Here is a 57,316-nt window from a genome sequence, read left to right as displayed (position 1 = left end):
CGTCCTGAAACACGCATATTCAAGTGGCTTGGGTATATATCTTGTAAACGAGTGACTGCCAGCTCAGGTGAAATGCCATGTGAACACTCAGCTTCAGTTATTGCAGTAACTACAGCAATACTTTCTACGCCTGTTTCGATAACTTCTCTTGCCCGTTCTAGATTAATACCACCAATAGCAACCACTGGGATTTTATGCTTATTATCTGGACGTAAAGATAATACCTGTCTCAAGTTATCAATGCCTTGAATTTGTCCGGTCATATCTTTAGTTTTCGTTGGAAAAATTGCGCCAATGGCTAAGTATGACGGCTGTAATCGCTGTGCCGATAAGAATTCATAACAACCATGGGTGCTGATACCTAAACGTATCCCCGATTGCTGAATGGCCGTTAAGTCTGCATCTTGCAAGTCTTCTTGACCAATGTGAACACCATAAGCACCGTGCTTAATAGCCAGTTGCCAATAATCATTAATAAACAAACGCGTATCAAATTCTTTCGCCTGCGCTACTGCTTCAATAATTACGTGTTCTAATTCACTTTCTGCTAAGTTTTTCACGCGTAGTTGAATAATTTCTAAACCTAAGGGTAGTAACCGCTTTAGCCAATATAATGAATCAATGACAGGGTAAAGGCCTAGTTTTTTTCCGGCTAAGTTTAATGAATTAAATGCTGATAAATCTTGGTATTTAACACTTAGTTCATCAACTATTTTAGGGAAAAATTTAGTATGCCATGGCCAACCTTGCTGTTCAAATGCACCGTAATATTGATGACCGAATGATTCACTTACTCGCTCGCTAGCGCTCAATCCTTGACTGATAAATGCCTTTGCTAAGGTAAAAGCATCACGTACTAAATAACCTTGGGCAAAAAAAGCGGATAATGCTGTAGCAAAACTACAACCACCACCGTGGCTATAATGACTTTCAATACGCTGGGCGCTTAACTGATAGCTAATCGCTGTTAGGGTTTTATCTTGATTGTCTTGCTTGCCATGTAGCTGATTTAATTGATGGTAACAGTAATCACTACTGCTTTGTTCATCCCGGCTGTGGCCACCTTTAATGATAATAGAGGTGATGCCAAAATCGTAATGGATTTTTTTAGCCAGTATTTCGACAGCTGTTTCATTGGCATCACTTTTATCACAAAAATCAGCTAATCTGGCTAAGCTTTTCGCTTCCATCGAATTAGGCGTGAGCACATCCACTTGCTGTAATAAGGGGGTAAGCTGCTCTAGCGTGGTCGTACTGAAACTACCACCAACACTGGCTTGACCAACAGGATCATAAACGCTAATTACGTTGGGCATGACTTGTTTAGTGTGCTTAAGTAACTGAGCTAACCACTGTACTTGCGCTACGTTAGCCACTAAACCAATTTTGATGACCGATGGAGGTTTGTCTTCCAATAATATCGCTGCTTGTTGCTGCAATATCTCAACCGAAATAGCATTTACCGAGAGAAGTCGATGCGAGTTCTGTACAGTATTCGCGGTGATCAGGTGACAAACTTCCACCCCTAAACCATGACCCGTTTTAATATCCGCAGCAACACCCGCACCACCAGAGCAATCACTACCAGAAATAGTCCAAATTATCGGCTTTTTCTTATTCATATTCATACCAATCATGTTAGCCATCAATATCACTATTTTCACTGAGTTTAAAATTAAATAATTTAGAACTGAGTTAGACGGCTTGCAGCTGTAGTGTTCAATTACAAGGAAATAGCACGGAGTTGACGTTAGTCAATGAGTACTTTTGACGCCTTAATTGGACACTATAGCAATAAGCCGTTTAACTCACGGTTGGTGCCAAAATGGAGTGTCTAATGTTGGTGTTGATGGGTGGGCGGTCTGTCTTTGAGGCATTATCCCTGCCACATACCCTTGCTCACCTGCTTGTAACGCTTGCCCAAAGGCTTTTGCCATCAATACCGGATTATCTGCCAATGCAACGGCACTATTTAACAAAACACCGTCATAACCCATTTCCATCGCCAAACAAGCATCCGAAGGTTTGCCAATGCCCGCATCTAAAATTAAGGTCGCATCGGGTAAACGTAAACGAATAGTTTCTAAGTTATAAGGGTTCATCAATCCTTTACCCGTACCAATAGGTGATGCCCACGGCATAATCACCTGACAACCTAAATCATAGAGACGCTGGCACAAAACCAGATCATCGGTGCAATACGGTAAGACTTTAAAGCCGTCATTTATTAACTGCTCGGCAGCATTGAGTAACTCAATGGGATCAGGCTGTAAATTGTAATCGTCACCAATAACCTCGAGCTTAATCCAATCGGTTTGAAAAATTTCTCGACTCATTTTCGCCAGCGTAACCGTTTCTTTTGCTGTTTTACAACCCGCGGTATTAGGCAGTAAATGACCGTTCACTTCGGTGACGATTTCTTGTAAGTAACGCCATATTTGTTGACCCGCTTGCTCTGCCGGATTCTGACGTTTCAGCGAGAGAGTTACTACCTGTGAACCACTAGCTAGTATGGCTTGTTTCATTACTTGTGGTGATGGATAAAGTGCGCTGCCAATGAGCAAACGGCTATCAAGCTGCTGTCCGTAGATATTAAGTGACATCATTACCCCCCTTGTATTGGCAGTAGCACATCAAGACTATCGCCATTTTTTACTAGAGTGGTGTCATAATCTGCTTTTCCAACAAAATCACCATTAAGCGCCACCGCAAAAGTACTTTGTTGTGGTTCAATAAAATGTAACGTTAATGCTGAACTGACACTAATGTGTACTTCATGGCCTAACGAATAGGCTTTTCCGTTAATATGAATATTCATTAAATCACCTCTTCTTGTGGTTGCTCTGTACATAAATAATTATTATAGGGCAAATCATCGATGCTATTATTTATCCGATTATTGGCCAGGGCTAACACTTGCTTAAGCACTACTGGGGCAATTAAAAAACCGTGACGAAATAAGCCATTTACCTGTATTAAACTACCCTTTTGAGTGATTTTAGGCTGATTATCACTAAAGGCTGGTCGACACTGACTAACGTGTTGACGAATATTTGCTTCAGCAAACCCTGGATGCACGCTATAAGCCGCACTGAGTAATTCCATCGCTGAGCGAACTGTCATGGGTGAGTCATCGTCGCTTTCAATTTCAGTGGCACCCACCACATAAAAACCTTTGCCTTTAGGGGCTATATAAAGCTGATATCTAGGGTGCATCAATCGTATCGGTCTGGAAATGTTCACTTCAGGGGCAAATAGCTGGAACAGTTCCCCCCTAACAGAACGTAAGTCACTTAATGGTGCGCAAGCACGATGACTATTTTTATTACTCGCGCCAGTACCTCGACAATCAATCACTAAATCAAATGATTGGCTACAATTGATCCCGCACTGTTGATAGCTAACTTTACTGATAAGTTCAGTGTTTTCAATAGCAAGTACCTCACACTCACTTAACCAGTTTAGCGAGTTAACGCCATTGCTGCTCTCTCCTTCTTTTTCAAGCTGTTTTCGTAAGGCAATTAACAAGCGACGATTACCAATCTGCCCTTCTTGTGGCAGGTACAAACCTTGATTAAAACTTCGTCCTATTTCAGGTTCTAGTTCAAGCAATTGCGCACGATCTAGCGTATGTAATTTATGTTCGGGATAGTTATTGTTTAGGTGCCTAACAAAACGCTGATAGTCACCTTTGTCTTGCTCATGACTTACCACGATGGCGCCAGTTTGTTGAAAAAGGGTATATTCATCCAAACTGTCGAGCAAAGCCGGCCATAAACGTAATGACTCAAAACCCATGCTAACAATATTAGGTTCACAGTGAAGTGATTCCCCTAATGGCGTTAATAAACCTGCTGCAGCATAGGCAGCACTGTTATGAGCGAGTTTCTTATCTTTATCAAATAAAGTAATGGTTACGTTTTCTGACTGTTTACCTCGCAGTAAAGACAGGGCGAGTAATCGCCCCATCAATCCTGCGCCAACAATGGCAATATTCATCATTCATCCGCCTAAAATAATACACTTGTCATACCCGAAATATCTGATCGGGGATGACACAATAAAGCTAGTCCGCAAGTTGATAGATTTCACTACCGGTCGCTTTAAATTCTGCAGATTTTTCTTGCATCGCCTGTTCAATAGCTTCGTCAGCCATTCCTTCAGGGAGCAACGTGATAGTTTCATCAAGCAGCTGAATTTTTATCGCATTTTTATCGTTCTTACCTTCGAGATTGGCAGCGTATTCTCGTACTTCTTGTGAGATTTTCATTGAGCAAAATTTCGGTCCACACATAGAACAGAAATGCGCTACTTTGCCCGACTCTTGTGGCAAGGTTTCATCGTGGTAAGTTCGTGCTCTTTCTGGGTCTAAACCAATATTAAATTGATCGTACCAGCGGAACTCAAAACGCGCTTTGCTCATGGCATTATCGCGAATTTGTGCACCTGGATGACCTTTGGCTAAATCACCTGCATGAGCGGCAATTTTATAGGTCATCAAGCCTTCTTTTACGTCTTCTTTATTCGGTAAACCTAAATGCTCTTTTGGCGTTACATAACAAAGCATGGCACAACCGTACCAACCAATATTAGCTGCACCTATACCAGAGGTAATGTGATCATAACCTGGCGCAATATCTGTCGTTAATGGTCCTAAAGTGTAGAAAGGCGCTTCACCACAATGTTCAATTTGCTCTTCCATATTTTCTTTAATCATATGAAGTGGCACGTGACCTGGACCTTCAATGATGGTTTGTACGTCATGTTTCCAAGCGATTTTAGTTAACTCGCCTAAGGTATGTAATTCAGCGAATTGTGCTTCATCGTTAGCATCAGCAACTGAACCCGGACGTAAACCATCACCTAATGAAAATGATACATCGTATTGCTTTAAGATTTCGCAAATGTCTTCAAAATGCGTGTAGAGGAAGTTTTCTTTGTGATGCGCTAAGCACCATTTCGCCATGATTGAACCACCACGTGAAACAATACCCGTGACACGTTTTGCAGTCATTGGTACGTAACGAAGTAACACACCCGCATGAATAGTAAAGTAATCGACCCCCTGCTCTGCTTGTTCAATTAAGGTATCGCGGAAAATTTCCCACGTTAGGTCTTCAGCTACCCCATTTACTTTTTCAAGTGCTTGGTAAATAGGCACGGTACCAATAGGTACTGGTGAGTTACGCATAATCCATTCACGGGTTTCATGAATATTACGGCCAGTCGATAAATCCATTACCGTATCTGCGCCCCATTTTGCTGACCAAACAAGCTTTTCTACTTCTTCTTCTATAGAAGACGTGACTGCTGAATTACCAATATTAGCGTTAACTTTAATTAAAAAGTTACGACCAATAATCATCGGCTCACACTCAGGGTGGTTAATATTTACTGGGATAATAGCGCGACCGCGAGCTACTTCATCACGGACGAATTCAGGGGTGATTTTCTCTGGAATACTGGCACCAAAAGACTGGCCTTTGTGCTGTAGCAGTAACGTTGCATCTTTGACTTCTTCACGCTTCAAGTTTTCACGAATAGCGATGTATTCCATCTCTGGGGTAATAATACCTTGGCGAGCGTAATGCATTTGCGTAACATTTTTACCTTGTTTAGCAATACGCATGGTAGGTAACTGTTCAAAGCGAATATCATCAACACCTTCATCATCAAGACGTTGCTGCGCATACATTGAGCTATTAGATGTTAAAAACTCTACATCACCACGGTTATCAATCCATGACTCCCGTAAACGTGGAATACCTTTGTGCACGTTAATATCAACATTTTCATCGGTATAAAATCCTGAGGTATCATAAACACAAAGTGGTTCGTTTTTTTCGTAAACAGGGGTGTCTTTGCTACCGCTTACTAAGGTATCGGTTAAGGTAATTTCACGCATACCTACTTGGATATCGTGGATTTCACCTTGTACATACACTTTTTTAGAATTAGGAAATGATTGGTCTGAAACATTTTTCAAGAATGCTGCTGCCGCTTCACGTTTTTCACGGCGTGTTTTTGGCTTTTTCTTTACAATATCAGTATTTGTTAAATCGTTCATGGTCGCACCTTGTTTTTGGTTCTTCTTGTTTTATTTACATAAAAGTCAGAAAAGAATAAAAATAGGCGGAGTTTCTTTAACTATTATTTAGTTAAAGAATAGGCAAAAAGAGGTTGGTCAAAATCTAAGCACAAGGGCTTAATCACTCTCTCTTGTTTCCTACGCAGATATTAATCTGATCAGGTTTTACGGATCCCGCTTTCGCGATCTCAGCCTTTGGCACTCCGACAAGTCTTGTGGTAGTTAATGCTTAATTTGAAAGTATTAACTATTCACGCTTTTAATTCTAACGTGAGCGCAGAGCGCATAGCAAGTACTAATACCAAGCGGACTAATAAATCAATCCGTTTGGTCGAATGTAATTATCAAAATAAAGCGACACATAAATAACCTTGCCTATGAAGATAAACTAAGTAATATGGCAAAAAAAATACGCTGAAGGTCATCTATGCTTACTGTATTCACTCCTGAAAATTTTAAAACTATTCCATGGAAAAATGGTTTAGGCCACACTACTGAATTAGCCATTAGCGATGGTGGTAATTTGGATGATTTTGATTGGCGCCTAAGTATTGCCAGTGTGGTAAATGATGGTGACTTCTCAAACTTTGCTGGTTATCAACGTAATTTAGTCTTAATTGAAGGTAATGGCTTAACGTTAGACCATCGAAATGGTGAACTTGATGAATTAACTCAAATACTTGATATTGCTCGCTTTGATGGTGCGAGTAAAACCTATGGTGCTTTAGTCAATGGTAGTATTAAAGACTTCAATATCATGACTAATAAAACCTCATTCACGCCTGCAGTTAGCGGCTATATTGAGCAACAAACTGTCACTATTAAATTGTTAGCTGGTAGCTTATTGTTCGCTTATAGCTTAACTGAAAAAATGGTTGTAAATACGCCTCAAGATGAAGAGTGTACAGTGCCTGTTGGTCACCTTTTCAAATATCAACATCGCAACACTTTATCCGGTCACCACTCTTCAGTTAACAAAATTACAGGTAAAAATATGATTATTATAGAGCTCAAAGTAAAAGCTTGCCTTTAAAGCATAGCTGTATATACTACCAGTAATACTGTGTAAATTTACAGGCTAAAGCTATGATAGATTCAACTACCGAATTACGCCCGCTAACTAAACGACAGCAACAGATTTATGATTTAATCAAAGCAAAGATTCAAGATACAGGCATGCCACCTACGCGTGCCGAAATCGCTAATTTTTTTGGTTTCAAATCAGCTAATGCCGCCGAAGAACACTTAAAAGCTTTAGCAAAAAAAGGCTACATTGAAATGCTTGCAGGCACTTCTCGTGGCATTCGTTTGGTTGAAGAGATGCTTGAACCAGAAGGTTTACCACTTATAGGGCGAGTTGCCGCCGGTGAACCAATTTTGGCGCAAGAACATATTGAAGAACATTATAAAATGGATGGTAATTTATTCCATCCTGCTGCCGATTACCTCTTGCGTGTAAATGGCGAAAGTATGAAAGATATTGGTATTCTAGATGGCGATTTACTTGCTGTGCATCAAACAACTGAAGTACAAAATGGCCAGGTTGTTGTTGCCCGTGTTGAAAATGATGTCACCGTAAAACGCTTTAAACGGGAAGGAAATGTTGTCTATTTGCATGCAGAAAATGAAGATTTCTCTCCTATTAAAGTCGACTTAGCTAATCAAGAGTTTAATATTGAGGGTATCGCCGTCGGTATTATTCGAAGTGGACGTTGGATGTAATCCATCATAGCCACTGTTACAGCATTCGCCATATTTATTACCTAATCACAGCGTAAAAAATATGGCGTTTTTATTTATCTCTAATATTTTTCCCTTCTAAATTTCCACATGATTTTCTGCAATTTTTAAATCTCTTTATTAAATTTAATCAAAGCTAGTCCTAGTAAAGCTCACACTCTCTTTAGAGCTATTACTCCATTGAATTAAATGGTTTTTTTATAATTCCTCAGTTATAAAATGTTTGACCTAGATCAATTTTTAGCGTAATTCTATAAGTAGTAACGCATACAAAACGAACATAAAAAGAATAAAAAGACGTCTGTTTGCTAATTTTGTCACACTAGTTCACTAGTGCTGTGACTGATTACTATTTCACGTCGATAATTAACTTGATCTCTAGATTACGTATATTCGTCATGAACCGTTCTATATAGCGCAACCGTGGCTAAACCGAGCTCTTGTTAGTTGATAAAAATAATAATAACAACAGATATTCAGTTCAGTGAATTATGAAGTACATTGCTGCACATCTGTTCTCTATCATTGAAAAGAGGAGATGCCGTGTGGGGAAACATAAGCTAATTTGGCTAGTGTTGGCCAGCCTATTTGCCAATTCAGCCTGGGCAGAGACGCAGTTAAACCTGACTAAAGGGGTTACTGCTGTTAGTAGAGACGTATATGATTTACATATGCTGGTGCTCTATATTTGTACTGCTATCGGTATTTTAGTTTTTGGCGCTATGTTTTGGTCGATTGCTTTTCACCGAAAATCTAAAGGTGCAAAACCTGCTGATTTTCATGAAAGTACTAAAGTAGAAATTTTATGGACAGCAATACCCATTGTTATTTTAATCGCCATGGCAGTGCCTGCTACACAAACACTGATAGCGATGGAGGACAATGAGAACTCTGATGTTACGATTCAAATCACGGGCTCACAATGGAAATGGCATTACAAATACTTTGATCAAGATATTGAATATTATTCTGTCCTTTCAACCCCTCGCGAACAATACCAAAATCAACAAGAAACTAGCGCCGTCAAAGGTGAAAACTATTTACTTGAGGTTGATAAGCCACTTGTTATTCCTGCCAATAAAAAAGTTAGATTTTTAATAACATCTGATGATGTTATCCATTCATGGTGGGTGCCTGCTTTTGCCGTTAAACAAGATGCTAATCCAGGATTCATCAATGAAGCCTGGACTAGAGTTGATGAACCTGGTGTTTACCGCGGTCAATGTGCCGAGTTATGCGGAAAAGATCATGGTTTTATGCCCATTGTTGTTGAGGTAAAATCAGCTGAAGATTATGACATTTGGCTCAATGAACAACAGCAACGTATCGCCGCCGCAGCAAGAGCCGAACAAGACTCATTAAACGCTTCAATATCAAAAGAAGAGCTTATGCAATTAGGTGAAACAACTTACACAGCCTACTGCTCAGCTTGTCATCAACCAACCGGTTTAGGTTTGCCGCCGGCCTTCCCTGCCTTAAAAGGTAGCCCTGTTGCCACAACGGGTACGATAGAAGATCACCTCAATATTGTCTTTAATGGTAAAGCAGGCACGGGTATGCAAGCTTACGGCAAACAATTGAGTTTAAAAGAGATAGCCGCAGTAGTCACTTACGAGAGAAATGCTTGGGGCAATGATACTGGTGATGTAGTGCAAGCATCTGATGTGAAATCTGCTGTTAATAACACAGCACAAGATGCAACAGGAGCCGTAACAATTGAAACTAACGTTGAAGATGCGGTAGAGACAATGACCGAACAAGCACCAGTAGAGGATTTAGCTAAAGTGTATAGCCAAGATGAATTAATGACTATGGGCGAAAAAGTATATATGACGGCTTGTGTTGCTTGTCATCAACCGACAGGTGCAGGGTTACCTCCAGCATTTCCTGCGCTTAAAGGTAGTGTGATTGCAACGGGGGATATCACTGTGCACTTAGATATGGTGCTTAACGGTAGTAAGAAAAATCCTGCCATGGCTGCTTTCGGTAGTCAATTAACTAAAACCGAAATAGCCGCAGTTGTGACTTATGAGCGTAATGCTTGGGGAAATAATACCGGTGATTTAGTACAACCTGCAGCTGTTGATGCTGCTAGTGCGAACTAGGGGGATATAAAATGACTACAGACGTTATAGAACAAGATTCGCACGACGAACATCATTATGACCATAAAATGACAGGCATAAAACGCTGGCTTTATACCACTAACCATAAAGACATCGGTACCCTATATTTATGGTTCGCTTTTATCATGTTTTTAACTGGTGGCGCTTTAGCTATGGTGATCCGGGCTGAGTTATTTCAGCCAGGTCTGCAAATAGTTGAGCCCGACTTTTTTAACCAATTAACAACCGTCCATGGGTTAGTTATGGTATTTGGTGCCATTATGCCTGCCTTTACCGGCTTCGCTAACTGGATGCTTCCTATGATGTTAGGTGCACCAGATATGGCGCTACCTCGTATGAATAACTGGAGCTTTTGGATTCTTCCATTTGCCTTTGCTATTTTACTTGGCTCTTTCTTTATGGAAAGTGGCGCGCCTAATTTTGGTTGGACCTTCTACGCGCCGTTATCAACGACTTACTCTAATGGCAGTACTGCTTTCTTCGTTTTTGCCGTTCATATTATGGGGATTTCTTCCATAATGGGCGCGATTAATATCGTAGTCACCATCATGAATATGCGTGCTCCTGGCATGACGTATATGAAAATGCCTTTATTTGTTTGGACCTTTTTTATCACGGCCTATTTATTGATTGCCGTCATGCCTGTGCTCGCCGGCGTAGTGACCATGCTACTTACCGATACTTATTTTGGTACCAGTTTCTTTGATGCTGCTGGTGGTGGCGATCCGGTTATGTTCCAGCATATTTTTTGGTTCTTTGGTCACCCTGAGGTTTATATCATGATTTTGCCAGCCTTTGGCATTGTCTCTACCACTATTCCAGCTTTCTCACGCAAACGATTATTTGGTTATAGCTCAATGGTTTATGCCACATCATCCATTGCCTTATTGTCATTTATCGTATGGGCACATCATATGTTCACCACGGGTATGCCATTATTTGGTGAGCTGTTCTTTATGTATTGCACCATGCTAATTGCGGTACCTACTGGGGTTAAAGTATTTAACTGGGTCGCTACTATGTGGCGCGGCTCATTAACCTTTGAAACACCAATGCTGTTTTCAATCGCCTTTGTTATTTTATTCACCATTGGTGGGTTCTCAGGATTGATGTTGGCTATGACACCGGTCGATTTTCAATATCACGACACCTACTTTGTTGTCGCTCACTTTCATTATGTGCTGGTTACTGGCTCGTTATTCTCCCTGTATGCAGGCGCTTATTTCTGGCTACCTAAATGGACCGGTCACATGTACAACGATACGTTGAGCAAATGGCATTTTTGGTGTTCATTAATCTCAGTGAACTTACTGTTTTTCCCTATGCACTTTTTAGGTTTAGCAGGCATGCCACGCAGAATTCCAGATTACGCACTACAGTTTGCCGACTTTAATAAGTGGGTCAGCATTGGTGGCTTTGCATTTGGCTTATCGCAACTTATTTTCTTAGCGGTAGTCATAAAATGTATTCGCGGTGGCGAGAAAGCACCCGCTAAACCTTGGGATGGTGCGATAGGCTTAGAGTGGACGGTAGCGAGCCCTGCTCCATATCATACGTTTAGTACTCCACCATCGCAGCAAGATATTGATAATGCTGACCAACACGAGCACTAACTTGTATGAGCACTGATGATGACAAAGCCAATATAAATACCAGTACAGGTATTAGTAATAACAATAAAACAGTAAGAAAATTACTGCTTGTCGTTGTTGCTATGTTTGGCTTTGGTTTTGCTCTGGTACCTTTATACGATGTGTTTTGTGATATTACCGGCCTAAATGGCAAAACAAATGATACTGCGGCGACTTATGAGGCTGGCGGCATAGATAAACTACGTACCGTTAAGGTGCAGTTTATTACCCGAAATGCTAAAGGTATTCCATGGGAGTTTGAGCCGGTAATTAATGAGATTAGTGTCCACCCTGGTGAAATGAAATTAGTTTCATTTTATGCAAAAAATAATGCTTCTCATGACATTATCGGTCAAGCAGTACCTTCAGTGTCACCCGGTTTGGCAGCAAACTATTTTCATAAAATTGAATGTTTTTGCTTTACTCAACAACCGCTAGCAGCGGGAAAAGATGTTGAGATGAGTTTACAGTTTTATGTCGATTTAGAACTGCCCGCAGATATAAATACTTTAACTTTATCTTATACCTTGTATGACATAACCGAGAAGTCGTCATAGGGTTCTACTCGAAAAAAGGGATAGAAAATGACTAACAAAGAATACGAAAGTTATTACGTACCCAGCCAAAGCCACTGGCCGATTGTCGGCGCAGTAGCACTATTTATGATTGCCTTTGGTGCAGCTAACTATGTAACTGACTTATCAAATGAAACAAGTGGTTACGGTGGATATTTACTTCTGGCTGGTATTGCACTTGTGATCTATATGCTTGTGGGTTGGTTTAGTGATGTAATTAGTGAATCGCTAACCGGTAAGTACTCACATCAGATGGATAATTCATTCCGTCAAGGTATGAGTTGGTTTATCTTTTCTGAAGTGATGTTCTTTGCCGCTTTTTTTGGCGCTTTACTCTATTTACGGGTATTTTCTGTGCCTTGGTTAGGCGGTGCAGGTAACAACGTATCAACGGGCGCCGTACTTTGGCCTGACTTTGTTGCCCAATGGCCTTTATTAACAACCCCTGATGGCACGACTACCACCGCCATGGGTTGGTTTGGTCTACCGTTAATTAATACCGTTTTATTATTAACGTCTTCAATTACCGCTCACTTTGCTCATAGTGCATTAATTAAAAATAATCGTGGACCACTTAAAGTGTGGCTTGGTCTAACCATAGTACTTGGCTTAGCATTTATGTTCTTTCAAGTACAAGAATACGCTCACGGTTACTCTGAAGAAATGCGACTATTTCTAGATAGCGGAGTCTATGGTAATACTTTTTATTTACTGACTGGCTTTCACGGTATGCATGTTACTTTAGGTTGTATCATGTTGATAGTAATGTGGTTTAGAGTATTAAAAGGTCATTTCACCCCAGAGAATCACTTTGCTTTTCAAGCAGCAAGTTGGTATTGGCATTTTGTCGATGTCGTTTGGGTAATGCTTTTTGTTTTTGTCTATATTTTATAAGGTCTTATTTTTGCAGTATGCCGATAAACTAAAAAAAATATTTCATAATGCCCTTTGGTTAGGGCTAACGATTATTGTGTTTGCTTGTTTAATTAAATTGTCTTTCTGGCAGTATAACCGTGGCTTCGAGAAAGAACAGCGCGCTATCCGTATTACGCAACTTAATCAGCAGTCACCATTAACCCTTGAAGAAATAGTCAAACTCTCAAAGGATGAGCAATTTACCGGTAAAGAAAGTATTAATGATTTTCCGGTCACTATTACCGGTCAATTTAATGGTAATTATGTATTCTTACTCGATAATCAAGTCGAGAATAACTCTCTAGGTTACCGCGTATTACAAGTTGTGCAAACGCCGACTAACTCAGTCTTAATCAATTTAGGTTGGGTACAAGGCTCAATTGATCGAAGCATACTTCCTGATGTTACTCCTTTGCAAGGGCAGCATGATTTTCGAGGCCATGTACGTATTGTTGAGCAAGGAATAATGCTTGCAGCACAAGACTTTACTCAACCAAATTGGCCATTACGAGTACAGCAAATTGAACTCGATAAATTTTCTGCGCTAATATATCCGTCAATAGATAAGCCACTACTACCATTTGTTATCTATGTAGACCAAGAAGAAAACCTTGGTTATAAAAAAAATTGGCACCCTATGGTGATGCCCGCAGAAAAACATTTCGGCTACTCTTTTCAATGGGCAGCTTTAGCTACTGCATGGTTGATATTAATGATTTGCTTGCGGATTAAAACAAAAAACTCTGTTCATATTTCTTCCAAAAACTCACCTGGTGCTCTACAGAATATGTAAGCAAACAACTTAACAATAATAAAAGAAAAATAAGGCGTTAAAATATGGCTAGGTCAATAAATACAGATGATTCAAATAATAGCAGTACTTTAACCAGTACCAATAAATCAGGCCATACTTCAAACCATGCTTCACAAAAGAGAAGCCGCCGTAGTTTACTCTTATTAATTACGGTATTTATATTACCAATATTATTAGCCAAATTAGCCTTAGACAATCAGTGGCTAAACCTAGGTGTAACAAATCAGGGTAAGTTATTAGCGCAGCCATTAACACTACAAGAGTTGGGAATAGATGAGTCAGAACTTGCCAAGCAATGGCTTATTATTTATCGACTACCTAATAAATGTCCTGAGATGTGCTTACATAGCATTGAAACTGTGCATAACAGCTATGTCGCCCTAGGAAAAGATATGCCAAGGGTGTCTGCCGTGTTACTCAAGGAGAACATTTTCTCTGCCCAGCAAAGCAAACAACTTGCCAAAAGCCAGTGGAAAATACTTGCTTTAACCCCACAAATGAACAATTTACTGCATGGTCCTCAAGTACTTATCGCCGATCCTTTAGGTAACGTTATTCTAAGACATCAACTACCCGAACAAGAACAACTTCAAGCGGCTTTTGGTAAAGCTATTGTCGCCGATATGAAGAAACTCTTGAAATATTCTAAGGTTGGTTAACTCAATGACAGAACACAGTAAAAAGACACAGACACTGCGTCGTTTAGTGCTGACCAGTTTACTGTTAGCCATTGTTGTTATTGGCTTAGGTGCTTATACACGTTTAACTCATGCGGGTTTAGGCTGTCCTGATTGGCCAACCTGTTATGGTTTAATCGATGTACCTGAGACGAGCATACAAATTGCTGCTGCTGAGCAGGCTTTTCCTGAACGACATGTTGAACCGGCTAAAGCATGGAATGAGATGATTCATCGCTATTTTGCCGGCAGTCTTGGTTTGCTTATCGCAGTAATAGCGTTCGTTTCAATAAAATTACGTTTTTCAAAAAGCTCAAAAGTTAGGTATCCAATATTTCTGCCCCTATGTATTTTAGGTATTGTTACCTTCCAAGCTGCATTAGGTATGTGGACAGTAACACTGAAATTAATGCCAATAGTGGTGATGGGGCATTTACTCGGCGGCTTTACCACGCTTTGCTTACTATTCTTATTATATTTGCGCATTAATGCTAGAAGAATAAACACTCAGGGAGAAAAATTAGCTGAATCACAGCTTAAAAAATACAGTAGCTATGCATTAATAGGTATTACTATTTTAACCGCACAAATTGCCCTAGGCGGTTGGACCTCATCAAATTATGCAGCCATGAGTTGTGTAGAATTACCCATTTGTCAGGGTGATTGGCTATCCGATTTAAGTTTTGAGCAGTCCTTTGATTTGATTCCCCCAAACCAAGAGAGCTATGAATTTGGTCACTTAGCACATAATGAAAGAGTAACTATTCATGTTAGTCATCGTTTTGGTGCAATCATTACTGGCGCATTTCTCGCTTGGTTAGCCATCACCATTTTTCTCAAAGCAAAAACTCCTTCTATAAAGAACACCGCCACTATTTTACTGAGCTTATTAGTCATTCAAATAAGTTTAGGGGTTAGTAATATCTGGTTTTCGTTGCCACTTAAAGTGGCTGTCGCACACAACTTAGTTGCCGCCGGTTTAATGCTGAGCTTGATCGCCTTAACTTATAAATTACGACAAAATTCCGAGGAGTCTCTCTATGAGTAAAGTATTGAATAAAACGATAACACCTATGCCATCGGCGATTAATACTAGTCACCATCATTTTTCCATTAGTAGCATTTTTGCTAATTGGCGTGCTTATTACGATATTACCAAACCTAAAGTTGTTGCCTTATTGGTATTGACGGCATTAGTTGGTATGAGTTTATCTGTTCCTGGAGCTTTACCGTGGCAACGGCTAATACCTGCAATGCTTGGCATTGCATTATTATCTTCTGCGGCAGCCGCTATCAATCATATTGTCGATGAAAAAATTGATACTGTTATGGGCAGAACCCATAACAGGCCTTTGCCTGCAGGTAAAATTAGTGTTACCAATGCCATTGTATTTGCCACTAGCATAGCCTTGCTCGGTTTTATTATTCTTTATGCTTTAGTGAATCCACTGACGGCTTTTTTGACCTTAGCTGGCTTAGTTGGCTATAGTTTTGTCTATACCATGTATTTAAAGCGTGCTACGCCACAAAATATCACTATCGGCGGTTTAGCTGGTGCTATCCCACCATTATTGGGTTGGACAGCTATGACTAATGAAGTGGTGCCTAACGCTTTATTATTAGTTTTAATTATTTTTACTTGGACACCGCCACACTTTTGGGCATTAGCGATTCACCGTAAAAATGATTATGCCAAAGTAAATATTCCTATGTTACCGGTAACTCACGGCGTGAGCTTCACTAAAACACAGATACTGCTCTATACCGTCTTACTCTTTATAGTTTGTTTACTACCTTATTTAGTTGGTATGAGTAACTGGTTGTATTTAATAGGAGCGTGTAGTTTGAACTTGATCTTTTTTGGCTATGCTTGGCAGCTCAAGTTTAATGCAAAAGAAGGGACCGCAATGGCAACATTTAAGTTCTCTATCGTGCATTTAATGTTACTTTTCATAATTTTACTGCTCGATCATTATTGGCTACCAATGGGCTAGTTTCGACAATTTAGCCACGAAGGTTTATCTGCAATAACTTCGTAACTGTAACTTCGTAACAATGGCACTAAACACAGGATTTCGATGAATAAACATATCTATAGCATTATTGCCTTAATCTCAATCTGTGCCGGCGCGGCTGGCTTTTATCTTATGAATAAAACAAAACAATTACCTCTACCTGAATATGCTTTGCATTATCAACAGGCTCGGCCAATATCACCCTTTACCTTAACGGATGAGTTAGGACAGCCTTTTAATAATGAGCAGTTACGCGACAAATGGTCACTGGTATTCTTCGGTTATACTTATTGTCCTGATGTCTGCCCAACCACCCTGCAAAACCTCAATTTCATTTATGAGGACTTAACCAACATTGCCAGTAATAGCCAAGTGTTATTAGTCTCTGTTGATCCCAAAAGAGACAGCAGAGAAAAACTTGAGCAATATATTGGATATTTTAATCCTAACTTTAAAGCACTCCGCGCAGAGCACGATGTGCTTTTTCCCTTTTCTCGAAATTTAGGGTTGATGTATGCCATCACTAGTAAAGAGGTAAGTAAAGGAGACGTTGTAGTGCCTGCTGGCGATGAAAACTATTGGGTTGATCACAGCGCTTCATTAGTCTTAATCAATCCCGCGGGGAAGATAGCGGCAATATTTAGACCTGAGCAAGTAGTAGGTGAAGTACCTAGTATTGATAATGAGAAGTTATTAAGCGACTATCAAAAAATAGTCGCGCTTTATCAATAATTGAGAATAGATTGGAAACAAAGGTAAACGGCTTACTTTTTTATAAATGGTACCAGCTGCCATCATCTTTTAAGATAAACCATGGCTTAGAATACCAATAATAGCGACCTGGCTTACTAATACTTGCAGCCGTGCAGTTAGCTCGAACTCTACCAATCGGCAGGTCTTTACTAAAATTTATACTAAAACTTTTATCATCATTCCAGGTGATTTTTTGCTTACCTAAACCTGAAATATAACAATTGAGGGCTGATTTATAAAAGTCCCCCGTTTCAATAGCAAAATTGATACTTTTAGCTTCTTTGTGTTTAAAGATAGTTTCAGCTTGTTCGCCTTCTAAACGAATATTAAACGCCAATGAGTTTAACTTATCACGTAAGCCAGAAATTTTATCATAAGGCTTTGAAGCTGGAAAACGCGGTACGCTGGTTAAGTCTGTCGATAAATCAATTGCGCCCGATTGCTGAGAAAAAGCAACGAAGTCATTTTCTTTAGCCCATGCTTGAATAGCGATATCATATTCACCATAAGGGTATGCATAATATCGCCAGCTTTGACCGGTATTTTCTTTAATAACCGCTTCCGCTTTTAATAATAATTCCGTTTGTTTACGTAGCCATTGTGCTTGCGTTAATCCATCTGTAATTCGCGCCATAGAATCATGTTCATAACCATGGTTAGCAATAATCACGCCTTCATCTGAAAGTGCTTTGAGTTGAATCCATGACAAATAATGTGAAGCATCATTTTTTTCATTACGAGCGATAATGCCTGGGTTTACATAAATGGTATACGGAAAGGCAAATTTATCTAAAATGGGCTTAGCTTGCGTTAACACATCAATATAAGCATCATCAAAGGTAATAGCGACGCTTTTATCGGGTAAAGCTTGTTGGTTTTTAATGCCTTCAATTAACTCAGATAAAGGTACCACTTTAAAATTATTATCTTTAAGGTATTGTAAGTGCACTTCAAATTGTTTTGGGGAAATACTGGTGCTTGCTGGGGTGCTATCGCTAACATGATGGTACTGTAAAATTACTGCTGCATGACTGCTGAGCGCAACGCTCAATAATAATGAAACTGAAACTAGTGTCCGCAACATATACTTCATGGTATATACCTTTAAAAATCAGATGAGATAAAATAACGTTTTTTACTTTAAAGCACTAGAACTTTAGGATTTTTTTTGGATTAAAACTAGCCGTTTCGATCAACATAAACGTCTATCTTACCTAGCCTTGCCGCTGATCCTATCAAATATTACCATACCACTGTGCACGGCTTAGTTGATACGGCCGCAATAAGACTGCTTGAACATGCATATTCTTTGAGCGGTAATTCCATTGTTGCCATGCTCATCGCTACAAAAGAAAGTGCTTGATATCATTTTTTATCATCAAATTCTTTCGGGGTCGGCTTTAAGTTTGGAATACTCGTACTACCCATCGCTTGACAGACAACACCAACAGCTACACAAAAAAAGGTAGTTGCGCCAAGCGCTGCTTTAATATCGGCTTCAACATCATTGCCGTAAATAACTGTTACCACTGCGCCAATAGCAGCCAAGCCAAAACTTCCTTTTGCGATGATTGACGATATTTTTTGCCATAATCGCTTTGGAGGATGTGCTACCGGAAGGTGATGAGCAGGAGTTTCTTTCGACATAAGATAATTGGCTTAATGAGGTAACAGTAGAAGAATACTAACATGCCAATAGGTATCAAGCTTGATACCGGTCAACTAATAATTCATCGCCTGTATGTGTTATGTAATCAAGTGTTACTTAGTGTTACCCGCAGTGAAGTACTCAATAATCTGAGCGAGCATAATGCCACACGCTAAACCTGCTACATTGGCGGCCAAATCAAGCCATTCTCCATAGCGATTAACATAAGGCTGAATCAACTCAATAGCGCCACTAAAGCCAGCAAAACCTAAGGTAATCCATAGCCAGTATTGGGGTTTTCGTAATGCTACAGGAAACATTAATGCGCCATAAGAGATGAAATGATGAGTTTTATCACTACCCGGGACTTGAGGTAAATGTTCTGCGGGCCATAAAGACAAGGTCGCAATAGCGGCAAGTAAAAAAACAGAAATGAAAAGCCAATATTTTTTTATTAAATTAGTCATTAATTTCATTTAATTTGTGTTTTTGTTGGTCGGTCGTTTATTCGCGGGTTGAGTGCGATAAAGAATATTTAACCAACGATTGGCAAAAATCCCCAGATATCCCCATGCTGCCAATAAGCAAGCAAGCGCTAGTGTTATGATGCCCACAATCTGCCAAAGATGATGATAAAAATATCCCAAAGCAACAAAGAGCAAACCAATAACAAAAAGGCCAAGCCCACGTAAGAACAGCGTTAAACTGTACTGCGGGTTTTGGCCTATTTTTTCTAGTAACTTAATCATACGAACTAAATTTTAGTAATACGAATGGTCACCACGTTCATGCTCTGTAGCATCTTTAACGCCTTTAATTTCGCCAGCCATTAATTCAATCAATTGCTTTTCAATGCCATCTTTTACCGTGACATCAATTTGTGCACAGCCATTACAGCCACCACCAAATTGCAATACAGCATAACCATCGTCGGTAATTTCGACTAAGGTACATTCGCCGCCATGACCTGCTAACTGAGGGTTAACTTCAGCTTGTAAGAAATAATGAACGCGTTCAAATAGTGGCGCGTCATCAGCAACTTTACGTAATTTAGCATTTGGTGCTTTCAAAGTAAGCTGTGAGCCCATTTGATCAGTCGTAAAATCAATTTCTGCGTCTTCTAAAAAGCCTTTACTGTCAGCATCAACCATCGCTGAAAAGCCTTCAAATGGCAGTTGAATATCATCGGCTTCAACCGCATCAGGCGGACAATATGAAACGCCACATTCAGCTTTCGCTGTGCCAGGATTTACAACAAAAACTCGAATATGGGTACCTTCAGCTTGTTGCGAAAGTAATTTAATAAAATGCTGTTGAGCATTTTCTGAAATAGTGATCATGGTGTTAGCTCTCTTTTCTCTCGGATACTTTTATTACTTTAAAATTACTTTAAAGTAATCAGTTGAAAAAATACCTGACTGTTTTACTCAAGTATGATCATTTTACGCTGCTATTTAGTTATGTGCTAATGATTTTTACGCTTTTGTTTGATACTTTATAGAAGTCAAATACCGAGGTCATCTAGATGTTACTTTTACGAATTCTGATTTTATCCATTACTCTGCTCTGCTCCAGCTGGATTATTGCCATGCCTGCGCAAGATTACTTACCTGCAAGTAGCAAATTTAATAGCAAAATATCCTTACCAAGTAACAGCTTGGGATTTGAAATTGGCCAACGCCATGTTAGACATGATCAACTAAAAAGCTATTTTTATCAGTTGGCGAAGGATTCTGAGCGTGTAAATATTACGTCGATGGGGAAAACACCTCAGCAGCGAGAACAGTTACTGGTTACCATTTCTAGCCCTAAAAACTTAGCAAATTTGTCGAGTATTCTCAGTGAACGTGACATGTTTTCTCAAAATAAAGGTCAGCTTGAAAACCAAAAATCCGACAAAGCCCCCTTAGTTATTTGGTTAGGTTATAGCGTACACGGTGATGAAATAAGTGGTGCTAATGCAGCCATGATAGTCGCTTATTATTTAGCAGCCAGTACCGATGAAAAGATGGTTGAATTACTTGCCAATACCGTGATCGTACTGGAGCCTAGTATTAACCCTGACGGTATGGATAGGTTTGTTAATTGGGTTAGTACTTATCGAAACTCTAGTGACAATAGTGATGCCAACCATATAGAGCACCACCAGAGCTGGGTTACAGGGCGCACCAATCACTTCTGGTTTGACTTGAACCGCGACTGGTTATTACTCTCTCAACAAGAAAGCCAACACCGATTAAAGTACTTCCATCAATACCAACCCCATGTTGTTGGTGATTTTCATGAAATGGGTCATAACAGCAGTTACTTTTTTCAACCTGGCGTCCCAAGTCGGACTCATCCACTGACCCCGAAAAGAAATGTCGACTTAACAACAACATTGTCAAAATTTCATGCTTCAGCATTAGATAAACAAAAACGTCTTTATTATAGCGAAGAGAATTTCGATGATTTTTACTACGGTAAGGGCTCAACCTATCCTGATATTAATGGCAGCATAGGCATATTATTCGAACAAGCTAGTGCTAGAGGCATGCAGCAAGAAACAATTAATGGCTTACTGACTTTAGAGTTTAGTATAGAAAACCATGTGACCACCTCACTTTCTACCATCAATGGTGCTTGGGAAAATAGAAAAAAATTGAAGCAATACCGCAGTGAGTTTTATCAACAAAGTAATAAACTAGCAAAAAAAGAAGATTTCACAGGATATTTACTGCACGAAAGTAGCGATAAATTTCGCCTCAATACTTTGTTGTCCAAACTAGCGCAGCATAAAATTAAAGTTTATCCGTTGATCGCTGACTTTGAATTTGAAGATACTAAATATCAGAAAGATAACAGCTATTACGTACCTCTTGCTCAACCTCAGTTTCGACTAATTCAAGCTTTGTTTAATCAACAAACGAGCTTTAAAGATAATACTTTTTATGATGTTTCTGGTTGGACAATGCCTTTGGCTATGAATATTGAATCTATCCCAGTAAACCGTACTCGTAGACTAAAGCTAGCGAAACAAGTTTGGACCATGCCTGTAACGGCCAAACCAAACAGTAAAAGCATATCCACTTATAGCTATATCTTTGAATGGCATCATTTTTTAGCTCCTAAATTACTCAATAACCTTCTTAACAATAATATCAAAGCAAAAGTGGCAACTAAGCCTTTCACAAGTTTAATCGATGGTGCAACCAAGCACTTTAAAGCGGGTAGCATAGTGATTCCCGCAGGTATTCAACAAACCGAAAATTGGCAAGAGGTCTTAATTTCCGCCAGTAATAGTACTGGTATTAAGTTGAGCAGTATTAGTACCGGCTTGACCATGAAAGGAGTTGATATTGGTAGTAGTTCGTTAAAGCCAATTAGTAAGACTAAAACACTTTTATTAGGGGGGACTGGCATATCGCAATACGAAGCAGGTGAAGTCCGCTTCTATCTCGATGAAACACTTAATATCCCACTATCTATTATCGACCATAGCCAATTAAGACAAGTCGACTTATCAAGCTATAGCCATATCATTCTCGTTGATGGTGATTACCAGCATGTTACAGATCATACGGCTAAGAAAATAAAAACATGGGTTAAACAAGGGGGGGTGATAATTAGTCAAAAGCGTGCGTCTCTTTGGTTAGCAAAACAAGAAATTTTACGTGCTAGGTTTGTTACTAAAGAGCAGATAAACCAATTATTTGATCATGAAAAACTCAACTATCAAGATAAAGAAAGCCTAGCTAGTCGTAAACGCATTGCCGGCGCTATTTTCCAAGTAGAGTTAGATATTAGCCATCCATTAGCTTATGGCTACCAGCAAAGCTTGTTGCCCTTATTTCGTAATAGTAATTTGATAATGGAGCATCCCCAACAGCCGTTTATAACATTAGCAAAATATACGCCAGCACCACTGCTAAGTGGTTATACTGACAAAAACTTAGTTAATCGATTGGCACATAATGCCGCGATTGTTGCTCACAATGTCGGCAAAGGCCGAGTAATAGCAACAACAGAGGTACTAGCATTTAGAGGTTATTGGCATGGCAGTGCAAAATTACTAGCTAACAGTTTATTTTTTAGCAAAGCTTTTTCTGCGCCATATAAATAGGTTTACAATTTACCATGTACGCCTCCGTTCTTCTTCGCGTTAGGCAACGTTAAACAAACCGTTACTAAGGTAACGGTTTCAACACCAGCTTGTTTTAACAGTTTGCTTATCTCACTAGCTGTGGTGCCCGTTGTAACCACATCATCAACAATCAGAACATGTTTGATATGGCTTACTAGCTTTCCCTGTAAAACAAAGGCGTTGGCTAAATTTTTTCGTCGTTCACTGCCCGTTTTTCCCATCTGGCTATCATTATTTTTTACTCTCACCACTAAGTTGGCATCATAGGGTAATGACAATGTCCCAGCAAAGGACTTTGCAATGAGATGCGCTTGGTTATAACCACGAACCTGCCATTTCTTAATATGTAAGGGTACTGATAGCACTAAATCAATAGGGGTAATGGTTTTGTTCATTACTTGCCACTGAGCACAGAGTAAAGCACTAAATAAATTTGCTAACTCAAAACGCCCTAAGTATTTCATTTGAGCTAACCATTTGTTAAAGGGGTAAATATAAGGTGATAATGCGAAAAGATGTTCAAAATGAATATTGGGTAAAGCACGGTGAACCGCAGGCCAATTTAATAAATTACCTGCGATTAGACTTTGATTGAAATAGGGTAAATCATTTACACAAGACTGACAGAGTAGTGCTTGTGATAGCGAATAACCAAGTAGATAACTATTACTGACGTTTGCACCACACAAATCACAACAGCTAATACTCTTGAGTGCATCGGTGTAATACCGCTTAAAGATATCTGAATCTAGCTTCCATGCCATATTGCTTACCTTTTGCTATCATCCAATATGATATAAACTAATACCATGATAATTATAGTGCAGTAATAAGCATGGCAAAAAGCTTAAAATTTTCCACATTTTCTCCTAATAATACACTCAAAAAAAATGTAATTCCTATTGTCCTCCTTCATGGTTGGGGGTTAAATTCAGGTGTTTGGCAACCTCTGTTAGAATTATTCCATGCAAACAACGAGAATAACTACCAACTCATAACCATTGATCTACCAGGCTTTGGTATCAATAGTGCTGTTGATATAAAACCTTACTCACTAGCAAATATTTGCCACCATATCGACCAAGTAATTGACCAACCGGCCATTTACCTTGGTTGGTCATTAGGCGGCTTAATTGCGACGGAAATGTCTCTTAAGTACCCAGGAAAAGTATTAGCATCAATTACTGTTGCCAGTAGTCCGTATTTTGTCGAACAACCGATAGATAACTGGCCGGGTATAAAAGAGAATGTATTAGAGAGCTTTCATAAACAATTGGCGCAAGATACTGCGAAAACAATTAGTGGATTTTTAAAGATTCAAGCAATGGGCAGCCCTCATATCCGACAAGACTTAAAACTAATTACCCAGTTAGTAATGGCGCATACTCTCCCTAGTCAGCAAACTTTAGCTGACTCACTCGCCTTATTAAGTCACTGTGATCTCCGACAACACTTATCAAAAATCAAGCAACCTCTTCTACGGTTATACGGACATAACGATAGCTTAGTACCCAAAGAAGTGATCGAAAAAATTAGTTATTTAGCGCCCAATAGTGACCAACACTTATTTGCTAATGCTTCCCATGCACCATTTATTTCTCACCTTGATGATTTTTATCAGGTATTAGTCGTTTGGCTTGATTCACACTTTAACTAACATCATAAACGAGGTTGCCTTATATATACCCGTTCCACTTGAAGATGCATGATCCAGCTGGCATTAGAAACGCCTTTAGGCAAGGCATTGATTGAAGAGAATAGTTATTCTATTGTCGAAATCAATAACGTAGCATAAAGCGTTTATAAACCAGCCCCTTGGGGAAGGCTGAGCAAACCATACTCTGCGTTACATTTCTTTTTAAGGGAATGACCCTTAATAAAAAAATGCGCCTTGATTATGAGTCGCTCAGACTTCCTGAAACGAGCATCTTTAAGTGGAGCGGGTATACAGGTAATTTCACCTTTACTTTTTTGTTGTTTAGATTAATAATTAACCAATGTAGCTTATTGACAATAGAGGCTTACCTGTGGAAATACCATCTGCAATGAATTCAGGTTTACAAGGTTTACAAAATGCGAGAGCAACAGCTGATCAAGCTGCTGCGGATATTGTCGCCAGTACTACTTTGAGTGATGAGCCGCTAAAGAACCCTGCCAATAATGTTGAGGTTAACACTGAGGTAAGCAATCCAAGTAACAATATAGAATTGCCTGATTTAAACCAAGCGATAGTCAATTTGAAAGTGGCTGAGTATCAAGCGAAAGCTTCAACAGAAGTAATTAAAAGTGCTGATGATTCACTCGGCACCCTACTTGATGTAACCGCCTAATAATATTTCATCATGAATATTACCCCGCATACAGCAAACTTACCCCTAGCCACCGTAGTCAATCCGCCTACGGAAGGCTTACGTCGTGAGAATCATCAACGAGAAATTATCACCCAAGTTGCCGCGACCAATCCATCCGCAGCTGAAAAAGGTGTCGCTTCAGATAAAGATCGAGCTCGTACACCTGCTCAAGCAAACGAACAAGTCGATTTTGCTAATTTAAGAAAACAAGCAGAACATGCTGCTAGCTCTATTTCTGAGCAAGAAAATCAGCAAGGCAATCAACAAGGTAAATCTCAGCAAGACGAACAGAGCTCTCAGCAAAACCAAGAAGACCAACATTCGAACACTAACAGCAGTACATCAGATAATGATATAGCTGACAAAAACAGCAAACAAGTACACGCTGACGAAAAAATTATTACTCAGTTGCAACAAAGAGATAAAGAAGTCAGAACGCATGAGTTAGCTCACGCAACAGCAGGTGGTGCCGCCACAGGCTCACCTTCATATACTTTTGAAATTGGCCCTGACGGAAAAAAATATGTAACGGATGGTGAGGTTGCAGTAGATTTAAGCAACGTAGCAGGTGACCCACAAGCAACTATAATTAAGATGCAAAAAATACACGCTGCAGCATTGGCTCCTACGAATCCATCAACACAAGATACTCGGGTAGCCGCTAGTGCAGCACAAAATATTCTCGCTGCACAATCTGAGCTATTGGCACTCAAAAGTAATAAGACAACTCAATCAGACCCGACAGATAATAATCTGAACATCAAAACTACTCCCACCATACCTTATGATAATCATAATGATAAAAGTAATGAGTTTGATGCATTAATTAATCAAACATTATCGGCACAAGAAGCTATTACCTCTAGTTCATCAAATCAAAAGCTAGCTTCGAATCAAAGTATAGAGTTTGTACAAACGAATGAGGTACAACAGCGAGCACAACGAATCGGAAATTTTTACTTCAATGTCAGCCAAGGTTATGAAAAACCTGATAACTTTCAATTCAAAATAACAGCTTAATAACAACTAAGCTGTTTCTACCTCTTCACGATATCTTTGCTGGTACACATCACGAGCGTGATTCAGTTCACTAATTGCATGTGCTTTAGTATACGGACGTAAGATAACTAATATTTTAAGTACACCCTGGTAGAATACTGAGTCATTAACTTCATTCACTATGGTCTGAGTTTGATGAAAACTAACCCAAAACGTATTAATAAGACGTAAAATACTGACAATATCAGCCAATTCATCATCACTAAAGTCAATATAATCAGCAGCTCTTAATGAAATAAGCAATTGACTAACTCGCTCTGAGATAGACTGTTGCACTTCAACATATTTTTCCCGCAAAATCGGATTTTTATCCAATAGCACAGGTAGATTGCTATAGAAGAAGCGAAATTTCATTGTAGTTTGAAAAACAGAATCCATATACAAAACAAGTGAATCTAATGGTTTTACTTCCGAAGAGACCTTTGGCAAGGTCTCTAATAGCAAGCTACGTGCATACTCTTCGTAAATAGATAAAATAATGTCTTCTTTATTACGGAAATGATAATACAGATTACCAGGGCTAATGGCTAAGTGAGCAGCGATATGATTAGTGGTAACATTACGCTCTCCTTGCTCATTAAATAATTCAATACTGGCTTGGATTATTTTATCACGGGTTTTCATGCAGCTACTTCTTAATTTGATTTGATTAAAACTAGCTCAATAATACTATCAAAATTCAGTATATATAAAGTGTTTTGAGTAAATACTTTAGGTTTTTTTGCTTTTTTTTGTGATTAATTATTCAATTTTGTTGATTATCGATGACTTAGCAGCAAAATTGAAAGCATAAATACTTGTCAGTTCGTTACTTATCCCATTACAATGACAGTTAACAACCGTTAAAAATATAATAAATAATTATGATAAGAGCTATATATCCGGGTACTTTTGATCCAGTAACTAATGGCCATAGTGACCTAATTGTTCGTGCCAGTAAGTTATTTAGTGAGGTAATTATTGGTGTAGCTTCAAGCCCCAGTAAACAGCCTCGTTTTGATTTAGAGCAACGAGTTGCCATGCTTGAGCGAGTTACACAGGATCTAACAAATGTAACTGTTGTTGGTTTTAGTGGTTTATTAGTTGATTTTGCTAAGCAATATCAAGCTAAAGTACTTATTCGTGGTTTACGAGCCGTCTCTGACTTTGAATATGAGTTTCAACTGGCCAACATGAATCGTCGCTTATCCTCAGAACTTGAGAGCGTATTTCTAACACCAGCAGAAGAGAATTCATTTATTTCATCAACCTTAGTAAAAGAAGTTGCCCTTCACAAAGGTGACGTTGGCCAATTTGTTCACCCGGTAGTAAAAGCGGCGCTTGATAAAATCTAAGGATTAATCTTGTTGACAGCTAGGACAAAAAACAGAGCTACGATTAGACTGTCTAATTTCCTGTAATTTTGTTTGGCAAGTCACACAGGCTTCTCCTGCTCGACCGTATACCATAAGTGATTGGGCAAAATAACCAGGCCGACCATCGGCTTGGGTGAAATCCTTAAGCGTAGCGCCGCCTTGTGCAATGGCAGCATTCAGCACTTTTTTTATAATAGTCGTTAAACTGTTCATCCGGCTTTCATCAATATCTTTTGCTTTCGCTGTAGGTAAAATCCCCGCTTGAAACAGTGCTTCGTTAGCATAGATATTACCGACTCCTACCACGACATGGTTATTCATTAAAAAAGTTTTGATAGGTACTTTGCGATTTTTTGCTTTATTAAACAAGTAGCCCTCAGCAAAATCATCACTTAATGGTTCTGGTCCTAATTTCGCTAATAAGCCGAGTTCATCTTCATCATTAGCTAACCATAACACCGCACCGAAGCGCCGAGGATCATTCAATCGCAAACTCTTGCCATGTTTAAAAACTAGATCGAAGTGGTCATGTTTAGCTACAGGGGTATCTTGTTCAATTACCCTAATGGTACCAGACATACCTAAATGCAATAATAAAGTTCCTGTTGAAAAACGTAATAACAGATACTTTGCACGCCGATCAACTTTAAGCACAGGTAAACCAACAACAGAACAGACTTCTTCTGGGATAGGCCATCGTAAGCGTCCATTACGAATAATCACCTCACTGACTTCCTGAGCAATCACATGAGGGCTTATACCTAAGCGGCACACTTCTACTTCTGGTAATTCTGGCATAATCTCTTCTCGTGGATACAATTGTAACTATTATTTCAATTGGTATTACTTTGAATCAGAACGTTACAAACTAACAGGTAATAGTTGTTGGGCTAAGGTTGCAGGTAGTGCTAACCAAATATTATCTTGTTGCTGATAAACTAATAATTGATCGTCTAATGGGTATAATATAAAGGTTCTTACCTGTGATTCACCAGCCAATGCAATTTTTACTGCAACACCTTGAGCACTATCAATCATAATTTCAGCTGCCTGTACTAAGCCGCTACTCTGTTGCCAAGCAAACATCATCTGCTCAATCTGCTGTTCCGTTTTTTCCAGCATTATACCTTTAGCGGTTAATTGCCAACTACGACCAACGCGTTCTAATAACACACGTTGGCTTTCTGAAAAATCAATCGCTAGCGTTAAAATAACACCATGCTGTGGCAAAATTAATCGCTCACCATTGTTACCGCTTTCTTCATTAGGAAAAAGCTTATCGTTGGTCGCGTTGATTAATAAAATTATAGTCATAACTGAAAAAATAATGACGTTGTTCCAGCCGGTCCGAGATAATTTCATACAAATAATTCCAATAAATCGAGTAAAGATATCATACTGAAATTTTCATTGAATAGCGCGAATAACAGCTATGATACAAAGGTATATGTGTTTAATACCTTTTTTCAGACATAAAAAAACCCGGTAAAACCGGGTTTTTTATAAAAATAAAATTAATTACTTAATTTTAGCTTCTTTATAGATTACGTGCTTACGAATGGTTGGATCAAACTTTTTGATTTCCATTTTTTCAGGCATAGTCTTTTTATTCTTATCTGTAGTATAAAAATGACCAGTACCAGCACTAGAAACTAAACGAATTTTATCGCGCATAATAATTTCCTTAAAATAAAGTTATTAAACTTTTTCGCCACGGGCACGGATGTCAGTTAAGACTACATCAATACCTTTTTTATCGATAATACGCATTCCTTTCGGAGTTAAACGTAATTTAACGAAACGATTTTCACTCTCAACCCAAAAACGGTGAGATTGAAGGTTAGGTAAAAAACGACGACGAGTCGCGTTTCTTGCGTGAGAACGGTTGTTTCCAACCATTGGCACTTTGCCTGTTACTTGGCAAATTTTAGACATGTGAGTACTCCAATATTAATTTCAGCTCGAGCTATTTGTTCCCCAAGACCGTCGTCTCGGGATCCTGAAAAAGGTGGCATATTATAGAGAAACTGAATAACGAATACTAGTCTTAATAAGAAAATACTAAAAAAACAGTATTTATCAAATTTTTTCATATAGTTAAGTAGGGAATACAAAGATAAAATTCACTTGAATGGTAAGCTTTCGACTAAATTTTGTCTATTTCAAGAGTAAAAAGCCAACAAAATTTAAACAATCAACCGATTCCTGATTGCAATAATTTCTTCAATTGTTCATTTTGTTCTTTATTACACAATTCATCAATCAGAATACGCAATATATGTGACTTAGCTAAGTCTGAACCTTCAGATAAACCTTGTAACTGTTCTATCGCTTCTTCACTTAGCGTAAATGTTGCTCGCCTAAAAGGTTTAACAACTCTAGCTCTAACACCTGCTTTGACTTCTCCCGCTTGCTGGTGTTCTATTTCAGTCATTTCAACATAACGCTTAGCTTCACTAATCGCTTGTTTGAGATTAAGTTTATGACCCGCGTGTCCATTGTTGGCTAACTCGCTAACAATTTCAGGCGCACCTTTTGCGTAATTTTCAGCATCGGAAATAAACTCATCAATGGTGAAGTTTCTCTTTTTTGCTTTGTTAGCTTTACCTTTCTTTAAATCAGTTAAACTCATGAGAATTATCCGGTTCCATCGCCAGTAATTCCTCGGCAATATTGAACATCTCTTGGGCAGCTTTACCTGTAGGGTCTAATTCAATAACAGAAGAACCCTGTTCTTCACTATCATCATAAATATTACGATTATAGGTTATGGCATCTAAAACATTAATACCATAAGATCTGCAGACCTCTTTTGCCTCAAGTATCCTACCCATTTGGTTTGGTAATGAAGGGCATTGAGTGATAACAAAAGAAGCTATCATTTTCGGGTTCACCATTTTGCAAGTACTGAGCATATCTTCCATATGGGGGACTGTTTTTAAATCTCGTCTTTTGGGTCTTAAGGGGATAATTACATGATCAGCAACTGACATAGCTGCTCGCAAGGCGAGGTTATCTTGCCCACCACAATCGACAATTACATAATCATAGTGTTGCACTAGACTCAGTAAGTCATTACGAATTTTTCCATACAGTTGAATACAATTAATTGCGGGTAGAGATGGATCACCATTTCTTGCTTGTATCCAATCAGACGTTGTTCTTTGAGGATCACAATCAACCATTAAGACAATTGCTTTCTTATTTCGGGCGAAATATACGGCTAGATTCTGTGCCAAACAACTTTTGCCACTGCCACCTTTTTCGCCACCCACTAAAATCATCATACCCTTTTATCCTTTACTACTATCAAATTAACGTGCTGCAGCGCTATAGCTGCAATCTACGATTTACCAAGTTATGGTCAATTTCAATGAACTATAATTTCACTTGATATAAGCATCAGTTCTGTTGGTAACATTAGTCATTGCGATCTAATGTCAATGCAACTTCATACCAGCCATTTTCTTGCTTAATGCATCGCAACACCTTGCCATAAAGTTTTTGACTGCTGGCACTAGCCGATTTAAACACGATTGTTACTGGGGATTGCAAAGGTAAAAGCTGATCACAATCAATCTTTAACCCACCACGAGAAAAATCAAGACAAGCTATTTTCTTACTGTGCTCTTTACCTTGTTCATCTGACCAGATAATATCAACTAACTCTTTTTCCATATCTAAACGAAATGATTGGCGACGATCCGGCTCATCACTACTACTTTCTGTCATCAGATAATCCTTATTTTTCTTAGTTATTACTTTTAATATTATTAACTTGCTCTATTAACAGTAATTGTCTTTAAGCTTTTTAGCAACCTATCTGCCTGTTATCTGCCTGTTTTTATACTTATCACAAAAAACTATATAAGCTCTCCATGCTCAGCAAACGAATAACACTGATGTCCTGCTACAATAATATGATCTAATACACGCACATCAATCAATTGTAGCGCTTGAATTAATTTATCTGTTATTTGCTTGTCGGCGAGACTCGCCTCAGCGACACCAGAGGGATGATTATGAGTTAAAATTACCGCTGCCGCATGATGTTTTAGGACTTGTTCTACCACAATTCGAGGGTACACTGCTGCGGCGTTAAGGGTACCAAAAAACAATCGTTCAAATGTTAAGACTCGATGCTGATTATCTAAAAAAAGCACAGCAAATATTTCACGAGTTTCTAAGCGCAACTCACTGAGTAAGTAATCTCGTGTCGCTTGTGAAGAAGTTAAAGAACAATCTGTCTCTTTAATAGTCTCTGCCAAATAACGTTTAGACATTTCTAAACAGGCTTGTAATTGCACATACTTTGCCGTCCCGAGTCCATGCCTTGCGCAGAAATCTTCTTGGCTTGCCGAAAATATAGCACTCAAACTACCGAAGCTAGTCAATAGTTGCCTCGCTAGATCGACTACATTACACCCTCTTACTCCTGTGCGAAGAAATATGGCCAACAACTCAGCATCACTTAAACTTGACGAACCTAAACTGACTAATTTCTCTCGTGGCCTTTCCATTTCCGGCCAGTTTTTTAAGGAGTTATTTTTAATCGGTGATTCATTTAGTGGGGATTCCTTGAACCTTGATTCTTTTAACATAAGTGCATCCTTGCTTTACATTTTTGTATTTATTATCACTTGGAGATTTTGTTTATTTAGCAACTCTTATTTCTAAATAAAGGCAATAAATGTTATCTTATTGACCATATTGTTTACTTTAATATTAGCAGCTTATGCAAATTCTTCAGGACAAAAAAATAGTACTGGGTATTACAGGTGGTATCGCTGCCTACAAAACACCAGAATTAGTGCGACGACTTAAAGATCATGGCGCAGATGTACGCGTAGTTATGACCGAAGGTGCAAAAGCCTTTATCACGCCATTAACGCTTCAAGCGGTGTCGGGTAACCATGTTTCTGACAGCTTATTAGATAGCCAAGCCGAACTTGCCATGGGCCATATAGAATTGGCTAAATGGGCTGATTTAATAATTATCGCTCCAGCCACTGCGGATATTATTGCTCGTATTACCGCGGGTATGGCTAATGATTTACTCTCAACATTATGCTTAGCAACTAGTGCGCCAATTGCTATTGCCCCTGCAATGAATCAGCAAATGTGGCATGCCAAAGCAACACAAGTTAACATCGGCACATTAAAGCAGTGGGGATTCCATATTTGGGGCCCTGGTGCTGGCGAGCAGGCTTGTGGTGATATCGGTTTAGGTCGCATGTTAGACGTTAATGAATTAGTTACTCTTAGCAGCGATTTTTTTGTCGACAAATATTTGCAAGACCAACATTGGGTGATTACCGCTGGACCAACACGTGAAGCGATAGATCCGGTGCGTTATATATCGAATCATAGTTCAGGAAAAATGGGCTATGCCATTGCTCATGCCGCATTACGTGCTGGCGCTCAGGTGACGTTAATTTCTGGTCCCGTAAATATACCTGCTCCCGCAGGTTGTGAGCTTATCCAAGTGACTAGTGCCGAACAAATGCATCAACAAGCGCTAACTTATGTTCCAAAAGCTACTACCTTTGTAGCCTGCGCAGCAGTAGCTGATTATAGAGTTGCTAATATTGCCGATGAGAAGATCAAAAAAGATAACGAACGCATGCAAATTTCGCTCATCAAGAACCATGATATCGTTGCGGATGTAGCGAATTTAGCCAATAAACCTTTTATCGTTGGCTTTGCGGCAGAAACACAAAACGTTGAACACTATGCACGCGGTAAGTTAATGCGTAAAAACTTAGATTTAATCGCCGCTAATGATGTTGCTAAAGCAGGACAAGGTTTTAATAGTGATGATAATGCTTTAACCCTCTATAGTGCGATTGATAAAATTGAAATTCCTCTAGCTAATAAGCAAATAGTTGCTAAACAGCTAGTTTCATTAATCAATCAACATTATTTAGCTAAAAACACCGAGAAATAAGGTAATTATATTTACCTTTAGAACAAGTTGATTTACAAGCTTGATGGATAGAACAATAACAGTAGAGAATATTTTTATATGGTCGCCACACAAAATAAAAACCTGAAGCCAAACCGTAAACACCAAATATTAGAATCCTTAGCGTTAATGTTACAGAACTGTCCTGGGCAGCGTATCACTACCGCAAAGCTAGCAGCTGAAGTCGGTTTTTCAGAAGCGGCTCTTTATCGTCATTTCCCATCAAAAGCACGTATGTTTGAAGGCTTAATCGACTTTATCGAAGAGTCTATTTTTTCACGTATCAATTTGATTCTTACGGACCATAAAGAAGCGTTAGTACGTTGCCATCACATATTGCATGTTTTAGTGGTTTTTGCTGAGCGCAATCCTGGAATGTGCCGAATATTAGCAGGTGATGCATTAATGGGAGAAAATGAGCGTTTACGCGGCAGAGTTCATCAATTTTTTGAAAAACTAGAGTCTCAATTTAAACAAGTATTAAGAGAACGAAAATTACGTGAAGGTAAAACCTTTACGATTAATGAAGCAGCTTTAGCTAGCCTATTAGTCTCGTTCGCTGAAGGTAAAATCAGTCAATACGTTCGATCCGGCTACAGTAAAAAGCCAAGTACTGACTTTAATGAACAATGGCAGTTTTTAATGGCCAACAAGTAATCACAATAACACTGTCATCATCTAACTATAAGCAGCGATCACCTATACTGCTTATAGTAACAAAAATTACAATTTCTTGAGGAAAACGATGAGTACTCTCTCACAGTTAAAACCTGCCAGCTTATGGCAATTATTTGAAAAAATATGCAGTATTCCACACCCGTCTAAACATGAACAAAAGATATCGCTATGGATCCAAGATTGGGCTAAAGAGCTTGGCTTGACCATTAAAGAAGATACTGTTGGCAATTTAATTATTAAAAAACCAGCAACCGTTGGCATGGAAGACCGTAAAGGCATAATTTTACAAGCACATATGGATATGGTGCCACAGAAGAATAACGACACTGACCATGATTTTATAACCGATCCAATTAAACCTTATGTCATTGATTCTGGGGATTGGGTAACGGCAGAAGGAACAACATTAGGTGCAGATAATGGTGTCGGCTTAGCTTCAGCATTAGCGATTTTAGCCAGTGATGATATTCCACATGGACCGTTAGAGGTACTAGTAACCATTGATGAAGAAGCGGGAATGACTGGCGCTTTTGGCCTAGAAGCTGGATGGCTTGATGGTGATATCTTAATTAACACCGATTCAGAACAAGAAGGTGAGGTTTACATGGGCTGTGCTGGTGGTATTGATGGTAATGCCACTTTCGCGCTAACATTTGAAGATGTTCCTAGCGATATCCAAGCTTTTAACTTATCTATCTCAGGCCTAAAAGGTGGCCATTCTGGTGTCGATATTCATACTGGGCGTGCAAATGCTAACAAGTTATTAGTACGATTTTTATTAAGTGCTAGCATTGATTTTGATATCAGCCTTACTGAGCTAAATGGTGGCAGTTTACGTAATGCTATCCCTCGAGAAGCTAACGCTAGTTTTGTTGTTGCAAAAGATAAAGTCGAGGCATTAAAGATAGCTTTGGCAGATTATCTCTCAACTATTAGTACTAATTTAGGTGCAATTGAAACTGATATCGATATGTTATTAATTTCACCTGAAGACTTTGATCAGTGTTGGACAAAAGCCACGCAAGCTTCAATTCTACGTGCGATAAATGCTTGTCCTAATGGTGTAATTCGAATGAGTGATGATATTGAAGGCATTGTAGAAACATCACTAAACTTAGGCGTAATTCATACTCGTGGCAACAAACTTAATGCCATGGTGTTAATACGTAGCTTGCATGACGATGGTCGTTTAGAAACTCAACGAATGGTGCAGTCTGTTTTTGAACTTGCCGGTGCTAGCGTTGTTTTCTCAGGCGCTTATCCCGGTTGGAAGCCTAATCCCGATTCAGCCATCATGCAGACTGTTCGAGATACTTACCAAAGCATATTTAATAAAGTGCCTGCGGTAATGGTAATTCATGCAGGTTTAGAATGTGGCTTATTCAAAACAGCGTATCCACATTGGGATATGGTGTCTATTGGACCAACGATTAAGTTCCCTCATTCGCCAGACGAAAAAATTGAAATTGCGACTGTTGAGCAATATTGGCAATTATTAATTGCTGTATTAGCGAACATCCCAAGAAAATAAAATACCAATAAATTAGAAACTGTTAGTCTAGGCTATCAGTTTCTAATGTTAAGTTGACTACCTAATTTTTACCTGACAAAGTAATTTCGGGCTCTTTCTAGCGCTATATTTTACTTAGCAGTAATCAATAATCCCTCAAAGTACTATTACTCTTCTCCTAATATAAAAATAGTCATCCAAGTGTTCTAGTGCATCTCTAATATCTTCAATTCACTTCATTAAGCATGCTAAATGAATTTTTCGATACATAGTGTTCCTTTCAATAAAAATTGCCCTATAAGTTCATTTAAAGCGACTTTACCATTTCAATTTAGATTAACGATGCAGCAAGAATTTGGCAGTTACTAATTTCTCTATTAATGCCGCTTTAAATTGAATAAATTTTAATACTTTAAGATCAACAACCCTGAGCATTATCAACGGCACACAAGTTAATAAGAAGTATTACCGTATTATCCTTTAGCACCCTATACTAACTATTCACAACTATGCTTTGTTATTAAAATTTTTTCCGTTAGAATGGATTAATCACTCCTTAGGATACTTGTTATGATTCAGCCAGAAAAAATAATAATAGCTGACGATCATCCCTTATTTAGACAAGCTTTATTATGGACATTAAAAGCTAAGCTAACTTATACAGTATGGCTTGAAGCGCAGACAATTGAAGAGCTTGAGCAACAACTTAGCAATAATAATGATAGTGACTTGCTGTTACTGGATTTAAATATTCCTGGCGCTCATGGCTTTAATACCCTAATCCATGTACGTAATCACTTCCCTCAAATTCCTGTTGTTATCGTATCCGCTCATGAAGATCATGTCACCATAAGCAAAGCAATGTCCTATGGTGCTGCTGGTTTTGTGCCAAAATCAACGCCTGTTGATGACATTTATTCAGCTATTGTTGCTGTGTTATCAGGAGGTACCTGGTTACCTGATTCTTTTGAACAAAAACAAAGAGATAATAGTGACGGCGACATTGCAGAACGTGTTGCCAGTTTAACTCAGCAGCAATATCGTATCTTAATGATGTTCGCTCAAGGCATGCTAAACAAACAAATTGCTTATGATTTAAATGTATCTGAGGCAACAAATAAAGCACATGCTACCGCTATTTTTAGAAAACTAGACGTCCGCAATCGCACACAAGCCGTTATTGCAATCGCCCAGCTAAGTTTAACTGAAGCTGGATTTAAGCAAGGTTAATAAATTTACCTAACTTATTTCAATAGAGTTACTCTTACTAACTCTATATTTTAAATATAAAAAAAGCACATCAATGACAACTCATTGATGTGCTTTTTTATTGACTTTTAATTGTTAAATGAAAGCAAAGGCATCTGCATACATATGCTCTAACAATGCGCCATGTTCAACAAAATCACTACGAATAGCACCAACCATATCAAAACGGCCTGCCAAATAAATATCGTAGGGTTCAAAACTTACAATATCATGCATAGCGGCTTGATGAACTAAGCCCGTTTTACCTTGCCATGAATTCTCACTCCCATCGGTATTTTCAATAACGGGAATAAAGTTGGCATGAGGAAGCTTAGCAATAGTGGCAATAGTTTTTTCGAGCTCATACACCGCGCTTTCTTCACGTAATCCCCAATAGACCATGATATGACGCTGCGATTTTTGCTCTGCTAAATACTCAAACATGGATTTGATATACGAAAACCCAGTTCCACCCGCAAGTAATAATAACGGTCGTTCGCTTTCAGTGCGCAATTGCGCATGGCCTAAAGGAATTTCAATTGTTACCTTCTCACCACTCGCGTGGCTAGCTTTAATACACTCAATAACCTGCATAGGATAACTATCGGCAGCAAAAGCACCAATTTGCAATTCAATTACCTCACTATTTGGTGAGCTAGCAATTGAAAACGGACGTTTATCCTCATCACTCATAACAAAGTTCAAATATTGGCCAGCAATAAAGTCAACTTTTTCATCGGGCTTTAATAATACTTTATACACATGAGGCGTTAACGATGATAACGACTGTATTTGACAACTAACTGTTTTCATTTTTTAACCTTTTCTACATTATTGGTGATTTCTCGTCAGCAAACAAATTCATTGTGCCAAGAGGTAATAAGCTAAAATTGCTAGTGTAATTAATTATATACCCGTTACCAAACAAAATGCAGGATTTCAGTGATATTTGAGATAGCTCGAACACTCTAAAACTTGTATCTTGATGATGACGGGTATTATTAGCAATTTTATAAAATATCTAATTCATCCCACAGTTCATCAACTTGGTTTTTTATTTCCTGCGTCATCTCAATGGGTTCGCCCCACTCTCGATTTGTTTCACCAGGCCATTTATTGGTCGCATCCATGCCCATTTTAGAACCTAAACCAGACACAGGTGATGCAAAATCAAGATAATCAATTGGGGTGTTTTCTATCAAAACAGTATCACGACTCGGATCCATACGTGTGGTCATTGCCCATATGACATCTTCCCAGTCTCTGGCATTAATATCATCATCACATACTATCACAAACTTGGTATACATGAATTGTCGTAAAAATGACCATACGCCCATCATTACTCGCTTGGCATGACCCGCATATTGCTTTTTAATAGTCACGACAGCTAGACGATAAGAACACCCTTCAGGCGGTAAATAGAAGTCTTGAATTTCAGGAAATTGCTTTTGTAAAATAGGTACAAATACTTCGTTAAGGGCAACACCTAAAATTGCTGGTTCATCAGGCGGCCTGCCGGTATAGGTGCTGTGGTAGATAGCATTTTTGCGCATAGTGATATGCGTTACTGTCATAACAGGAAAGTTATCTACCTCATTGTAATAACCCGTATGATCACCATAAGGTCCTTCTGGTGCCATTTCTTCAGGATCTAAATACCCTTCTAAAATGATTTCTGCTGTAGCTGGAACTTCTAAGTCATTACTTATTGATTTAGCTACTTCGGTTTTGGCTCCACGTAATAAACCCGCGAAAGCATATTCAGACAGCGTATCTGGTACCGGTGTTACTGCACCTAAAATTGTGGCCGGATCTGCACCTAAAGCAACGGAGACAGGGTATTTTTCACCTGGATTTTCTTTTTTAAATTCTTGAAAATCAAGGGCTCCACCACGATGTGATAACCAGCGCATAATGACTTTATTTTTACTCAGTACTTGTTGACGATATATACCTAAATTTTGACGTTCTTTGTGTGGTCCTTTAGTAACCGTTAACCCCCAAGTGATCAATGGTGCTACATCGCCAGGCCAACAACTTTGTATCGGCATTTTAGTCAAATCGACGTCATCACCTGAAAGCACGATTTGCTGGCATAACGGTTTTTTAATAACTTTCACCGGCATATTCAACACTTGCTTATATACAGGTATTTTACCTAAAGCATCACGAAAACCTTTTGGCGGCTCAGGCTCTTTTAACATAGCTAATAACTTGCCAACATCGCGTAAAGCACCAACATCTTTTTGTCCCATAGCTAAAGCAACTCTGTCAGGGGTGCCAAAAAGGTTGGTTAGGACTGGCATATCGTATGGTTCGCCACTTTCATTTACTGCATTTTCAAAAAGTAATGCCGGTCCTTTTGCTCTTAATGTTCTATCACTGATTTCTGTCATTGTTAAATGAGTAGATATAGGCTGAGTAATACGTTTAAGTTGGCCTATTTTTTCAAGCTGACTGATAAAGTCTCTTAAATCACTATATTTCATACAAGTTACCAATTGGAGGTAAGATTAAATAAAAAAACCAGTCATTAGACTGGTTTTCATCAATTAAAGTTATGCAATTAATGTCGCGATTATTTACGCTTCATTGAATCAAAAAACTCATCATTGGTTTTGGTCATTGCAAGTTTGTCGATTAGGAATTCAATCGCACCTATTTCATCCATTTCATGAACGATTTTACGTAATATCCACATTTTCTGTAATTCATCTGGCTTAGTAATAAGCTCTTCACGACGCGTGCCACTACGATTAATGTTAATAGCTGGGAAAACACGTTTTTCAGAAATTTTACGAGACAGGTGTAATTCCATATTACCTGTACCTTTAAATTCTTCGTAAATAACTTCATCCATTTTTGAACCAGTTTCCACTAGTGCTGTAGCGATAATAGTTAAACTACCACCCTCTTCAATGTTACGTGCAGCACCAAAGAAACGTTTTGGACGATGTAAAGCATTCGCATCAACACCACCAGTCAAGATTTTACCTGATGATGGGATTACCGTGTTATAAGCACGTGCTAAACGGGTAATTGAATCAAGTAAAATAACCACGTCTTTTTTGTGTTCAACTAAACGTTTCGCTTTTTCGATTACCATTTCAGCTACTTGTACATGACGACTTGCTGGTTCATCGAATGTTGAAGCAATAACTTCACCTTTTACAAGGCGTTGCATTTCTGTAACTTCTTCCGGACGTTCATCGATCAACAATACCATTAACTCTGCGTCAGGATTATTGTGTGCAATACTTTGAGCAATGTTTTGTAATAATAGCGTTTTACCGGCTTTAGGTGGTGCAACGATTAAACCACGTTGCCCTTTACCAATTGGTGATGCTAAATCTAATATTCGTGCCGTTATATCTTCTGTTGAACCATTACCACGCGCCAACGAAAAACGATCGGTTGGGTGAATAGGCGTTAGGTTTTCAAATAAAATCTTATTACGTGTGTTTTCAGGTCGGTCAAAGTTAACTTCAGTCACTTTTAATAAGGCAAAGTAACGTTCACCTTTTTTCGGAGAACGAATTTTACCTTGAATGGTATCACCCGTTCGCATACTAAAGCGGCGAATCTGGCTTGGTGATACATAAATATCATCAGGGCCTGCTAAGTATGAAGAATCTGCAGAGCGTAAGAAGCCAAAACCATCTTGTAAAATCTCTAAAACACCGCCGCCGAAAATATCATTATCGCCTTCAGCATGTGCTTTTAAAATAGCAAAAATTATGTCTTGTTTGCGTGTTCTAGCAAGGTTTTCAAGCTTCATTGTCGCGGCAAGCTCAACCAATTCATTAATGGATTTTTCTTTCAGTTCGGTAAGGTTCATAGGGGGTTTCTTAAACTATTTTAAGTGACAGTGCCTTTGGCGATTGCCGACACTAGTATGTTTTCAATATTATTTATAATGAGAATAGAGATGATAAAGCGATGTTATTTTGTACTCAGGTGGTAAATTTAGCACTAAAATTTGATTAGGTAAAGCCAGAATAAAAATGTAAGTAAATATTCTATCAACTAAAAACAAAAAAGCCTGATAACTTAGGTATCAGTTATCAGGCTTTTAATTATACACTTACAAGTTTTTATCTAAAAACTCTTTTAATTGAGTTTTCGACAGTGCGCCCACTTTAGTGTCAGCAATTTCACCATCTTTAAAAAGTAATAATGTTGGAATACCACGTACACCATATTTAGGTGGTGTCGCTGAGTTTTGATCTATGTTTAATTTACCAACAGTCACTTTGCCATCGTATTCTGTGGCAATATCATCAAGTACTGGGGCAATCATTTTACAAGGACCACACCATTCAGCCCAAAAATCAACTAATACTAAACCCGATGCTTTTAATACATCTGCTTCAAAACTATCATCAGTTAGCTGAACAATTTTATCGCTCATCATATTCTCCGTTTGTTATGGCGAAAACGCCTTTGTGGTAATTATACCGTGATTCACTGCTTTTCCAATACTGTTTTATGTAACATTGGTATTAATTAAGCAGTAATAGCAATTCTAATAAGTTAGTTTCCAGCTCAGAGCTATGTCAGGGAAGTTAGAACAAATAAAGTTAGTGTAGATCTAGTTATTCTAAGTCAAACAAACTTATGTCGTTATCACTTTTCTGACAAGTTCCCAAAATACGAGTTTAAAAGGCTTATATAAAGGGTTATTGATTTTGATAAGGAAGTACCATTATCTTCAATCAAAGCCTTGCTTCTAAAGCTTTTAATTCTCGCTCAGAGGGAAATAACTTAATGGACTTGGTATAAATCTAATTAATTATTTATTAAGCAACTATTTTGTTAACAAAACTGTTAAGCTAGCGCCATGAAAAAAACACACTTAACTGAAACTAAATTCGCTGACCTAAATCTTGCTCCGCAAGTAGTGACCGGATTAGAAGCCATGGGCTTCGATTATTGTACGTCTATTCAGGCGAAATCTTTACCCGTTCTTTTGCAAGGCACAGATTTAGCTGGCCAAGCACAAACTGGTGAAGGTAAAACCATTGCCTTTTTAGCCGCTACTTTCCATCATTTGCTTCAAAAAGAAGCTCCTACACATAATCAACCACGTGCCTTGATCATGGCTCCTACACGTGAATTAGCAATACAAATTCATCGTGATGCAACTGAAATGGCGAAAAGTTCCGGATTACGCCTTGGTGTTGTATATGGGGGCGAAGGTTATGAAAGTCAACGTTTAGAACTAGAAGCTGGTGTTGATATTCTTATTGGTACTTGTGGTCGTTTGATTGATTACATGAAGCAAGGTATTTACAACTTAAAAAATATCGAAGTTATTGTACTTGATGAAGCTGACAGAATGTTTGATTTAGGCTTTATTAAAGATATACGTTATATGTTTGATAAAATGCCTCCTGCTACAGAACGTTTAAGCATGCTGTTCTCTGCAACTTTATCATTCCGTGTTAAAGAGCTTGCCTTTGATCACATGAACGATCCAACCAGCGTAGAAGTAGAGCCAGAGCAAAAAACCAACAGCCGTATCAGTGAAGAATTATTTTATCCATCAAACGAAGATAAAATGACTTTACTGCAAACGTTAATTGAAGAAGATTGGCCAGAAAAGGCTATTGTTTTTGCAAATACTAAACACGTTTGTGAAAAAGTTTTTGACCATCTAAATGCCGATAAAATTCGTGTTGGTTTGCTAACTGGCGATGTGCCACAAAAGAAGCGCCTAAAGATTTTAGAAGAATTTACTGAAGGTACGGTAGATATTCTAGTAGCAACTGATGTTGCTGCACGTGGTTTACATATTCCTAGTGTTACTCATGTGTTTAACTATGATTTGCCTGACGATTGTCAAGATTATGTTCACCGTATTGGTCGTACAGGTCGTGCTGGTGAAACAGGTCATGCAATCAGCTTAGCTTGTGAACAATATGTTTTTAATTTACCAGAAATTGAAACGTATATTGGCCATGAACTGCCAGTAACAAAGTATGATCATGATGCTTTATTGACTGATCTACCAAGACCTAAACCTCGTCAACGCAGCCCTAGAACAGGCGCTAACAGACAAGGCGGTCGTGCAAACCCTAGACAAGGAAACCGTGGTGGTAATCCTAATCGCGGCACTCGTAGCTAACTAATTAGCTGCAGCCTTGGATATAAAGCACATTGACTGATCTAGTGAGCCAAAATCAAGCCACAAAAATGGCAATTCCACAGTATGATAAAAATCATTATGCTGTGGTCGATTTAGGCTCTAATAGTTTCCACCTCCTTATTACCCAATTAGTGACAACACCAACGGGTAAATCTATAAAAACCGTTAACAAAGTTAAGCAAAAAGTTCGCTTAGCTGCGGGTTTAACTAGTAATAATCTACTTACAGATGATGCCATAACACGCGGTCTTGATTGTATTAAAAACTTCGCTTTATATCTCAATAGTATTCCAGTAAATAATATTCTTATTGTCGCAACAGCTGCATTACGCATTGCTAAGAATAATCAGGTGTTTTTTGATGCCGCTAAGAAAATTTTACCCAAAGAAATAAAATTACTGAGCGGAGAACAAGAGGCCAAAACAATTTATGCTGGTGTTGCCCATACCTCTATATCAAATATCCAGCAATCTTCTGCTAAGCAATTAGTCCTCGATATTGGCGGAGCTAGTACCGAAATTATCGTTGGTTTAGGTTGTACTGCGAAAAAAGTGGTTAGTTTAAACATTGGTTGCGTTAGTTTTATTGGCAAGTACTTTACTGATGATCTATTAAAAAAAGAAAATTTTAATCAATGTATTGCCGGTGCTGCCGATATTATCAACACCGTGAAAGCAGAGTTCATTCAACTTGGTTGGCAATCTGCGGTTGGAAGCTCTGGTACTATGCAAGCCATGGCTGAGATACTTATCCAACGTCAGCAAACACCAGTTATCACCTTAGAATTTCTTTATGAGATTCAGCAAATACTGATCGATTGTAAAACTATAGATAATATTGAGATAGCAGGGCTAAGAGCTGATCGTACGGCGGTATTAGCCAGCGGTTTAAGCATTTTAATCGCTTTATTTCAATGTCTGCATATTGAAACACTATGCCTTTCAAGTGGCGCACTGCGTGAAGGTTTACTCTTTGAATTAGTCCCTGACGCTAAGATTATCTAGCCGTAACCCCATATTACCTTTAGCTATTTCTTTTTATTCACCTTTACTTACCAGGGTTATCTTTACATAGTGAAGCTCTGAAATACCAAAGTGCAATAGGTATTTCAATGACACTGTAACTTAACAAGGTAAACCAAAACCAATTTAACTCAAACAATAGAAAAGAAAATTCAACGCCCTTTCCCCAATATTTATTTGCCACAATAACCAATGCTAAACCAGAAGTTACGCAGTCAAATACCGCCACCTTATTGATATTCTTACCTGCCAATTTGGGATACACCCAAGCATAAGCAATAACGATAATCACAGCGTTTAGTAGTATTATGCTCCATTCAGCTGACATCAGTGTCCTCTTCTGTTGATAATGAAATTACCCCTTTTTGACAAGCAGCTAACAGTTCATTGCTAAAGTCTTTATCATCTAGAGCCCTTGATATAGCGAGTCCACCAATCATCAGCACTGCGCTTTGTAGGGCTTTTTCTCGACTGACGGTTAATGATTGAGCTTGCGCTAGAAAGGCTTTCAATGTCTTGGTATAAGTCTCTTTAACTTGATTATCTTGTTGACTAATATCTGAAACCAAAAAAGCTAATGGACATGCCTGTTCATAATTATTATCCCTATGTTCACTACTTAAATAGTATTGAGCAAAGTCTTTCATATTCTGGGGACAATTTACTGGCTTACGTTTGTAGGCTACTTTTGCAGCTTTACTTATTGCTTGCGCGTATAGATCACTTTTCGAACTGAAGTGGCTATAAAATGCTCCTCTGGTGAGTTCGGCATTTTTCATCACTTGGTCTATCGATATCTTTTCAAAACCGTGATGAGTAAAAAGCATCGCAGCACTTTTTAATATCCTATCTTTTGATTGCTCTTTATGAGTTTCTTGCCACGCCATCACAAAACTCCAATGATTTCGGTTGGTATTAAATACTTAATCATCAAACCAGTATTTCAAATTTTTAAAGTATGTTCTTGAACATATTATCAATGAAACTAGATTATTTCCTAATAAAGTTATTTATATAAATAAGGAAGAAATATATGACAGTAAAACCAGTACATATTTACGGACCAAGTTTTTCAAATTTTGTTCGTTCCGTCATGCTTGTATGCGAAGAAAAGCAGGTTGCTTACACTGTGGGTTTTGAAGTAAATGGTAACGATGTTACTTTTAAAGGCGAACAACATCTCAATTGGCACCCTTTTGGCAAAATACCCGTGTTACTTGAAAGTAAGCCACAAGAGGAACTAACTTTACCTGAAACAGCCAGTATTTGCCGCTATCTTGATGCAGACAAGCAGCTAATCACGATTATGCACGGCATGACGCGCTTTGTGCACTTATTTCAATAGACATGGATAAGGTATTAGTTCGAGAATATTTACTAGAATTTGCTTTTCCAAAGGGAGAAAATAATAGTATCCGCTTTGACGTCGTTAAAGAAGTACAACCAAAAGCAGCTGCTACTTTTGGCATTATTGAACAACTGCTAACTGAAAAGACAGCCTTATCTTCTCAAGAATTTACCATAGCAGATGCCTTACTAGCGCCTATGTTGCATTATATCTCCTGCTTACCCGCTGGTTTTAACTTAATAGGTGACTACCCAAAAGTAGAGCAATACTTAGCTGATTTAATGACAAGGCCATCATGTCAAAAAATACTTACCGCTAAGAAATTATAGTGACAAATACAGTAAGTCTTTAAAATAGATTCAATATTTACCCATAAAAAAGCGCGATTAAATCGCGCTTTTTTATTATATTTTCACACTGCTACCTGCAGCTTGTTTATCGTCAAGCGCGCTTAAGCGTCTTCTTTCAGCCAACGCGCAACTTGCTTAGCGAAATAAGTCAAAATGCCATCGGCACCTGCACGTTTAAATGCTAATAAACCCTCCATCACACAAGGTTTTTCAGCTAACCAGCCATTTTGTATTGCCGCCATATGCATGGCATATTCACCGCTGACTTGATAAGCATAAGTCGGTACTTGAAAAGTATCTTTTACGCGACGTACTATATCTAAATAAGGCATGCCTGGCTTAACCATGACCATATCGGCACCTTCAGCGATATCCTGGGCAACTTCATGCATAGCTTCATTACTATTTGCAGGATCCATTTGATAAGTATGTTTATTACCGCCTTTAATATTGCCTGAAGATCCGACAGCGTCACGAAATGGACCATAGTAATTAGAAGCGTATTTGGCTGAATAGGCTAATATTTTAGTATTAACAAAGCCATTTTCTTCTAGCCCTTCTCTGATAGCACCGACACGACCATCCATCATATCTGATGGTGCCACAATATCGGCTCCTGCTTCAGCATGCGATAAAGCCTGTTTAACTAAAATTTCTTTCGTGACATCATTAACAACATAGCCTGTTTTTCCCGCTTTATTTTCATCACTTTCACTTAAAATACCATCTTGGCCATGCGTGGTAAACGGGTCAAGAGCAACATCAGTGATCACGGCAAGCTGTGGGAAATTAGCTTTAAGTGCACGTACTGCACGTTGAGCTAATCCCTCAGGATTATATGATTCTTCAGCCATCAGTGACTTTTTATTACTAGGCGTAACAGGGAAAAGTGCAATGGCCGGAATACCTAAATCAACCAATTCCTGTGCTTCTTCCAAAAGCAGATCTATACTTTTACGTTCGACACCAGGCATTGAAGCTATTGCTTCGCGCTGGTTATCGCCTTCAAGCACAAAAACTGGGTATATTAAATCATTGACCGTTAACTGAGATTCAGCCATTAAACGACGAGTATGATCGTCAGCACGCATACGGCGCATGCGACGAGCAGGATATTGACCAAATGCTGAATTACCATTGTGGGACATAAAAATTCCTAATTATTCTGTGAAAATGTGTTGTTTGGTTTGATTTCGGCCATTGTGCTTAGCTTGATATAAAGCATTGTCTGCACCTGAAAATATTTGCTCGGGACCAATATCAACTTGTTGTTGATAAGTAGAAATACCGCAACTGATTGTCAGTGGAATTTCGACATCTCGAAATTGAAAAGCTTGCTCATGTACCTGTACGCGTAATTGTTCAGCAAAGAGTAACGCTCCTTTGGCATCGGTATTAGGTAAGATTAAGCAGAACTCTTCTCCTCCGTAACGAAATGCTTTATCGGTGCTTCGCTTTAAACTCTGCTTTATATGATTGGCCAACCAAATTAAACATTGATCACCTGCTAGGTGTCCATGAGTATCATTAACTGCTTTGAAAAGGTCTACATCAATTAACACTAAACTTAACGCGGTAAGGTTACGACGACTACGTCGGTATTCGGCTACTATTTTTTGATCATAAAATCGGCGATTATGTAGACCCGTTAGTTCATCTAAAACATTTTTACGTTCAAGTTCTTGATTGGCACTTTCCAACTCTTGCAAGGCAATGTTCAGTTCTAATGTACGCTCTTGTACCCTTTCTTCTAATAAGTCTTGGCTATCTTGTTGTTCATTTGCCAAGGTTTTCATCGTTTGCTCAGCGATTTTAGCATTACTTTTTGCAAGCTGAAGCTGCTGTAACATTTTTTGGTATCTTCTTCGAAAATGTCGAGTTAAATATAAACCTAATAAGATGGTAATTAAGCACCCTAAGAAAACTCCCATGCCCAAACATAGGTGCTCGGCATTTTGTTCAGTCATAGCATTACTTACAGGTGAATATGTCATCAACAAAGAAGTAAAACCTGCAATTTTTGCTCTAACCAATGACTTCATTTATATCATTTCTTTCTTTGAAGGAAAATCAAACACCTTTGCGGCATTACGGCTAGTTTGCCAAGCAATCTCTTCTTGGTCAAGACCTGTAATACTGGCAATTTCTTTGACTATAAATGGTAAGTAACACGGTTCATTGCGGCTACTTTTAGGTTTTGGTCGAATTGTTCGAGGTGTTAGATAAGGAGCATCAGTCTCAATGAGTAATCGATTTATAGGAATTAGACTAACAATATCCCGTAAACTCTGACCTCTACGCTCATCACATAACCAACCTGTGATTCCTATATACATATCCGCTGCTATACACTGAGTGAGTTCAGCTTTAGAGCCGGTAAAACAATGTGCAACCATAGCAGGAACTTTAGAGAAATAGGGTGATAGCGTAGTAAACCATGGGTCAAAAGCATCTCTTTGATGCAAAAATAGTGGCATTTGCAGTTCTGAAGCTAAAGTAACTTGTTCTCTAAATATCTTTTGTTGTTGTGCTGGTGCTGAAAAATTTCGATTGAAATCTAAACCGCACTCACCAATTGCCTTAACATGCTCTTGTTTCGCTAACAACTTGAGTTGATCTAAGTAGTCAGCGCTTACATGATCAGCATCATGGGGGTGCACTCCTGCAGTGCTATATAAAAAGTCAGGAAAACTTGTTTGATAATGCTGGCACAAAGCTAATGCTTTCTGGCTTTCTTCAACACTAGTACCGGTAATCAACAAACCATCTAATTGAGCCATTTGAGCCCGTCGAATAACATCTTCGCGGTCTTTCTCAAAGCGCTTATTGGTTAAGTTAACGCCAATATCTATCAAAGTGCTTTTATTCAAATTAATCTCGATCTATTTAAGCCTTTTTACTTTAATACGTTTCTTAGTATTTTCTTTTTGCAAAAACACAGAGGTAATCGCCCCTTTAGTTAAAACCACGCGTTGGCCTGTTTTTAGACTCAGTTTATAACTATCTTTTTGTTGCCATTTTTGACCATTCTCAAAGGTAATTTTCCATTGCCCGTAAGGTGTTTTGCTTAATTTACTAATCGTTAGGGTAATAGAATTTATTTCGTTAGCTAATTCTTCACTCGTTTTTTTCACCTGCCCTTTAGAAAAGGAATCAACTTGTTCGGCTGTCAAGTCAGTTACTTCAGGCTCCGCACTTATGGTACTGCTTTTAATTGTCAGTTGGTCAAAACAAGTAAGTATTGCCGTATCTTGACTTATTTTTACACAATCTTGAATTCTATCCGAAAGGTTTTCTTCTTTGGCTAACACTGTTGGTGATAATAATAAGCTAGTAATTACGGTAAAATAAGTGAGTTTAATGCTACGTGTCATTTTTCATTTTCCTTTATATTATTCGATTCGTCTTCATCTTCATCTTCTTTATGATAAAACGAAGCAATAATAATACCCACTTCAAATAAAACTAGCATTGGCACGGCCAACATAGTTTGTGAAATAATATCAGGTGGTGTCAACAACATACCAATGACAAATGCACCTACTACAACATAAGGTCGCTTTTCTCTTAAGCTATCAGGTGTCGTTATACCTGTCCAACACATTAAAATAATTGCGATAGGAATTTCAAATGCGGCACCAAAAGCGAAAAATAGTTTTAAGATGAAATCTAGATAACTACTGATATCAGTGGCAATAACAACACCTTCTGGTGCGACCGAAGTAAAAAAGGCAAATACCACAGGAAATACAAGAAAATACGCAAAAGCGATTCCACTATAAAACAACAGTGTAGAACCAAACATTAACGGAGCAATCATACGCTTTTCATTACTGTACAAACCAGGCGCAACAAATGACCACACTTGATATAAAACGAATGGCATCGCAATAAATAGGGATAAAACCAAAGTTAACTTAAAGGGTGCAAAAAATGGAGAAGCGACATCGGTAGCTATCATTTGTGACCCTTCTGGCATGGTAGCTAATAATGGCTGCGCCACGTATTGATATATATCTTGTGCAAAATAGACTAAACAACAAAAAACTATCATTACTCCGAGAATTGCTCGCAATAAACGATTACGCAGTTCTAAAAGATGATCAAACAGGCTGGCAACTTGTGCTGGGGGAGTACTCATGGTTAAAGTTTATCACTTTCTGGATTAACTAGTTTATCTGGTTTTTCTGCATTTTCTGTTGGAGCACTTGATATCTTTGGCTCTTCACTATCTTGCACCGTCTCCGGCTCAACTTTAACATGCGGGGCTGAAGCTAATGAAGAAGCAATCATTGATTCTAATGGTTGTCTGTCGACCTTTTTAAAAGGCTCAGAGACAGAGTCCGCGGCTTCTCGCAACGATTTCAATGACGCGGCAACCTCGGGACTTAAATTTTCTAAGTTACTTTGTTCTGCTTTTTTTAAGTTAGCATGTAATTCATGTATGCGTAATTCTTCTGTAAGCTCAGATTTAACCGTGTCACTAAACTTTCGAGCACCTGTCATCCAGCCACGAAGAGTACGGATTGCAACCGGTAAGCGTTCAGGACCTAAAATAACTAAGCCCATAATTGCTATGAGGATTAATTCCCAAAAGCCAACATCAAACATATATTAGGCCTGATCAGTTTCTTTAGTCTTACTTTCTTTTGTTTTGACCACTTCTTCTGTAGCGCTCTTTGAGCTATCAGCTAAAGTATCTGAAGTTTTTTCTGCACTATTTTTTTGTTCTTTTTCTTCACCTATAGCACTTTTGAAGCCTTTAATCGCTGAACCTAAATCACCACCTATATTACGTAATTTTTTAGTTCCGAATAATAACACTACGATCACGGCAACAATAACTAGCTGCCAAATTCCGATTCCACCCATAATAATTTAACTCCTGATATTTGATGCTCACATCACTAACCTATGTGTTAGTGCATGCTTTATGTAACAACATTATATACCTAAATAATGCAGGGAAACGAGTAAAAACGGTAAATGAATTGGTAAATGATGAGCTAAAACAATATTTATTTTATGGGTAAGCACCTTTCAATAAGATAATGAGATCCAAAAAGACGACTTTGCAGTCGCCTTTAATATGAGGTGCTGTAATTATCTACAATAAAATCAGCAATTATGGCCTGCTAAAACTTATACGAAGTATTTACAAAGAAAGTACGACCAATTACATCATAGATGTTTGGCACTGTATTCATGTCATTGCCATCAGGAACTTCTTCAGGCTCCGTATCAAACAAGTTTTTAATCCCGCCGGTAACCTGCCAGTCATCATTAATATGATATGCAGCAGAAATATTATGATAAATCACATCATCTGTAGTGTATTCGTCACCCCAAGCATTACCTTCCATTCCTTGGATATAATTAGCTGTATAAAGTAAGTTTATATCTTCAGTTAAATCGGCGCTAACGGTTAAGTTAGATTTTAATTGCGAGTAACCACCCATGTTTCCATCAATGGTGCCTTCATAACTTACACCATCTTCTTCAAATTCAAGTAAATAAGTAGTATCAAGCATCACTTTAAATATGCCAGCAGCATAGCTGACATTCCAGTCAATACCTGAAGTATTTTGTTGACCAATATTAGTTAAAGTTGACGTCATATCGGATAAATCACCCTCAGGGGTAATATTAATGGTTTCACAGGCTGCTGGGTTATTACCACTAAAGCACTGATTCATTTCGTTCTGTACATTCACGCGGCTAATAGCGTTGGTAATATCAAACTTCCAGTAATCCATAGTAGTAGAAAGGCCTTTGGTAACTTCCCATACTACACCGGCAGTAAATGACTCACTTTCTTCCGGCTTTAGGTCTGCATCACTGGTATAATTAACTTTAATTTGAGGATCTTCCTCGTTTTTCCATGGGTCAGTTAAATAATCAAAAGAACCAGAGTCACCACCATATAATTCACTAACACTTGGTGCTCTAAAGCCTGTTGCCGCAACGGCTCTGACCATCAAGCTATCAGTAATACTATAGGTTGCACCTAACTTCCACGTAGCTGCGCCACCAAAAGTTGAGTAGTTATCATACCGGGTCGCGGCTTCAATAGTGAAAGAATCGGTTACCGGTAAAGAAATTTCACCATAAAGTGATTGTACCGAGTAGTTACCTTCTGTAGCGAATTGCTGTGCTGCGGTACTTTCACCAGCTTGAGTAATTAAATCTGGTGTGTAATAGCCACTTTCATAACGGGTTTCGACGCCGACAGCGTAACCAATATCGTAATCATTAACGCCACTATAACCCGCGGCTAAAGTAAATTGTTCATTACCACCTTCATTTTGTTCTGTATACATAATGCCTTCACTCGCTAAGAAGTCACTATTCATTGGGTCACCACTAAACCAATCATCTTGATATTGATAAATGCTTTTTTCCATATTGCCCGCATGAATTGAATTAGCCACGCTATCTTTTGAGTCATTACGGCCATAAGTCGCTGACATATCCCACTGTGAATCATTACTTAATAAACCCGTCAAACCGACAGAAGCACGGTAGGTATCGGTCTCTTGTTCATAAATACGAGGACCGGCGTCTGTCATACGACGTTTATAAGTTAAGGTATCGACCGGGTTGCCATCTTTGTCAAACTTATCAAACTTATCGTTATATCCATCATCAAGTTTACTTCGGTCTAACTCAATATCTGCCGGTTGTGGCGCCATTTGTTGGTTTGATTCACGGCGGGTATACATAAAATCAACATTAAGCTCAGTATCATCAGCAATTTCTGTGTTAAAGCTACTAAACAAACTAAATAGCTCGTTTGGTGTTTGTGCGTAGCTGTCATCAGTATAATCATAAGATTCTTCACGGGGAACAAAACCACCCGAGCCATCTGGCACCATACCACCTAAAGAGCCTCCCGGTACAAATGAGGATTCGCCTGGTGGCACAAAATCACGATCTGATTGAATGATCTCACCACGATTCGAATATTGCACGCCAACAACTAAGTTACCACCGGCGACTTCACTGCCATGTAAAATACTAATACCGCCACTTTCGCCATCACCTTTATCGGTAATGCTACCGTCAGCAGATATTTCCGTGCCCACATAGTCTTTTTTGGTAATAATGTTAACTACGCCTGCAATAGCATCTGAGCCATAAACAGCAGAGGCGCCATCTTTTAAGATTTCAATGGATTGGATCATTGATACCGGGATAGTGTTTAAATCTACTGAAGAGTCAGCGCCTGTTCCCGAAGCCACCATTCGGCGACCATTCATTAAGACTAAAGTACGTTGCACGCCCATACCACGTAAGTTTACTGTTGCAGAACCTCCGGAGCCATTGTTGGAGGTTGAACCTAGGCTCATACCTGCAGCTGCCGGTTGCATTGATAATATTTCTTGGACGGAAGTAAAACCACTCTTAGTGATAAAGTCTGAAGAGATAACGGTTATTGGGCTTGCGCTTTCTATATCAGTTCTGTTGATACGTGAACCTGTTACTGCAATACGTTCTACTTCTTCAGCGCCTTCTTCGGCAAATGCTTGTACTGAGGTGACTGATGTTGCGGCAAGTGCAATCATCACTGCACGGTTTACTATGTTCTTTCTGGCTGTTCTTAGGCTCATTACTTCTACCTTTTTATCGTTAGTTTGTTGGTAACTGATGTTTATCAATTGCCATCAATACTGCTGGATTTAATAGAAGAAGTTCGTTTTCAAGTGTTGTAACTTAGTTAAACCTGTAACGATGTAGTTACTTTCATACATAAAGATGTGATTAACTGTATATTTATTGGTTGTTTTTTAGCTTGTTATACCAATCGGACTAACTTATTGATCATTTAGCGAGAGTTAAAAGGTTTAGAGGCAAGGCATTGCTTGAAGAGAATGGTTATTCCCTTCTCAAAATCAATAACGCCGCATATAAGCGTTTAAAAGTTGATGCGTTTTTTACAGGCATAAAAAAACCGACATAGCGTCGGTTTATTTGAACAAGATATATTACTGAACGTTAATCAAAAACCATGGTGTTTTTAAGTTTAGATAAAGCATTTTTTTCTAACTGCCTTACACGTTCCGCTGATATCTGGTATTTATTAGCTAGCTCTTGTAACGTTGTTTTATCTTCGGTTAACCAGCGTGTCTTTATAATATCTTGACTACGCTCATCAAGCGTTACTAATGCTGTTGATAAACGTTTATTAGCATGGTTATCCCAATTATCATTTTCAACTTCAACTGCTAAATCTGATTGTTTATCTTGAAGGTATTGAGCAGGTGAAAAGCTACTGGCGCCAAGATTATCATCATCATCTTTCGATAATTCAAATGATTGGTCATGGCTACTCATACGAGATTCCATTTCCATAACATCTTTTGTTGTTACACCAAGGTTTTCCGCTACCGTATTTACTTCTTCAGTACTGAACCAACCTAAACGTTTTTTATTTTTACGTAGGTTAAAAAATAATTTACGTTGCGCTTTCGTTGTCGCAACTTTTACAATGCGCCAGTTTTTAAGCACAAATTCATGAATTTCTGCTTTGATCCAATGAACAGCAAAAGAAACTAAACGTACACCTACTTCAGGGTTAAAACGTTTAACGGCTTTCATTAAACCCACATTGCCTTCTTGTACTAAATCAGCATGTGGTAAACCATAACCAGAATAACCTTTAGCAACATGAATAACAAAACGTAAGTGCGACATAATTAACTCTTGCGCCGCTTGTAAATCATTTTCATTGTAGAGGCGAGTAGCTAGATCATGCTCTTTTTCTGCGGTTAGCATAGGTATGCTGTACTCAGATTGCATGTATGATTCGATACTACCACTCTTTGGTAAGGTAAGTTGCATTGCTTGACTCATAAAAACCCTCTCCTTCTCTCTTTGAATTCGCCCGCGATAATAACATATATCGACACTATTTGCGATAGCGGGGACATGAACATTAGCTTAATAGATAGGGTGGCACAAGGCGATCTTTCAAATTTTTTGTGAATTAAATGTGACGATTTGTAAGCTTAAGGAATTATCAATAATAAACAGTTGGTTATACATGTTAAATTTCGAGGGGAAAGTTCGGGAACACTGGAGAATTTCACTGCTAAGTGCACCAAAAAAGTCAGGCATTCCCTTAAAAATTGCTGTAAAACCAAGTAATATTATTCTCTGTTCCCTTTCAGATGGGCTTTAAAAGACTTTAATCTGCATTAGGCTCTATCGCTTTAATATGCTGGCTGACCGAGATATAGCTTCCAACTAAAGCAAGCACAACAGCAAACCCGATCAACATCAGTGCTTCGCTGCCGGATAATCCCTGCAATTGAAAGTTACTTTGATAAAGCTCACTTAAATCACTAATAGCGTAACCTAAGTACCAAGCAAGAAGAGTCACAGCAATACAAGAAAGTATGCCACCAAAAATACCGTACCAAATACCAGAATATAAAAATGGTCTCTGGATAAAGCTATCTGTCGCGCCAACCAACTTCATAATAGCGATAGCATCTCTTTCATTTAAAATAGCTAATCGAATAGTATTCCCAACAATGAGTACTACCGATAAACATAATAATAAGGCCACACCTAGCACAATATCTTCAATTAAACGGGCCATAGCTTCTAATCGCGTTAACCACTCTAAATCAAGTTTTCCTTGCTCAACTTCTCGCTCTTTGCTCAATTTTGCTAACAAGGCATTAGCCGCTTGTGCTTGGCTAGCTCTTTGCGTTGGTGTTACCAATAACGTTGCTGGCAATGGGTTTTTATCTAGGTATTCAAGTGACTGACCAAAACCAGATAAAATTTTAAATTCTTTCAATGCTTGTTTAGCAGAAATGTAGCGCACCTCGGCCACATCGTTATAAAGACTAATGCGCTTTATTAAATTTTGTGCGCTCTTCTCACTGGTTGATAATTTTAGAAATAAGGTAATTTGAGAGGCACTATCCCACTGTTCACTGACTTGCTCGGCGTTCTTAACAAAAAGATGCAAGGTTGCTGGCAATGCTAAACTGATGCCTAAAACAAAAATTGTCATCACTGTGGTAAAAGGCGTTCGCCATAAATTACCTAAACTTCCTACCGCTTGCTGAAAATGTCGAATGGGGAGAGTTAAAAGGCGTGCCAATAAACTTGAACGCGCTTTTAAACCACTACTATGAATATTGCTCATCATATCTCCCCTGTGCTTGTAGGCCATCAACAATGCCATCATTAATCATGGTGCCCTCTTTCAGCGTCAGTGTACGGTATTTCATGCGCGCAATTAAACCTAGATCATGAGTTGCAATGAGTACGGTTACGCCAGCGGCATTAAATTCTTCAAACAAACTAATAATATCTAACGATAATTTGGGGTCTAAATTTCCGGTAGGCTCATCAGCAAGGAGAATAGGGGGTTTATTAACTATCGCACGAGCAATACCAACGCGTTGTTGTTCACCGCCAGAGAGCATGTGTGGATAACACTTCAACTTAGCGCTTAAATGCACTTTGTCTAATGCAGTCGCCACACGCTTTTTAATTTCACTGTGACTAACACCCTCAATAATTAGCGGTAAGGCTACATTATCAAAAACAGTACGGTCTTTAAGTAGGTTATGACTTTGAAAGATCATCCCGATACCACGGCGTACATAAGGCACTTGCTTATATTGAATATCGGAGAGTTCGGTGTGATTTACTTGGATACTACCAGAACTGGGTTTTTCCATTAATGAAATTAACTTTAACAAGGTACTTTTACCTGCTCCTGAATGGCCAGTTAAAAATGCCATTTCACCGCTTTCTAGACTAAAACTCACTTGTTTTAATGCCAGAAAACCGCCTGGATAGGTTTTATTTACCTTATTGAAATTAATCATATTACTTTAATATTTGGTACGAATAAGCAGGCTAACTTAGCACAACTACCCTGTGATACTCAAACGACTTCAAAATGCATATTCATGCATTTTGAAGTGGAACGGGTCTATCTAGTCATAAGCTGCTTGAATATTTATTTGCAGCTACTTGCTAAAAAGCGCTTCAATGAAATCATCACTGTTAAAAGGTCTTAAATCATCGATGCCTTCACCGACACCTAAATATCGAATAGGAATACTATGCTTATCTGCAACAGCAAAAATAACACCACCTTTGGCGGTACCATCTAATTTAGTAATAGTTAAACCCGTTAAGCCCAC

General features: G+C 38.6%; 62 protein-coding genes and 1 riboswitch (2 of these 63 only partly in view). Of the genes, 24 read left to right on the top strand and 38 right to left on the bottom strand.

Annotated elements, in window-relative coordinates:
- The 5 genes from thiE to thiC all read right to left on the bottom strand — a co-directional run.
- On the bottom strand, positions 1-1,622 hold the 5' portion of the coding sequence (gene thiE / locus ESZ36_RS15780) for a thiamine phosphate synthase (RefSeq protein ID WP_146789639.1). 16 nt of this gene lie to the left of the window's left edge; 1,622 of the gene's 1,638 nt are visible here — the first part of the coding sequence; the start codon lies at positions 1,620-1,622; its stop codon lies beyond the left edge, outside the window.
- 186 nt (positions 1,623-1,808) lie between these two features.
- A complete protein-coding gene (locus ESZ36_RS15775; protein ID WP_146789637.1) occupies positions 1,809-2,606 on the bottom strand; it encodes a thiazole synthase in 798 nt (265 codons plus the stop codon).
- Entirely contained in the window at positions 2,606-2,818 is a 213-nt protein-coding gene (thiS, locus tag ESZ36_RS15770) for a sulfur carrier protein ThiS (protein WP_146789635.1), read from the bottom strand. The genes ESZ36_RS15775 and thiS overlap by 1 nt, the downstream gene beginning before the upstream one ends.
- Positions 2,818-4,002, bottom strand: coding sequence for an FAD-dependent oxidoreductase (locus ESZ36_RS15765; RefSeq protein ID WP_246129129.1), 1,185 nt, complete (start codon positions 4,000-4,002; stop codon positions 2,818-2,820). Before ESZ36_RS15765 ends, thiS begins: the two co-directional genes overlap by 1 nt.
- 64 nt (positions 4,003-4,066) lie before the next feature.
- Positions 4,067-6,067 carry a phosphomethylpyrimidine synthase ThiC gene (gene thiC, locus ESZ36_RS15760; RefSeq protein WP_146789633.1) on the bottom strand — a complete coding sequence of 667 codons (2,001 nt, stop codon included), beginning with the start codon at positions 6,065-6,067 and terminating at the stop codon, positions 4,067-4,069.
- Between the two features lie 139 nt (positions 6,068-6,206).
- A riboswitch (TPP riboswitch) is annotated at positions 6,207-6,304 on the bottom strand.
- A gap of 211 nt (positions 6,305-6,515) precedes the next feature.
- Between thiC and ESZ36_RS15755 the strand changes: the two genes are divergently transcribed.
- From ESZ36_RS15755 to ESZ36_RS15705, 11 genes are all read left to right on the top strand, one after another.
- Positions 6,516-7,121: a HutD/Ves family protein gene (locus ESZ36_RS15755; protein WP_146789631.1), complete on the top strand. Its 606-nt coding sequence runs from the start codon at positions 6,516-6,518 to the stop codon at positions 7,119-7,121.
- Between the two features lie 53 nt (positions 7,122-7,174).
- Positions 7,175-7,810, top strand: coding sequence for a transcriptional repressor LexA (lexA, locus tag ESZ36_RS15750; RefSeq protein WP_146789629.1), 636 nt, complete (start codon positions 7,175-7,177; stop codon positions 7,808-7,810).
- 563 nt (positions 7,811-8,373) lie between these two features.
- A complete protein-coding gene (gene coxB / locus ESZ36_RS15745) occupies positions 8,374-9,933 on the top strand; it encodes a cytochrome c oxidase subunit II (protein ID WP_146789627.1) in 1,560 nt (519 codons plus the stop codon).
- Positions 9,934-9,944: 11 nt separating this feature from the next.
- A complete protein-coding gene (gene ctaD / locus ESZ36_RS15740) occupies positions 9,945-11,567 on the top strand; it encodes a cytochrome c oxidase subunit I (RefSeq protein ID WP_146789624.1) in 1,623 nt (540 codons plus the stop codon).
- Between the two features lie 5 nt (positions 11,568-11,572).
- Entirely contained in the window at positions 11,573-12,142 is a 570-nt protein-coding gene (locus tag ESZ36_RS15735; RefSeq protein WP_146789622.1) for a cytochrome c oxidase assembly protein, read from the top strand.
- A 27-nt stretch (positions 12,143-12,169) separates the two neighbouring features.
- Positions 12,170-13,054 (top strand): cytochrome c oxidase subunit 3, encoded by an 885-nt coding sequence (locus ESZ36_RS15730; protein ID WP_146789620.1) that lies wholly within the window; start codon positions 12,170-12,172, stop codon positions 13,052-13,054.
- Positions 13,055-13,064: 10 nt separating this feature from the next.
- Positions 13,065-13,868, top strand: coding sequence for an SURF1 family protein (locus ESZ36_RS15725; protein WP_146789619.1), 804 nt, complete (start codon positions 13,065-13,067; stop codon positions 13,866-13,868).
- Between the two features lie 44 nt (positions 13,869-13,912).
- Positions 13,913-14,548, top strand: coding sequence for a hypothetical protein (locus ESZ36_RS15720; RefSeq protein WP_146789617.1), 636 nt, complete (start codon positions 13,913-13,915; stop codon positions 14,546-14,548).
- 4 nt (positions 14,549-14,552) lie between these two features.
- Positions 14,553-15,614 (top strand): COX15/CtaA family protein, encoded by a 1,062-nt coding sequence (locus tag ESZ36_RS15715; RefSeq protein WP_211357799.1) that lies wholly within the window; start codon positions 14,553-14,555, stop codon positions 15,612-15,614.
- A gap of 25 nt (positions 15,615-15,639) precedes the next feature.
- Positions 15,640-16,560, top strand: coding sequence for a heme o synthase (gene cyoE, locus ESZ36_RS15710; RefSeq protein ID WP_425457406.1), 921 nt, complete (start codon positions 15,640-15,642; stop codon positions 16,558-16,560).
- 84 nt (positions 16,561-16,644) lie between these two features.
- On the top strand, positions 16,645-17,313 hold the full coding sequence (locus ESZ36_RS15705; protein WP_146789613.1) for an SCO family protein: 669 nt from the start codon (positions 16,645-16,647) through the stop codon (positions 17,311-17,313).
- Between the two features lie 40 nt (positions 17,314-17,353).
- Here the strand turns inward: ESZ36_RS15705 and ESZ36_RS15700 are convergent, their stop codons facing one another.
- The 5 genes from ESZ36_RS15700 to nfuA form a co-directional block, all read right to left on the bottom strand.
- Positions 17,354-18,427 carry a polysaccharide deacetylase family protein gene (locus ESZ36_RS15700; protein WP_146789611.1) on the bottom strand — a complete coding sequence of 358 codons (1,074 nt, stop codon included), beginning with the start codon at positions 18,425-18,427 and terminating at the stop codon, positions 17,354-17,356.
- A gap of 272 nt (positions 18,428-18,699) precedes the next feature.
- Positions 18,700-18,981: a hypothetical protein gene (locus ESZ36_RS15695; protein WP_146789610.1), complete on the bottom strand. Its 282-nt coding sequence runs from the start codon at positions 18,979-18,981 to the stop codon at positions 18,700-18,702.
- A 114-nt stretch (positions 18,982-19,095) separates the two neighbouring features.
- Positions 19,096-19,449 carry a VanZ family protein gene (locus tag ESZ36_RS15690; RefSeq protein ID WP_146789609.1) on the bottom strand — a complete coding sequence of 118 codons (354 nt, stop codon included), beginning with the start codon at positions 19,447-19,449 and terminating at the stop codon, positions 19,096-19,098.
- Positions 19,450-19,458: 9 nt separating this feature from the next.
- Positions 19,459-19,731, bottom strand: coding sequence for a hypothetical protein (locus tag ESZ36_RS15685; protein ID WP_146789607.1), 273 nt, complete (start codon positions 19,729-19,731; stop codon positions 19,459-19,461).
- 12 nt (positions 19,732-19,743) lie between these two features.
- On the bottom strand, positions 19,744-20,322 hold the full coding sequence (gene nfuA, locus ESZ36_RS15680) for a Fe-S biogenesis protein NfuA (RefSeq protein ID WP_011041094.1): 579 nt from the start codon (positions 20,320-20,322) through the stop codon (positions 19,744-19,746).
- A gap of 185 nt (positions 20,323-20,507) precedes the next feature.
- Here nfuA and ESZ36_RS15675 point away from each other — a divergent pair, with 185 nt between their 5' ends.
- Positions 20,508-23,084, top strand: coding sequence for a M14 family metallopeptidase (locus ESZ36_RS15675; RefSeq protein WP_146789605.1), 2,577 nt, complete (start codon positions 20,508-20,510; stop codon positions 23,082-23,084).
- 2 nt (positions 23,085-23,086) lie between these two features.
- Here ESZ36_RS15675 and ESZ36_RS15670 read toward each other — a convergent pair whose 3' ends face one another.
- Positions 23,087-23,869, bottom strand: coding sequence for a ComF family protein (locus ESZ36_RS15670; RefSeq protein WP_146789604.1), 783 nt, complete (start codon positions 23,867-23,869; stop codon positions 23,087-23,089).
- Positions 23,870-23,940: 71 nt separating this feature from the next.
- On the opposite strand from ESZ36_RS15670, the gene bioH reads away from it, so the two are divergent.
- The 3 genes from bioH to ESZ36_RS15650 all read left to right on the top strand — a co-directional run bounded on the left by bioH (position 23,941) and on the right by ESZ36_RS15650 (position 26,476).
- Positions 23,941-24,762 (top strand): pimeloyl-ACP methyl ester esterase BioH, encoded by an 822-nt coding sequence (gene bioH, locus ESZ36_RS15665; protein WP_146789602.1) that lies wholly within the window; start codon positions 23,941-23,943, stop codon positions 24,760-24,762.
- Positions 24,763-25,132: 370 nt separating this feature from the next.
- Entirely contained in the window at positions 25,133-25,435 is a 303-nt protein-coding gene (locus tag ESZ36_RS15655; protein ID WP_146789600.1) for a hypothetical protein, read from the top strand.
- Positions 25,436-25,447: 12 nt separating this feature from the next.
- The gene (locus ESZ36_RS15650; protein ID WP_146789598.1) at positions 25,448-26,476 is read left to right on the top strand and encodes a putative metalloprotease CJM1_0395 family protein; all 1,029 of its coding nucleotides are present in this window, start codon (positions 25,448-25,450) and stop codon (positions 26,474-26,476) included.
- 6 nt (positions 26,477-26,482) lie between these two features.
- On the opposite strand, the gene ESZ36_RS15645 is transcribed toward ESZ36_RS15650, so the two are convergent.
- Complete coding sequence (locus tag ESZ36_RS15645) at positions 26,483-27,139, bottom strand: TetR/AcrR family transcriptional regulator (RefSeq protein ID WP_146789596.1); 657 nt, start codon at positions 27,137-27,139, stop codon at positions 26,483-26,485.
- Positions 27,140-27,375: 236 nt separating this feature from the next.
- Here ESZ36_RS15645 and coaD point away from each other — a divergent pair, with 236 nt between their 5' ends.
- The gene (gene coaD / locus ESZ36_RS15640; RefSeq protein ID WP_146789594.1) at positions 27,376-27,849 is read left to right on the top strand and encodes a pantetheine-phosphate adenylyltransferase; all 474 of its coding nucleotides are present in this window, start codon (positions 27,376-27,378) and stop codon (positions 27,847-27,849) included.
- Positions 27,850-27,852: 3 nt separating this feature from the next.
- On the opposite strand, the gene mutM is transcribed toward coaD, so the two are convergent.
- From mutM to radC, 8 genes are all read right to left on the bottom strand, one after another.
- On the bottom strand, positions 27,853-28,668 hold the full coding sequence (gene mutM, locus ESZ36_RS15635) for a bifunctional DNA-formamidopyrimidine glycosylase/DNA-(apurinic or apyrimidinic site) lyase (RefSeq protein ID WP_146789592.1): 816 nt from the start codon (positions 28,666-28,668) through the stop codon (positions 27,853-27,855).
- Between the two features lie 63 nt (positions 28,669-28,731).
- Positions 28,732-29,232 (bottom strand): hypothetical protein, encoded by a 501-nt coding sequence (locus ESZ36_RS15630; protein ID WP_146789590.1) that lies wholly within the window; start codon positions 29,230-29,232, stop codon positions 28,732-28,734.
- A gap of 156 nt (positions 29,233-29,388) precedes the next feature.
- The gene (rpmG, locus tag ESZ36_RS15625) at positions 29,389-29,544 is read right to left on the bottom strand and encodes a 50S ribosomal protein L33 (protein ID WP_011041084.1); all 156 of its coding nucleotides are present in this window, start codon (positions 29,542-29,544) and stop codon (positions 29,389-29,391) included.
- A 24-nt stretch (positions 29,545-29,568) separates the two neighbouring features.
- Entirely contained in the window at positions 29,569-29,805 is a 237-nt protein-coding gene (gene rpmB / locus ESZ36_RS15620; RefSeq protein WP_011041083.1) for a 50S ribosomal protein L28, read from the bottom strand.
- 259 nt (positions 29,806-30,064) lie between these two features.
- A complete protein-coding gene (locus ESZ36_RS15615; protein ID WP_146789588.1) occupies positions 30,065-30,502 on the bottom strand; it encodes a hypothetical protein in 438 nt (145 codons plus the stop codon).
- Positions 30,489-31,157: an AAA family ATPase gene (locus tag ESZ36_RS15610; RefSeq protein ID WP_146789586.1), complete on the bottom strand. Its 669-nt coding sequence runs from the start codon at positions 31,155-31,157 to the stop codon at positions 30,489-30,491. The genes ESZ36_RS15615 and ESZ36_RS15610 overlap by 14 nt, the downstream gene beginning before the upstream one ends.
- 133 nt (positions 31,158-31,290) lie before the next feature.
- Entirely contained in the window at positions 31,291-31,602 is a 312-nt protein-coding gene (locus ESZ36_RS15605; RefSeq protein WP_146789584.1) for a PilZ domain-containing protein, read from the bottom strand.
- Between the two features lie 131 nt (positions 31,603-31,733).
- Positions 31,734-32,471 carry a RadC family protein gene (gene radC, locus ESZ36_RS15600; RefSeq protein WP_146789582.1) on the bottom strand — a complete coding sequence of 246 codons (738 nt, stop codon included), beginning with the start codon at positions 32,469-32,471 and terminating at the stop codon, positions 31,734-31,736.
- A 134-nt stretch (positions 32,472-32,605) separates the two neighbouring features.
- On the opposite strand from radC, the gene coaBC reads away from it, so the two are divergent.
- The 4 genes from coaBC (at position 32,606) to ESZ36_RS15580 (ending at position 37,253) form a co-directional block, all read left to right on the top strand.
- Positions 32,606-33,817: a bifunctional phosphopantothenoylcysteine decarboxylase/phosphopantothenate--cysteine ligase CoaBC gene (coaBC, locus tag ESZ36_RS15595; RefSeq protein WP_146789580.1), complete on the top strand. Its 1,212-nt coding sequence runs from the start codon at positions 32,606-32,608 to the stop codon at positions 33,815-33,817.
- A 78-nt stretch (positions 33,818-33,895) separates the two neighbouring features.
- Complete coding sequence (gene slmA, locus ESZ36_RS15590) at positions 33,896-34,492, top strand: nucleoid occlusion factor SlmA (protein ID WP_146789578.1); 597 nt, start codon at positions 33,896-33,898, stop codon at positions 34,490-34,492.
- Between the two features lie 88 nt (positions 34,493-34,580).
- Positions 34,581-36,044 (top strand): aminoacyl-histidine dipeptidase, encoded by a 1,464-nt coding sequence (locus tag ESZ36_RS15585; protein WP_146789576.1) that lies wholly within the window; start codon positions 34,581-34,583, stop codon positions 36,042-36,044.
- 549 nt (positions 36,045-36,593) lie between these two features.
- Positions 36,594-37,253 carry a response regulator transcription factor gene (locus ESZ36_RS15580; RefSeq protein WP_146789574.1) on the top strand — a complete coding sequence of 220 codons (660 nt, stop codon included), beginning with the start codon at positions 36,594-36,596 and terminating at the stop codon, positions 37,251-37,253.
- Between the two features lie 114 nt (positions 37,254-37,367).
- Here the strand turns inward: ESZ36_RS15580 and fre are convergent, their stop codons facing one another.
- The 4 genes from fre to trxA all read right to left on the bottom strand — a co-directional run bounded on the left by fre (position 37,368) and on the right by trxA (position 41,685).
- Positions 37,368-38,084: an NAD(P)H-flavin reductase gene (gene fre, locus ESZ36_RS15575; RefSeq protein ID WP_146789572.1), complete on the bottom strand. Its 717-nt coding sequence runs from the start codon at positions 38,082-38,084 to the stop codon at positions 37,368-37,370.
- Between the two features lie 197 nt (positions 38,085-38,281).
- On the bottom strand, positions 38,282-39,763 hold the full coding sequence (gene ubiD / locus ESZ36_RS15570) for a 4-hydroxy-3-polyprenylbenzoate decarboxylase (protein ID WP_146789570.1): 1,482 nt from the start codon (positions 39,761-39,763) through the stop codon (positions 38,282-38,284).
- 89 nt (positions 39,764-39,852) lie between these two features.
- Positions 39,853-41,112, bottom strand: a complete 1,260-nt coding sequence (gene rho, locus ESZ36_RS15565) for a transcription termination factor Rho (RefSeq protein ID WP_101227479.1) — start codon at positions 41,110-41,112, stop codon at positions 39,853-39,855.
- Between the two features lie 246 nt (positions 41,113-41,358).
- The gene (trxA, locus tag ESZ36_RS15560) at positions 41,359-41,685 is read right to left on the bottom strand and encodes a thioredoxin TrxA (protein WP_011041050.1); all 327 of its coding nucleotides are present in this window, start codon (positions 41,683-41,685) and stop codon (positions 41,359-41,361) included.
- A gap of 429 nt (positions 41,686-42,114) precedes the next feature.
- Here trxA and rhlB point away from each other — a divergent pair, with 429 nt between their 5' ends.
- Both rhlB and ESZ36_RS15550 read left to right on the top strand, forming a co-directional pair.
- Positions 42,115-43,401 (top strand): ATP-dependent RNA helicase RhlB, encoded by a 1,287-nt coding sequence (gene rhlB / locus ESZ36_RS15555; RefSeq protein ID WP_146789568.1) that lies wholly within the window; start codon positions 42,115-42,117, stop codon positions 43,399-43,401.
- Between the two features lie 68 nt (positions 43,402-43,469).
- Complete coding sequence (locus ESZ36_RS15550; protein WP_246129128.1) at positions 43,470-44,426, top strand: Ppx/GppA phosphatase family protein; 957 nt, start codon at positions 43,470-43,472, stop codon at positions 44,424-44,426.
- 43 nt (positions 44,427-44,469) lie between these two features.
- Here the strand turns inward: ESZ36_RS15550 and ESZ36_RS15545 are convergent, their stop codons facing one another.
- Positions 44,470-44,772: a hypothetical protein gene (locus ESZ36_RS15545; RefSeq protein WP_146789564.1), complete on the bottom strand. Its 303-nt coding sequence runs from the start codon at positions 44,770-44,772 to the stop codon at positions 44,470-44,472.
- Positions 44,762-45,331: a TetR/AcrR family transcriptional regulator gene (locus ESZ36_RS15540; protein ID WP_146789562.1), complete on the bottom strand. Its 570-nt coding sequence runs from the start codon at positions 45,329-45,331 to the stop codon at positions 44,762-44,764. Before ESZ36_RS15540 ends, ESZ36_RS15545 begins: the two co-directional genes overlap by 11 nt.
- 146 nt (positions 45,332-45,477) lie before the next feature.
- On the opposite strand from ESZ36_RS15540, the gene ESZ36_RS22960 reads away from it, so the two are divergent.
- A complete protein-coding gene (locus ESZ36_RS22960; protein WP_246129127.1) occupies positions 45,478-45,789 on the top strand; it encodes a glutathione S-transferase N-terminal domain-containing protein in 312 nt (103 codons plus the stop codon).
- Between the two features lie 2 nt (positions 45,790-45,791).
- Positions 45,792-46,121, top strand: a complete 330-nt coding sequence (locus tag ESZ36_RS22955) for a glutathione S-transferase family protein (protein ID WP_246129126.1) — start codon at positions 45,792-45,794, stop codon at positions 46,119-46,121.
- Positions 46,122-46,243: 122 nt separating this feature from the next.
- Here ESZ36_RS22955 and hemB read toward each other — a convergent pair whose 3' ends face one another.
- The 12 genes from hemB to ftsY all read right to left on the bottom strand — a co-directional run.
- Complete coding sequence (gene hemB, locus ESZ36_RS15530; protein WP_146789560.1) at positions 46,244-47,290, bottom strand: porphobilinogen synthase; 1,047 nt, start codon at positions 47,288-47,290, stop codon at positions 46,244-46,246.
- Between the two features lie 12 nt (positions 47,291-47,302).
- Positions 47,303-48,184: a GGDEF domain-containing protein gene (locus ESZ36_RS15525; protein WP_246129125.1), complete on the bottom strand. Its 882-nt coding sequence runs from the start codon at positions 48,182-48,184 to the stop codon at positions 47,303-47,305.
- Positions 48,185-49,012, bottom strand: a complete 828-nt coding sequence (locus ESZ36_RS15520; protein ID WP_246129124.1) for a TatD family hydrolase — start codon at positions 49,010-49,012, stop codon at positions 48,185-48,187.
- 12 nt (positions 49,013-49,024) lie between these two features.
- Positions 49,025-49,516 carry a hypothetical protein gene (locus ESZ36_RS15515; RefSeq protein WP_146789558.1) on the bottom strand — a complete coding sequence of 164 codons (492 nt, stop codon included), beginning with the start codon at positions 49,514-49,516 and terminating at the stop codon, positions 49,025-49,027.
- The gene (gene tatC / locus ESZ36_RS15510) at positions 49,513-50,283 is read right to left on the bottom strand and encodes a twin-arginine translocase subunit TatC (protein ID WP_146789556.1); all 771 of its coding nucleotides are present in this window, start codon (positions 50,281-50,283) and stop codon (positions 49,513-49,515) included. The genes ESZ36_RS15515 and tatC overlap by 4 nt, the downstream gene beginning before the upstream one ends.
- 2 nt (positions 50,284-50,285) lie before the next feature.
- Positions 50,286-50,753 carry a Sec-independent protein translocase protein TatB gene (tatB, locus tag ESZ36_RS15505; RefSeq protein WP_146789555.1) on the bottom strand — a complete coding sequence of 156 codons (468 nt, stop codon included), beginning with the start codon at positions 50,751-50,753 and terminating at the stop codon, positions 50,286-50,288.
- A 3-nt stretch (positions 50,754-50,756) separates the two neighbouring features.
- Positions 50,757-51,014: a twin-arginine translocase TatA/TatE family subunit gene (gene tatA, locus ESZ36_RS15500; RefSeq protein WP_146789553.1), complete on the bottom strand. Its 258-nt coding sequence runs from the start codon at positions 51,012-51,014 to the stop codon at positions 50,757-50,759.
- A gap of 263 nt (positions 51,015-51,277) precedes the next feature.
- On the bottom strand, positions 51,278-53,752 hold the full coding sequence (locus ESZ36_RS15495; RefSeq protein WP_146789551.1) for a TonB-dependent receptor plug domain-containing protein: 2,475 nt from the start codon (positions 53,750-53,752) through the stop codon (positions 51,278-51,280).
- A gap of 385 nt (positions 53,753-54,137) precedes the next feature.
- On the bottom strand, positions 54,138-54,995 hold the full coding sequence (gene rpoH, locus ESZ36_RS15490) for an RNA polymerase sigma factor RpoH (protein WP_146789549.1): 858 nt from the start codon (positions 54,993-54,995) through the stop codon (positions 54,138-54,140).
- A 334-nt stretch (positions 54,996-55,329) separates the two neighbouring features.
- Positions 55,330-56,307 (bottom strand): permease-like cell division protein FtsX, encoded by a 978-nt coding sequence (ftsX, locus tag ESZ36_RS15485; protein WP_425457404.1) that lies wholly within the window; start codon positions 56,305-56,307, stop codon positions 55,330-55,332.
- Positions 56,288-56,995: a cell division ATP-binding protein FtsE gene (gene ftsE, locus ESZ36_RS15480; protein WP_146789547.1), complete on the bottom strand. Its 708-nt coding sequence runs from the start codon at positions 56,993-56,995 to the stop codon at positions 56,288-56,290. Before ftsE ends, ftsX begins: the two co-directional genes overlap by 20 nt.
- A 144-nt stretch (positions 56,996-57,139) precedes the next feature.
- Positions 57,140-57,316, bottom strand: the 3' end of a protein-coding gene (ftsY, locus tag ESZ36_RS15475; RefSeq protein WP_146789779.1) for a signal recognition particle-docking protein FtsY. 1,275 nt of this gene lie beyond the right edge of the window; 177 of the gene's 1,452 nt are visible here — the last part of the coding sequence; the start codon falls outside the window, past its right edge; the stop codon is at positions 57,140-57,142.

Source organism: Colwellia demingiae (assembly GCF_007954275.1).
GTDB lineage: Bacteria > Pseudomonadota > Gammaproteobacteria > Enterobacterales > Alteromonadaceae > Colwellia > Colwellia demingiae.
The sequence above is the reverse complement of the archived record's forward strand: the minus strand, read 5'-3'. Positions and strand labels throughout refer to the sequence as shown.

Bases quoted from the DNA above. Each gene is read 5' to 3' on its own strand.
- ESZ36_RS15775 (WP_146789637.1), bottom strand. From the start codon at position 2,606: ATGATGTCACTTAATATCTACGGACAGCAGCTTGATAGCCGTTTGCTC.
- thiS (WP_146789635.1), bottom strand. From the start codon at position 2,818: ATGAATATTCATATTAACGGAAAAGCCTATTCGTTAGGCCATGAAGTA.
- ESZ36_RS15765 (WP_246129129.1), bottom strand. From the start codon at position 4,002: ATGATGAATATTGCCATTGTTGGCGCAGGATTGATGGGGCGATTACTC.
- thiC (WP_146789633.1), bottom strand. From the start codon at position 6,067: ATGAACGATTTAACAAATACTGATATTGTAAAGAAAAAGCCAAAAACA.
- ESZ36_RS15755 (WP_146789631.1), top strand. From the start codon at position 6,516: ATGCTTACTGTATTCACTCCTGAAAATTTTAAAACTATTCCATGGAAA.
- lexA (WP_146789629.1), top strand. From the start codon at position 7,175: ATGATAGATTCAACTACCGAATTACGCCCGCTAACTAAACGACAGCAA.
- ctaD (WP_146789624.1), top strand. From the start codon at position 9,945: ATGACTACAGACGTTATAGAACAAGATTCGCACGACGAACATCATTAT.
- ESZ36_RS15735 (WP_146789622.1), top strand. From the start codon at position 11,573: ATGAGCACTGATGATGACAAAGCCAATATAAATACCAGTACAGGTATT.
- ESZ36_RS15730 (WP_146789620.1), top strand. From the start codon at position 12,170: ATGACTAACAAAGAATACGAAAGTTATTACGTACCCAGCCAAAGCCAC.
- ESZ36_RS15720 (WP_146789617.1), top strand. From the start codon at position 13,913: ATGGCTAGGTCAATAAATACAGATGATTCAAATAATAGCAGTACTTTA.
- ESZ36_RS15715 (WP_211357799.1), top strand. From the start codon at position 14,553: ATGACAGAACACAGTAAAAAGACACAGACACTGCGTCGTTTAGTGCTG.
- cyoE (WP_425457406.1), top strand. From the start codon at position 15,640: ATGCCATCGGCGATTAATACTAGTCACCATCATTTTTCCATTAGTAGC.
- ESZ36_RS15705 (WP_146789613.1), top strand. From the start codon at position 16,645: ATGAATAAACATATCTATAGCATTATTGCCTTAATCTCAATCTGTGCC.
- ESZ36_RS15700 (WP_146789611.1), bottom strand. From the start codon at position 18,427: ATGAAGTATATGTTGCGGACACTAGTTTCAGTTTCATTATTATTGAGC.
- ESZ36_RS15695 (WP_146789610.1), bottom strand. From the start codon at position 18,981: ATGTCGAAAGAAACTCCTGCTCATCACCTTCCGGTAGCACATCCTCCA.
- ESZ36_RS15690 (WP_146789609.1), bottom strand. From the start codon at position 19,449: ATGACTAATTTAATAAAAAAATATTGGCTTTTCATTTCTGTTTTTTTA.
- ESZ36_RS15685 (WP_146789607.1), bottom strand. From the start codon at position 19,731: ATGATTAAGTTACTAGAAAAAATAGGCCAAAACCCGCAGTACAGTTTA.
- nfuA (WP_011041094.1), bottom strand. From the start codon at position 20,322: ATGATCACTATTTCAGAAAATGCTCAACAGCATTTTATTAAATTACTT.
- ESZ36_RS15675 (WP_146789605.1), top strand. From the start codon at position 20,508: ATGTTACTTTTACGAATTCTGATTTTATCCATTACTCTGCTCTGCTCC.
- ESZ36_RS15670 (WP_146789604.1), bottom strand. From the start codon at position 23,869: ATGGCATGGAAGCTAGATTCAGATATCTTTAAGCGGTATTACACCGAT.
- bioH (WP_146789602.1), top strand. From the start codon at position 23,941: ATGGCAAAAAGCTTAAAATTTTCCACATTTTCTCCTAATAATACACTC.
- ESZ36_RS15650 (WP_146789598.1), top strand. From the start codon at position 25,448: ATGAATATTACCCCGCATACAGCAAACTTACCCCTAGCCACCGTAGTC.
- ESZ36_RS15645 (WP_146789596.1), bottom strand. From the start codon at position 27,139: ATGAAAACCCGTGATAAAATAATCCAAGCCAGTATTGAATTATTTAAT.
- mutM (WP_146789592.1), bottom strand. From the start codon at position 28,668: ATGCCAGAATTACCAGAAGTAGAAGTGTGCCGCTTAGGTATAAGCCCT.
- ESZ36_RS15630 (WP_146789590.1), bottom strand. From the start codon at position 29,232: ATGAAATTATCTCGGACCGGCTGGAACAACGTCATTATTTTTTCAGTT.
- rpmG (WP_011041084.1), bottom strand. From the start codon at position 29,544: ATGCGCGATAAAATTCGTTTAGTTTCTAGTGCTGGTACTGGTCATTTT.
- rpmB (WP_011041083.1), bottom strand. From the start codon at position 29,805: ATGTCTAAAATTTGCCAAGTAACAGGCAAAGTGCCAATGGTTGGAAAC.
- ESZ36_RS15615 (WP_146789588.1), bottom strand. From the start codon at position 30,502: ATGAGTTTAACTGATTTAAAGAAAGGTAAAGCTAACAAAGCAAAAAAG.
- ESZ36_RS15610 (WP_146789586.1), bottom strand. From the start codon at position 31,157: ATGATGATTTTAGTGGGTGGCGAAAAAGGTGGCAGTGGCAAAAGTTGT.
- ESZ36_RS15605 (WP_146789584.1), bottom strand. From the start codon at position 31,602: ATGACAGAAAGTAGTAGTGATGAGCCGGATCGTCGCCAATCATTTCGT.
- radC (WP_146789582.1), bottom strand. From the start codon at position 32,471: ATGTTAAAAGAATCAAGGTTCAAGGAATCCCCACTAAATGAATCACCG.
- coaBC (WP_146789580.1), top strand. From the start codon at position 32,606: ATGCAAATTCTTCAGGACAAAAAAATAGTACTGGGTATTACAGGTGGT.
- slmA (WP_146789578.1), top strand. From the start codon at position 33,896: ATGGTCGCCACACAAAATAAAAACCTGAAGCCAAACCGTAAACACCAA.
- ESZ36_RS15585 (WP_146789576.1), top strand. From the start codon at position 34,581: ATGAGTACTCTCTCACAGTTAAAACCTGCCAGCTTATGGCAATTATTT.
- ESZ36_RS15580 (WP_146789574.1), top strand. From the start codon at position 36,594: ATGATTCAGCCAGAAAAAATAATAATAGCTGACGATCATCCCTTATTT.
- fre (WP_146789572.1), bottom strand. From the start codon at position 38,084: ATGAAAACAGTTAGTTGTCAAATACAGTCGTTATCATCGTTAACGCCT.
- ubiD (WP_146789570.1), bottom strand. From the start codon at position 39,763: ATGAAATATAGTGATTTAAGAGACTTTATCAGTCAGCTTGAAAAAATA.
- rho (WP_101227479.1), bottom strand. From the start codon at position 41,112: ATGAACCTTACCGAACTGAAAGAAAAATCCATTAATGAATTGGTTGAG.
- trxA (WP_011041050.1), bottom strand. From the start codon at position 41,685: ATGAGCGATAAAATTGTTCAGCTAACTGATGATAGTTTTGAAGCAGAT.
- rhlB (WP_146789568.1), top strand. From the start codon at position 42,115: ATGAAAAAAACACACTTAACTGAAACTAAATTCGCTGACCTAAATCTT.
- ESZ36_RS15550 (WP_246129128.1), top strand. From the start codon at position 43,470: ATGGCAATTCCACAGTATGATAAAAATCATTATGCTGTGGTCGATTTA.
- ESZ36_RS15545 (WP_146789564.1), bottom strand. From the start codon at position 44,772: ATGTCAGCTGAATGGAGCATAATACTACTAAACGCTGTGATTATCGTT.
- ESZ36_RS15540 (WP_146789562.1), bottom strand. From the start codon at position 45,331: ATGGCGTGGCAAGAAACTCATAAAGAGCAATCAAAAGATAGGATATTA.
- ESZ36_RS22960 (WP_246129127.1), top strand. From the start codon at position 45,478: ATGACAGTAAAACCAGTACATATTTACGGACCAAGTTTTTCAAATTTT.
- ESZ36_RS22955 (WP_246129126.1), top strand. From the start codon at position 45,792: ATGGATAAGGTATTAGTTCGAGAATATTTACTAGAATTTGCTTTTCCA.
- hemB (WP_146789560.1), bottom strand. From the start codon at position 47,290: ATGTCCCACAATGGTAATTCAGCATTTGGTCAATATCCTGCTCGTCGC.
- ESZ36_RS15525 (WP_246129125.1), bottom strand. From the start codon at position 48,184: ATGAAGTCATTGGTTAGAGCAAAAATTGCAGGTTTTACTTCTTTGTTG.
- ESZ36_RS15515 (WP_146789558.1), bottom strand. From the start codon at position 49,516: ATGACACGTAGCATTAAACTCACTTATTTTACCGTAATTACTAGCTTA.
- tatC (WP_146789556.1), bottom strand. From the start codon at position 50,283: ATGAGTACTCCCCCAGCACAAGTTGCCAGCCTGTTTGATCATCTTTTA.
- tatB (WP_146789555.1), bottom strand. From the start codon at position 50,753: ATGTTTGATGTTGGCTTTTGGGAATTAATCCTCATAGCAATTATGGGC.
- tatA (WP_146789553.1), bottom strand. From the start codon at position 51,014: ATGGGTGGAATCGGAATTTGGCAGCTAGTTATTGTTGCCGTGATCGTA.
- ESZ36_RS15495 (WP_146789551.1), bottom strand. From the start codon at position 53,752: ATGAGCCTAAGAACAGCCAGAAAGAACATAGTAAACCGTGCAGTGATG.
- rpoH (WP_146789549.1), bottom strand. From the start codon at position 54,995: ATGAGTCAAGCAATGCAACTTACCTTACCAAAGAGTGGTAGTATCGAA.
- ftsX (WP_425457404.1), bottom strand. From the start codon at position 56,307: ATGATGAGCAATATTCATAGTAGTGGTTTAAAAGCGCGTTCAAGTTTA.
- ftsE (WP_146789547.1), bottom strand. From the start codon at position 56,995: ATGATTAATTTCAATAAGGTAAATAAAACCTATCCAGGCGGTTTTCTG.